The sequence below is a fragment of the Acetobacter sp. UBA5411 genome (assembly GCF_002409645.1).
In the GTDB taxonomy this organism is placed as follows: domain Bacteria; phylum Pseudomonadota; class Alphaproteobacteria; order Acetobacterales; family Acetobacteraceae; genus Acetobacter.
On the sequence record NZ_DHNR01000037.1, the window covers coordinates 45,525 to 103,195 of the forward strand.

Annotated in this window: 43 protein-coding genes, 1 tRNA gene and 6 pseudogenes (1 of these 50 only partly in view); 25 read left to right on the plus strand and 25 right to left on the minus strand. The window is 55.2% G+C overall.

Annotation, left to right across the window (positions count from 1 at the left end):
* The 5 genes and pseudogenes from B3759_RS12910 to B3759_RS12930 form a co-directional block, all read right to left on the minus strand.
* Window positions 1-308 (minus strand): annotated as a pseudogene (locus tag B3759_RS12910) (phosphoglucosamine mutase); the annotation flags it as partial.
* 109 nt (window positions 309-417) lie between these two features.
* A complete protein-coding gene (gene pyk, locus B3759_RS12915; protein ID WP_291366366.1) occupies window positions 418-1,851 on the minus strand; it encodes a pyruvate kinase in 1,434 nt (477 codons plus the stop codon).
* A gap of 113 nt (window positions 1,852-1,964) precedes the next feature.
* On the minus strand, window positions 1,965-3,053 hold the full coding sequence (locus B3759_RS12920; RefSeq protein WP_291366368.1) for an SH3 domain-containing protein: 1,089 nt from the start codon (window positions 3,051-3,053) through the stop codon (window positions 1,965-1,967).
* Between the two features lie 167 nt (window positions 3,054-3,220).
* Window positions 3,221-3,610, minus strand: a complete 390-nt coding sequence (locus B3759_RS12925; RefSeq protein WP_291366370.1) for a DsrE family protein — start codon at window positions 3,608-3,610, stop codon at window positions 3,221-3,223.
* A complete protein-coding gene (locus B3759_RS12930) occupies window positions 3,603-4,376 on the minus strand; it encodes a HesA/MoeB/ThiF family protein (RefSeq protein ID WP_291366372.1) in 774 nt (257 codons plus the stop codon). Before B3759_RS12930 ends, B3759_RS12925 begins: the two co-directional genes overlap by 8 nt.
* Window positions 4,377-4,516: 140 nt before the next feature.
* Here B3759_RS12930 and B3759_RS12935 point away from each other — a divergent pair, with 140 nt between their 5' ends.
* Window positions 4,517-5,134 (plus strand): DUF2939 domain-containing protein, encoded by a 618-nt coding sequence (locus B3759_RS12935; protein ID WP_291366374.1) that lies wholly within the window; start codon window positions 4,517-4,519, stop codon window positions 5,132-5,134.
* Between the two features lie 167 nt (window positions 5,135-5,301).
* Here B3759_RS12935 and B3759_RS12940 read toward each other — a convergent pair whose 3' ends face one another.
* Complete coding sequence (locus B3759_RS12940; RefSeq protein WP_010667237.1) at window positions 5,302-5,529, minus strand: DUF3126 family protein; 228 nt, start codon at window positions 5,527-5,529, stop codon at window positions 5,302-5,304.
* 614 nt (window positions 5,530-6,143) lie between these two features.
* On the opposite strand from B3759_RS12940, the gene B3759_RS12945 reads away from it, so the two are divergent.
* Window positions 6,144-6,437: a hypothetical protein gene (locus tag B3759_RS12945; protein WP_291366376.1), complete on the plus strand. Its 294-nt coding sequence runs from the start codon at window positions 6,144-6,146 to the stop codon at window positions 6,435-6,437.
* Between the two features lie 84 nt (window positions 6,438-6,521).
* On the opposite strand, the pseudogene B3759_RS12950 reads toward B3759_RS12945, so the two are convergent.
* Window positions 6,522-7,003, minus strand: a pseudogene (locus B3759_RS12950) (hypothetical protein).
* Window positions 7,004-7,567: 564 nt separating this feature from the next.
* On the opposite strand from B3759_RS12950, the gene B3759_RS12955 reads away from it, so the two are divergent.
* On the plus strand, window positions 7,568-8,113 hold the full coding sequence (locus B3759_RS12955; protein WP_291366378.1) for a DUF4142 domain-containing protein: 546 nt from the start codon (window positions 7,568-7,570) through the stop codon (window positions 8,111-8,113).
* Window positions 8,114-8,265: 152 nt separating this feature from the next.
* On the opposite strand, the gene hrcA is transcribed toward B3759_RS12955, so the two are convergent.
* On the minus strand, window positions 8,266-9,333 hold the full coding sequence (hrcA, locus tag B3759_RS12960; protein WP_291366490.1) for a heat-inducible transcriptional repressor HrcA: 1,068 nt from the start codon (window positions 9,331-9,333) through the stop codon (window positions 8,266-8,268).
* Between the two features lie 374 nt (window positions 9,334-9,707).
* Here hrcA and B3759_RS12965 point away from each other — a divergent pair, with 374 nt between their 5' ends.
* Entirely contained in the window at window positions 9,708-10,706 is a 999-nt protein-coding gene (locus tag B3759_RS12965; RefSeq protein WP_291366380.1) for an aldo/keto reductase, read from the plus strand.
* A gap of 142 nt (window positions 10,707-10,848) precedes the next feature.
* Window positions 10,849-11,451 (plus strand): RdgB/HAM1 family non-canonical purine NTP pyrophosphatase, encoded by a 603-nt coding sequence (gene rdgB, locus B3759_RS12970; protein WP_291366382.1) that lies wholly within the window; start codon window positions 10,849-10,851, stop codon window positions 11,449-11,451.
* Window positions 11,452-11,626: 175 nt separating this feature from the next.
* On the opposite strand, the gene rpoH is transcribed toward rdgB, so the two are convergent.
* Both rpoH and B3759_RS12980 read right to left on the minus strand, forming a co-directional pair.
* A complete protein-coding gene (gene rpoH / locus B3759_RS12975; protein ID WP_010669247.1) occupies window positions 11,627-12,517 on the minus strand; it encodes an RNA polymerase sigma factor RpoH in 891 nt (296 codons plus the stop codon).
* Between the two features lie 250 nt (window positions 12,518-12,767).
* Window positions 12,768-13,745 (minus strand): RluA family pseudouridine synthase, encoded by a 978-nt coding sequence (locus B3759_RS12980; protein WP_291366385.1) that lies wholly within the window; start codon window positions 13,743-13,745, stop codon window positions 12,768-12,770.
* Between the two features lie 47 nt (window positions 13,746-13,792).
* On the opposite strand from B3759_RS12980, the gene B3759_RS12985 reads away from it, so the two are divergent.
* From B3759_RS12985 to B3759_RS12995, 3 genes are all read left to right on the plus strand, one after another.
* The gene (locus tag B3759_RS12985; RefSeq protein ID WP_291366387.1) at window positions 13,793-14,140 is read left to right on the plus strand and encodes a hypothetical protein; all 348 of its coding nucleotides are present in this window, start codon (window positions 13,793-13,795) and stop codon (window positions 14,138-14,140) included.
* Between the two features lie 80 nt (window positions 14,141-14,220).
* Window positions 14,221-14,296: transfer RNA gene (locus tag B3759_RS12990), tRNA-Glu, on the plus strand.
* 91 nt (window positions 14,297-14,387) lie between these two features.
* Window positions 14,388-14,762, plus strand: a complete 375-nt coding sequence (locus B3759_RS12995; protein ID WP_291366389.1) for a hypothetical protein — start codon at window positions 14,388-14,390, stop codon at window positions 14,760-14,762.
* Between the two features lie 293 nt (window positions 14,763-15,055).
* Here the strand turns inward: B3759_RS12995 and B3759_RS16915 are convergent, their stop codons facing one another.
* A complete protein-coding gene (locus B3759_RS16915) occupies window positions 15,056-15,166 on the minus strand; it encodes a hypothetical protein (protein WP_291366391.1) in 111 nt (36 codons plus the stop codon).
* Window positions 15,163-15,366: a DUF3732 domain-containing protein gene (locus B3759_RS13005; RefSeq protein WP_291366393.1), complete on the minus strand. Its 204-nt coding sequence runs from the start codon at window positions 15,364-15,366 to the stop codon at window positions 15,163-15,165. The genes B3759_RS16915 and B3759_RS13005 overlap by 4 nt, the downstream gene beginning before the upstream one ends.
* Before the next feature lie 18 nt (window positions 15,367-15,384).
* On the opposite strand from B3759_RS13005, the pseudogene B3759_RS13010 reads away from it, so the two are divergent.
* The 7 genes and pseudogenes from B3759_RS13010 to B3759_RS13040 all read left to right on the plus strand — a co-directional run.
* A pseudogene (locus B3759_RS13010) lies at window positions 15,385-15,560 on the plus strand (IS5/IS1182 family transposase); the annotation flags it as partial.
* A gap of 522 nt (window positions 15,561-16,082) precedes the next feature.
* Window positions 16,083-17,006 (plus strand): carbamate kinase, encoded by a 924-nt coding sequence (locus tag B3759_RS13015; protein WP_291366394.1) that lies wholly within the window; start codon window positions 16,083-16,085, stop codon window positions 17,004-17,006.
* Window positions 17,003-17,860, plus strand: a complete 858-nt coding sequence (locus B3759_RS13020) for a DUF2877 domain-containing protein (protein ID WP_291366396.1) — start codon at window positions 17,003-17,005, stop codon at window positions 17,858-17,860. Before B3759_RS13015 ends, B3759_RS13020 begins: the two co-directional genes overlap by 4 nt.
* Window positions 17,861-17,986: 126 nt before the next feature.
* Window positions 17,987-18,391 (plus strand): heme-binding protein, encoded by a 405-nt coding sequence (locus B3759_RS13025; protein ID WP_291366398.1) that lies wholly within the window; start codon window positions 17,987-17,989, stop codon window positions 18,389-18,391.
* A gap of 395 nt (window positions 18,392-18,786) precedes the next feature.
* Window positions 18,787-19,671 carry an IclR family transcriptional regulator domain-containing protein gene (locus tag B3759_RS13030; RefSeq protein ID WP_291366400.1) on the plus strand — a complete coding sequence of 295 codons (885 nt, stop codon included), beginning with the start codon at window positions 18,787-18,789 and terminating at the stop codon, window positions 19,669-19,671.
* A 234-nt stretch (window positions 19,672-19,905) separates the two neighbouring features.
* A complete protein-coding gene (locus B3759_RS13035) occupies window positions 19,906-21,438 on the plus strand; it encodes an ABC transporter substrate-binding protein (RefSeq protein ID WP_291366402.1) in 1,533 nt (510 codons plus the stop codon).
* A gap of 3 nt (window positions 21,439-21,441) precedes the next feature.
* On the plus strand, window positions 21,442-23,115 hold the full coding sequence (locus B3759_RS13040; protein ID WP_349679301.1) for an aldehyde dehydrogenase family protein: 1,674 nt from the start codon (window positions 21,442-21,444) through the stop codon (window positions 23,113-23,115).
* Window positions 23,116-23,223: 108 nt separating this feature from the next.
* Here B3759_RS13040 and B3759_RS13045 read toward each other — a convergent pair.
* The 3 genes and pseudogenes from B3759_RS13045 to B3759_RS13055 all read right to left on the minus strand — a co-directional run bounded on the left by B3759_RS13045 (window position 23,224) and on the right by B3759_RS13055 (window position 26,451).
* Window positions 23,224-23,662 (minus strand): annotated as a pseudogene (locus B3759_RS13045) (transposase).
* Between the two features lie 74 nt (window positions 23,663-23,736).
* Window positions 23,737-25,068: an LLM class flavin-dependent oxidoreductase gene (locus B3759_RS13050; protein ID WP_291366404.1), complete on the minus strand. Its 1,332-nt coding sequence runs from the start codon at window positions 25,066-25,068 to the stop codon at window positions 23,737-23,739.
* A gap of 27 nt (window positions 25,069-25,095) precedes the next feature.
* Complete coding sequence (locus tag B3759_RS13055) at window positions 25,096-26,451, minus strand: LLM class flavin-dependent oxidoreductase (RefSeq protein WP_291366406.1); 1,356 nt, start codon at window positions 26,449-26,451, stop codon at window positions 25,096-25,098.
* Window positions 26,452-26,656: 205 nt separating this feature from the next.
* Here B3759_RS13055 and B3759_RS13060 point away from each other — a divergent pair, with 205 nt between their 5' ends.
* The 5 genes from B3759_RS13060 to B3759_RS13080 all read left to right on the plus strand — a co-directional run bounded on the left by B3759_RS13060 (window position 26,657) and on the right by B3759_RS13080 (window position 33,230).
* Window positions 26,657-27,952: an NtaA/DmoA family FMN-dependent monooxygenase gene (locus B3759_RS13060; protein ID WP_291366408.1), complete on the plus strand. Its 1,296-nt coding sequence runs from the start codon at window positions 26,657-26,659 to the stop codon at window positions 27,950-27,952.
* 78 nt (window positions 27,953-28,030) lie between these two features.
* Entirely contained in the window at window positions 28,031-30,235 is a 2,205-nt protein-coding gene (locus B3759_RS13065) for a TonB-dependent siderophore receptor (protein WP_291366410.1), read from the plus strand.
* 23 nt (window positions 30,236-30,258) lie between these two features.
* Window positions 30,259-31,842, plus strand: coding sequence for an FAD-dependent oxidoreductase (locus B3759_RS13070; protein ID WP_291366412.1), 1,584 nt, complete (start codon window positions 30,259-30,261; stop codon window positions 31,840-31,842).
* Entirely contained in the window at window positions 31,839-32,216 is a 378-nt protein-coding gene (locus tag B3759_RS13075) for a 4Fe-4S dicluster domain-containing protein (protein ID WP_291366414.1), read from the plus strand. The genes B3759_RS13070 and B3759_RS13075 overlap by 4 nt, the downstream gene beginning before the upstream one ends.
* A gap of 36 nt (window positions 32,217-32,252) precedes the next feature.
* Window positions 32,253-33,230 (plus strand): aliphatic sulfonate ABC transporter substrate-binding protein, encoded by a 978-nt coding sequence (locus B3759_RS13080; protein WP_291366416.1) that lies wholly within the window; start codon window positions 32,253-32,255, stop codon window positions 33,228-33,230.
* Window positions 33,231-33,524: 294 nt separating this feature from the next.
* Here B3759_RS13080 and B3759_RS13085 read toward each other — a convergent pair.
* Window positions 33,525-34,603: pseudogene (locus B3759_RS13085) on the minus strand (IS5 family transposase).
* Window positions 34,604-34,746: 143 nt separating this feature from the next.
* Window positions 34,747-37,185 carry a TonB-dependent receptor gene (locus B3759_RS13090; RefSeq protein WP_291366417.1) on the minus strand — a complete coding sequence of 813 codons (2,439 nt, stop codon included), beginning with the start codon at window positions 37,183-37,185 and terminating at the stop codon, window positions 34,747-34,749.
* Between the two features lie 416 nt (window positions 37,186-37,601).
* Between B3759_RS13090 and tauD the strand changes: the two genes are divergently transcribed.
* Window positions 37,602-38,453 (plus strand): taurine dioxygenase, encoded by an 852-nt coding sequence (gene tauD / locus B3759_RS13095; RefSeq protein ID WP_413788518.1) that lies wholly within the window; start codon window positions 37,602-37,604, stop codon window positions 38,451-38,453.
* Window positions 38,450-39,823, plus strand: coding sequence for an amino acid permease (locus B3759_RS13100; protein WP_291366419.1), 1,374 nt, complete (start codon window positions 38,450-38,452; stop codon window positions 39,821-39,823). The genes tauD and B3759_RS13100 overlap by 4 nt, the downstream gene beginning before the upstream one ends.
* On the opposite strand, the gene B3759_RS13105 is transcribed toward B3759_RS13100, so the two are convergent.
* The 3 genes from B3759_RS13105 to B3759_RS13115 are packed head-to-tail and all read right to left on the minus strand — an operon-like array spanning window position 39,721 to window position 42,065.
* Window positions 39,721-41,154 carry a hemagglutinin repeat-containing protein gene (locus B3759_RS13105; protein ID WP_291366421.1) on the minus strand — a complete coding sequence of 478 codons (1,434 nt, stop codon included), beginning with the start codon at window positions 41,152-41,154 and terminating at the stop codon, window positions 39,721-39,723. The genes B3759_RS13100 and B3759_RS13105 overlap by 103 nt on opposite strands.
* Before the next feature lie 50 nt (window positions 41,155-41,204).
* The gene (locus B3759_RS13110; RefSeq protein WP_291366423.1) at window positions 41,205-41,744 is read right to left on the minus strand and encodes a DUF3916 domain-containing protein; all 540 of its coding nucleotides are present in this window, start codon (window positions 41,742-41,744) and stop codon (window positions 41,205-41,207) included.
* On the minus strand, window positions 41,745-42,065 hold the full coding sequence (locus tag B3759_RS13115) for a hypothetical protein (RefSeq protein ID WP_291366425.1): 321 nt from the start codon (window positions 42,063-42,065) through the stop codon (window positions 41,745-41,747).
* Window positions 42,066-42,223: 158 nt separating this feature from the next.
* Here B3759_RS13115 and B3759_RS13120 point away from each other — a divergent pair, with 158 nt between their 5' ends.
* On the plus strand, window positions 42,224-42,442 hold the full coding sequence (locus tag B3759_RS13120; RefSeq protein ID WP_291366427.1) for a hypothetical protein: 219 nt from the start codon (window positions 42,224-42,226) through the stop codon (window positions 42,440-42,442).
* 84 nt (window positions 42,443-42,526) lie between these two features.
* Here B3759_RS13120 and B3759_RS13125 read toward each other — a convergent pair whose 3' ends face one another.
* Genes B3759_RS13125 through B3759_RS13145 form a run of 5 tightly spaced genes read right to left on the minus strand, consistent with a single transcriptional unit; the run spans window position 42,527 to window position 56,594 of the window.
* A complete protein-coding gene (locus B3759_RS13125; protein WP_291366429.1) occupies window positions 42,527-43,093 on the minus strand; it encodes a hypothetical protein in 567 nt (188 codons plus the stop codon).
* A gap of 1 nt (window position 43,094) precedes the next feature.
* Entirely contained in the window at window positions 43,095-49,286 is a 6,192-nt protein-coding gene (locus B3759_RS13130) for a hemagglutinin repeat-containing protein (protein ID WP_291366431.1), read from the minus strand.
* Entirely contained in the window at window positions 49,277-54,148 is a 4,872-nt protein-coding gene (locus B3759_RS13135; protein WP_291366433.1) for a beta strand repeat-containing protein, read from the minus strand. Before B3759_RS13135 ends, B3759_RS13130 begins: the two co-directional genes overlap by 10 nt.
* Window positions 54,148-55,932 (minus strand): ShlB/FhaC/HecB family hemolysin secretion/activation protein, encoded by a 1,785-nt coding sequence (locus B3759_RS13140; RefSeq protein WP_291366435.1) that lies wholly within the window; start codon window positions 55,930-55,932, stop codon window positions 54,148-54,150. Before B3759_RS13140 ends, B3759_RS13135 begins: the two co-directional genes overlap by 1 nt.
* A 50-nt stretch (window positions 55,933-55,982) precedes the next feature.
* Entirely contained in the window at window positions 55,983-56,594 is a 612-nt protein-coding gene (locus tag B3759_RS13145; RefSeq protein WP_291366437.1) for an invasion associated locus B family protein, read from the minus strand.
* Between the two features lie 297 nt (window positions 56,595-56,891).
* Here B3759_RS13145 and B3759_RS13150 point away from each other — a divergent pair.
* Window positions 56,892-57,253 (plus strand): annotated as a pseudogene (locus B3759_RS13150) (transposase).
* A gap of 78 nt (window positions 57,254-57,331) precedes the next feature.
* Window positions 57,332-57,671 carry the 5' portion of an acyltransferase family protein gene (locus B3759_RS13155; protein WP_291366439.1) on the plus strand. It continues 1,616 nt past the right edge of the window, so only the first 340 of its 1,956 coding nucleotides appear in the window; its start codon is at window positions 57,332-57,334; the stop codon falls past the right edge of the window.

Below are 57,671 nucleotides of genomic sequence, written 5' to 3' on the forward strand. Positions count from 1 at the left end.
GCGGAAATCATCACGCCCAGATCAGCGCGGAGAGAGCGCGTCAGCATGGCGATAGCGGGCGTCGGCATCGGACCGACAAGGGTCACATCCATACCCGCTGACAGGAAGCCGGCCACAAGCGCACATTCGATCATGTAGCCAGAAAGGCGCGTGTCCTTGCCGACCACCACGCGATGACGATGACTTCCTCGGCGGAAATGCAACCCGGCAGCCTGACCAAGCTTCTGAGCAATCTCCACAGTCATGGGAGAGGTGTTCGCCTTCCCGCGGATGCCGTCGGTCCCGAAAAACTGTCGTGTCTTGCTCATGCCGTGCCTGAAATCGCCTGCGTAAGTCGCTGTGGGAACGGAATACCCGTTCATTTCTGTCTTCTTTACCCTTCCCCTTCAGCCGGGGCCAGAGGGAGAAGGGATCACTTCAGGCTTCAGGAATTTTCGCAACCCGGATCGTGTTGGTCGATCCACTGATCCCGAACGGCACTCCGGCGGTGATGACAATCGTGTCGCCGGGCGCACCGACATGACTCTTGAGCGCCGCTTCCAGCGCCGTAGACACCATGGCCTCCGTATCCCGGACCTGCTTGTCCGCAGGCGTGACAAAGGACTGGACACCCCAGACCAGAACCAGTCGCCGGGCCGTTGCAATGGTCGGCGTCAATCCGAGAACACGGGCGATCGGGCGCTCACGGGCGATACGCAGGGCGGTCGGCCCCGCATGCGTGTAGGCCACGATGGCCGAAGTCGCCAATGTCGTGGCGACCTGCTGGGCGGCATGAGCAATGGCGTCGGCAATATAATGCTCGGGAGCGAGACGACTGGCCTGCATGATCATGCGCCAGCCCTCATCCGATTCCACCTGCTCCAGAATCCGGTTCATGATTGTGACGGCTTCACACGGATACTGACCGGCTGCGGACTCGGCGGACAGCATCACGGCGTCCGCACCATCAAACACGGCTGTTGCAACATCAGACGCTTCTGCACGCGTGGGTGTTGGGGCCGAAATCATACTCTCCAGCATCTGCGTCGCCACGATCACCGGTTTGCCAAGCAGGCGAGCCTCTCGGATGATCCGTTTCTGCGCCAGCGGCACGACCTCCGGCGGCAGCTCCACGCCAAGATCACCACGCGCCACCATGACCGCATCGGAGGCGTCGAGAATGGCCGCCAGATTGTCCAGCGCCTGTGGCTTTTCCAGCTTCGACACCAGCCAAGCCCGCCCTTGCACCAGACTCCGTGCTTCCAGAACATCTTCCGGGCGCTGCACGAAGGACAGGGCGATGAAATCCGCTCCCATCTCCAGAGCAAAGGCGAGATCGTCCCGATCTTTGGTGGTCAGGGCCGGAATGGGCAGCACAAGGTCCGGAACATTCACCCCCTTGTGGTTGCTGAGAGGACCACCGACCAGCACTTCAGTTTCCAGAAAATCGTCGCCCACCTTCCTGATGACAAGCTTCAGTTTGCCGTCATCCAGAAGAAGAACCGAGCCTTCCTTCGCCACGGAAATGATTTCCCGATGAGGCAGATTGACCCGGGACGCATCGCCCGGTGTTTCACTGAGATCCAGACGGAATGGTCTGCCCGTTTCCAGCAGAACTTTCCCATCAGCAAAACGGCCCACGCGCAGCTTAGGGCCCTGCATGTCGGCAAGGACACCGAGAGGTCGGCCGATTTCCTGCTCGACCTCCCGCACGATCCGGTAACGGGCCGCATGATCGTCATGTGTGCCGTGGGAAAAATTGAACCGGAAAACATCCGCCCCAGCGAGGGCGAGGCTTCTGATCACCTCATGCGTCGATGAGGACGGTCCAAGTGTGGCCACGATCTTTGTGCGACACTGAGCGACGACCATGAGTGCAGTCTCCTGTTGTGAGCCGGATGCCCCGAGACTGACTCAACGAAGCAGACCTGTCATCCGATCACCCTGTCTCCGTCCTATCGGGACAAAAAAAGGTGATCACATGCTCAGGACGGCGGATAGGCCTCATCCGGTCCGATTCCCCACATCTGGGCGCGGTGAACCCAACCCTCGTAACGCTGCACGGAAACCTTGCACCATGATGAGCCGGACGCGCAGGCCTTGATGGTGCCAACAGTGCCCGGCGTCAGCACGGCCACAGCGGCGGACTCATCATCAGCCGATGAATGGAGGATAACCGCACCGGGTAGCTTCGCCACATCCGCGCTGGTGGAAACACGACTGATGATCTTGGATTCAGTGTGACGGTTGGCTGCTGGTGCTTCAGCTTTCGCCGGTTCGGCTTTTGGCGCATCGTGCTTCTGCTCGTCCGTCTTCGCTCCGGCAGAGACATCTGGCGCAGGTTTGGCTGCGGTTTCCGCTGAAGGCGCTGCTGTGCCCGGCGGGTATGGAATGACAAAGTCACGCGAGCCAATGAGCGTGGCCTGATGCACCCAGCCTTTTACCCCGTCAGCGTCTTCGACCAGACGCCATACATCGAACTCACGCTCGATCTGCACGGGCAGACCGCGACGATGATAGACCCACTGGATAGGATAACGCTGGCCCGGACCGGCTCGCATGTTCACATCATCCGCACGCAGGGCCGCGAAGCGAGGCAACGGAAGGCCGGTGTTGCTGCCCTTCGTCGGATCCTGCCCATTGGCGTTGGAACCGCCCGCTGTTCCTTCAGGTGAGGCGGGCTGCGTCTGATCGCCATCGGTGGGTACGGGGACCGACACAGGACGGACCGGTTCAGCTGGCGCGCCGTGAACGGCGTGTTTTGTCGGATGGGCTTTATGCGCCGCCCTGCCTTTGTGAGACGTTTCTTCCTTGGCCGCCGTCTCATGCTTCTTGTGATGAGATGCTGCGGTCGAGCCATGCGCCTTCACCTCGGCATCATGGTGGCTTTTCTGCGTCTTGTCCGCATGCGCCCCCGTATGTGTCGCCTTTTTGCCGGCCTTATGGGCGGCGTCACCTTTGTGGTGATGCGCGGGCTGGTCCGATGTGGCGGCCTGCGCAACGGCAGTCACCGACAGGGTTGCGGTCGCGGTCATAAGGGTCGCGGCAACGCGCAGAGGGATGGATGCTTTCATGCCCGCATCCGTGCCAAGAGCTGAGCCGGTCGGCAAGTGGGTTCATGGATTCCCGTCACAGAAATACCCTGATGCAATGTGGGCCGGTCGCAGTCAGACAGAATCGCCTGATCGCGCAAAGAAAAACAGACACCCGTCATCACCACAGGGGGAGAAGCGACAGGCTTCTAGAAAGTGACCAGTTTATACCCGGCGGAAAGATCGAGAAAAGTAGGCATTCCAATCACTTCGACTTCTTCGACCAGATCAGCCTCTGTCTTTCCGGTGCGTCGGAGTCCGGTTTCACACACAAGCAGTCTGGCGTTCATGGAGAGAAGCGCATCCCGCAGCGTGGCGAGCGTTGCAACGCCCTGCATGGAAAGCTGGCGTTCTTCTTTTTCCCATATAATTTCCGACTCCCGGCACAGCGCGAGAACCCCGGGCCCCGTCGCAAAGATGATCACGGACCGGTTCAGGGCGAGCGCCGAAGCCGCCAGCATGAAAGCCGCGTGCAGCCGATTGAAATCGTTGTCGCAGAGAAGAAAAGCGAAATCCTTCTCAAATGTGTGTTCAGTCATGTCTTTCCTGCTTGCCGCAGACCGGGCAGTCCGGATCCCTTGGAATGGTGATGGTCGTGAACCGCGTCGTCAGCGCATCCCAGAGCAACAGCCTGCCTGCCAGAGATTCGCCGAGGTCCAGTAACTCCTTCAACGCTTCTGTCGCCTGAAGCGTTCCAAGGACGCCCGTTACCGCACCGAAAATACCAGCATCGCCACAGCTCGGAGCCGATCCATCCTCACCGGTGCGCGGAAACAGACACTCGTAACAGGGGCCACCCAGATGGGGCCGGAACGTTGAGAGCTGGCCGTCAAACCGGAGCACTGCGGCGGACACGAGCGTCTTGCGCTGCTGCACGCAGGCGGCGTTAACCAGATAACGCGTCTCAAAATTATCGCACCCGTCGCAGACAAGATCATAACGGGCGACAAGGTCAGCGACATTCTCAGCCGTCAGCCGTGTTTCATGCGTCTCGATACAGATCTCGGGATTGAGCGCTTCGAGGGTCTGACGGGCAGAGGCCGCCTTGCTCATCCCAACGCGATCGGTGGTGTGCAGGATCTGCCTCTGAAGGTTGGACAGCTCAACCCGGTCATGATCAATGATCCCGATCCTACCAACACCGGCTGCTGCCAGATAACACGCGGCAGGCGACCCAAGCCCTCCGGCGCCTACAATCAGAACGGAGGCGTTGCGCAGACGTACCTGTCCCGTGCCTCCGATTTCCGGCAGCAGAATGTGGCGCGAATATCGCTGTATTTCGTTTTCCGTCAGGTTGAGAGGCATGGGTCTTTCCGGTCGCGCTGGATAATCGCCAAACAGAATGAGATCACTTTTTCGTGATATCCATCATTGTAGTCAAACCGTAACTGCATAACTGCATTGCGTATGGTATCGTCCTTATCATGAATAGCAGGAGCGCCGCCATGCACACCGCAGACACAACACCCCACTCTGATGCTTGGGCCTGCCCCGCGCGGAAGCGGGCGCGTGTGATCTGCCTGGCATCCCTTGCCATGTCTCTGGCGCTCTACACCCTGTCGCCTTTCATGACGCTCTGGACGATTGCCGGTGCCGTTTCCAACCACGACATGGTCGCGCTCGGACACACGATCAACTGGTCGTCTCTTGATGCGTCGATCAAGGAACAGGTGCTGAACGGGCTCAATATCGGTCAGGTCAACGAAGTGTCTGACGAATTGCCGGAATTCGGGTCTTCCTTCGCCACGAATATCGTCTCCAATGCCGTTGATACACGGGTAACGCAGGACAATCTGGGCAAGGTGGTCGATCAGGCCATGGCGTCCAGCCCTGCGCCGATCAACAGTGGCACCGTTTTCTCCGCCGTCAGTCATGCTCTGGTACGCTTCACGGCTGCCAACAGCTTTGAAGCGCAGGTAGTGCTTCCGGGTCATGAAAACGAAACCCCGCTGCGGGTCCAGCTCCGCATCGAACGCTGGCAGTGGAAACTGACCCGCGTGGATTTCCCGACTGAAGTCCATCGTCCGGTCATGGAAGCTTCGGTCATACAGCACAAGGCCTGATAGAACCGACACGTTCGGATGAGCAGCCGCTTTTAGAGGCGAAGTATAAAGCGCTGTGCCTGTTTGCAGAGCAGCAGGCACAGCGCCGAAAACAGCCCGCCAGATGCCATCAAAAACCCCCGAACCGTTCAACCGGTCGGGGGTTTTTCTGTTTTAGCCTACCTGTCTCAGACCGGCGGCGGCAGGTCTTCTTCCAGCAGTATGATATTGATGGCGTAGGACACTTCACCCTCATCATCGTCACGATGAATGGTGCCGATCACTTCGCCGTCCACAGCCAGTTCTACCGAGAGGCCTGGACGCGGCGGAGCGTTGACGCTCAGCCCCTTGGCCCCGAGTAGACGGCGCAGGGTGGTTTGAAGACGTGAAATCTCACTTGTCGAAATATTGCTCATTGAAGGCATCTCCCGGAAGATGGTGGGCGGTTTGTATGGCTGAAGGGTCGCCGACTTCACTCAGTCGGTTGCAGGTTCGAACACAACCGCCTCCTGCGGTAAGTGGCACGCTAATAGGCATAGCCGCCCCCTCCTGCAACTCCCACATGAGGATTGTGTGAATGTAATAGGGTCTTCACACTCGGCAGGACGTGTTCGGAAAACGATGATACCGGGTTTCCCGCCATGAAAGCCTTGACGGAATTATGAAGCACGTTGTCTGGCGCCCTAACTTCACGGGCCAGCAGGACCCGACTGCGCGACAGGACAGGAAGAAGACTGTCGACCGGTCAATCATCTCCACCGAAAACCGCCGCCTGTGGCGCTGACAGGCAGCAAGAGCCTGCTGTATGGCGTTTCGGAGCCTCTCTCTTTATTCCTTGAAGCGCTCTATTTCCCTTTTGATACAACAATCCAGACCATGAGAAATTTTCCCAAAACGATCCAATCCCCCCTATTCAGGCAAGATCACGCACGCTGCACAACCGTTCGTTGTCCTGTGGACACAGTGTCTGGCTGCAACCTTGATCTGCGTTCTGTTGTCAGGGTGTGTGGACGATCATGGCAAAGGGGATATGCACGCTGCCGTTTCAGACTGTTTTGCAAAATATCCTTTTGCAAAAGGAACGGCCTATCAGCGTTTCAACTGCATCTATCTGGCGCACTTCCATTATGGACCAGCGGCCATGGGACCGCAGTATAACCTGCTTCTGCAAGTCGATCTGGCGTCCCTGAAGGTCGGGAAGGACGTGGATTCAGGCATTCTGACACCGGAAGAAGGCAAGAGGACCCTGCACTGGGTTACGGACAAGGCCTATTTCCAAGCATCCCAACCGGCATGGGCTGCGGTACAGCCGAAAAGAAACTGATAAAGTTACATAAAGAAAAAGGGAATGCCGCCTGAGCAACATTCCCTCTCTCCAGCACAAGCCAGACTTGATCAAAGCGGCATTTTACTGAGGCCGCGGCACAATAGCCGGTGCCGTGGAATCCTTCTCCGTATTCAGCACAGCATTGCCGGACTGCTTGGAATAGGTCGCAGAAGTGGACTGCTGCGGCGTTCTGGGGGAGTGGAAAGCTGAAACGCCAAAGAGACCGCCAGCAGAACTCCGCATCGTGCCTTCCGGCTGACGGGCACATCCACGGGTGATGATGGAACAGACACCATCCGTGCCGATCATTTCATCATCGTTACCGGTGTAATGCACGTCAGACACACGGTCATTGTCCAGACGGATCACTGCAGTACAGCCAGTGCCGCCACCGCCGCCCAGCGTGTTCACAAGTGTCGAAATATCACCCACCGGAATGAGGGTGGACCCGCCATAGCTCGGTGCAGGCTGCGTGCCTGTGTAGGTCAGGATCTGCGTCGTGTCATTGAGCTGCTTGGTGCTCGCAGGCAGGCCTGCAGATCATAGGATGTCATGCCGATCATCGTGAGCTGCGCTTTATGCGCTGCACGTGAATCAAAATACCCGCAACCACTTAAACTGACAGAGAGTGAGGCGACCGCTAGCAAACCCCAAATACCACTCTTCATTTCTTCGACTATCCTCACACCGTGTCAAAAACGCTTTAAGCAAGACGCATAGAATTATTACGCTACTGTGTTCTTCCCCTGCAATGCAATAGCGGGAGTGGGCGAAAAACCCGCAGATTTTGACAAAAGCGACGAGATCTCTTCCTCCCTATTTGGGAATGAAAGGATATTGTGGAGCGATCATTTCTTTGCTGTTGATTGCATATTGTAAGCTTTCACTACGCATTTACCGCCCAAAGGATACGAGTATCTGCACACCAAGGATAAGATTCAGAGCACCTAGCACCTGACGCTGCTTTCTGTGAACTGACTACAAAACCCGGAAACGCCCCGCTTCTCGTGTCTTGCCTTTTCCTCCCAACCATACGCTATTATCATTGGGGTTCTTTAATAGTGTTATCTGAGACCTTGGGCAGTCACGCTGAACACCCACTGAGGTCAAAGGAGAATTTGCTGATCATGTTGCTTCCGTCCCGTCATCAGGTGCTTGCCTGCTCTTCTCTCGTCGTTTCGCTGTTTACGCTGAGCGCCTGCATGAACCCAGGTCAGCCGCCCGCGCCTCCTTTGCCCGGTCTGGCACAGGTCGCGCCTTTTACTGCTGTGGACACAAGCCTTGCCGCCAAGATCAATGATGTGGATCTGACCCACATTGCGCTGGCCAATCTCGCCAAGACCAACGCCGCCCGTAACGATATCGCATCACTCAGCGCGACGATCGTGAAAGATCTGACGGACAACCATACCAAGCTGACCGAACAAGCCACTGTCGGCAAGGCAACGCTGGCCGCGAAACCCTCTGCACAGAGCCAGAAGGTCATTACCCAGATGCAACACCTGCACGGCGCTGCATTTGACAGAGCGTATGCGCGCTATCTTGCAAGCAGCACAAAAACCACAAACGTTGTGATTGATGCAGACAGCGCCAAATCCACAAATGCGGATCTGGTGAAACTCGCAACCGACCTCAAAACAAAACTTCTCGGCTACGAAGCGCAGGTCAAATAATCACTGCATCTGACATGCCGCCCGCTTCAATACGGGCGGCATCTTTCTGAACTCAGGCCTCCGGGCCAGAATATGATGACTGAAGCGTCAGTGCTCGGCAGCGCGCCATCATTAGCCGCTCTCCACAGCAGTAAAGCGGTCGGTTTCCCGACCTATCCAAGCATCTGCCCGATTACCCGCGCTGTGTAATCAATAACGGGAATGATCCTGCCGTAATTGATCCGTGTCGGTCCGATGACCCCGATAGCGCCCACGATCCGCCGGGCCTCGTTGCGCGCTGGTGCGACAACCATCGACATGCCGGACGCTCCAAACAGGCCACTTTCCGAGCCGATAAAGATACGGACACCGTCGGAATTCTCGGCCAGTTCCAGCAGGCGCAGCATGGCGTCCTGCTTTTCCAGCCGCTCGAACAGACGCTGAATGGTCGAAAGACGTTCAATCTCCGTAATATCGGTCAGCAGATTGCCCTGCCCCCGGATGATCAGCGTGCCCCCTCGCCCCTCGTTGCTCCAGGTCGCCAGACCGCTGGCCACCACTTCCGTGGCGAGTTGATCGAGTTGGGTCTGGTCGGCTTCCATCTCATCATTCACCCGTGACCTGAGTTCGACGAGAGTCCGACCGGTCAGGCGGGCGTTCAGATAGTTCGCGGCCTCGGTCAGTGTGGAAGGCGGCATCCCTGCCGGGGTTTCGATCACCCTGTTCTCAACCTGCCCGTCAGCGCCGACCAGCACCACGAGCGCACGGTTTCCCCCAAGGGCGACGAATTCGATATGCTTGACCGCCCCCTCGCTTTTGGGCGCAATGATGAGACTGGCAGCTTGCGAGAGACCTGACAGCAGCGATGACGCCTCCGTCAACGTGTCTTCCAGCGAACGCCCACGTGTTTCCAGCGTGCTGGAGATGGATTCACGCTCTTCCTCGCTGAGGTTGCCGAACTGAAGTAGTCCATCGACAAACAGACGCAGCCCTTTTTCGGTCGGCAGACGTCCGGCGGAAGTATGCGGCGAAAACAGAAGGCCGGCATCCGTCAGGTCAGCCATCACACTACGGATCGTCGCGGGCGAGAGGCCGAGGGGCAGACGATGTGACAGTGTACGGCTGCCGACCGGATCACCGGTCTCCAGATAATGTTCGACCAGTTCGCGCAGAATGGTGGCGGAACGTGTGTTCAGACCGGAAGCCGCTCCAAGAATTTCGATGGAGCGGCCGAATGTCAGGCCGGATTTTTCATTGGAGCCGGAGATGGCATGCCTCCTTGATGCTGAGGATTTTCAAAGGATTCTGTGTTGTGACGCGACATGAAGCAAGAGGTTTCAACTTCCCTGTTCTGCGGATTTTATCCGTGTAGATTTCAATGATTCCTGAACACCTGTCTCTGGACGTCAAGCAATCATCGCCAGCCACCTTATCGTCCCTCTCTAAATAGAGCAGACCAACCAGATCCCTGCGTGTTTGCACGCAGGAAAGAGCGAAGAGAACGCGGCATGGCAGCGCCTTGTGGGAGCGGGTAACAGATCTCATCCCGCTGTGGCACGTTGGATAGGCGACGGTTACGCCCGTCATCCCGGATTCACGAACACGGAGAGTCTTCATGACACAGGCATCTGTTACGGAAACGACCACCATCCGTGGGCTTAAACACCCTGTCTCACGCATAGCGCTCGGCACATGGGCCATTGGCGGATGGATGTGGGGCGGTCCGGATGACAAGAACGCCATCGCCACCATTCAGGAAGCCGTTGATCTGGGGATCACGCTGATCGACACGGCCCCTGTTTATGGCTTTGGCCACTCGGAAGAGATTGTAGGACAGGCCCTTGCCGGACGGCGCGAGAAGGTGGCGATCGCAACCAAGGTCGGACTGGACTGGAAAGAAGATCACAAGCCGTTCCGCAATACGTCACCGGCGCGCATCCGCAAGGAAATCGAGGACTCGCTGCGTCGTCTGCGCACCGATTACATCGACCTGTATCAGGTCCACTGGCCGGATTCCGCCGTACCGATGGAAGAGACGGCCCGCACGCTCGAAAATCTGGTCAAGGAAGGCAAGGTGCTGGCGCTTGGTGTCAGCAACTTCACCATTGCCGAGATGGATGCATTCCGTTCAGCTGCGCCGCTGTCCGCTGTGCAGCCGCCTTACAATCTGTTCGAACGCGACATGGAGCGCGACATCCTGCCCTATGCGCGCCAGCACGATCTGACCATTCTGGCTTATGGGCCACTCTGTCGTGGCCTGTTGTCGGGCAAGATGACAGCCGAGACCAGGTTTGGCTCTGATGATCTGCGGAGTGCTGATCCCAAGTTCCAGTCGCCCCGCTTTGCCCAGTATCTGGAAGCCGTGCGCCAGTTGCAGGATTTTGCGCGTGAGAAACACGGCAAGTCACTTCTGGCACTGGCCATTCGCTGGGTGCTCGATCAGGGACCGACGATTGCCCTGTGGGGCGCACGTCGTCCGGACCAGATTGCAGCGGTCGCGGATGCAATGGGCTGGCATCTGAGTGCTGATGATCTGCGAGAGATCGATACGATCCTCAAGACCTGCATCACGGATCCGGTCGGCCCGGAATTCATGGCGCCTCCGGGTCGCTGATACAGCGTCCATCAGGCTAGAAGCTGTCCTGCATCAGGTAGAATCCCCTTTTCCCTCTTCATTGCAGGAAGGGTGTGGAGGAGGTTACCTGATGGCTGGCCAAAGCCTATCAGAACCGGGCCATCAACACTGCGGAGATTGCATGAGCGCGCACTTACCACTGAAACAGGGCAGCCGTCTGGTTCTTGCCAGCCACAACAAGGGTAAATTGGCCGAGTTCGCTGCTCTTCTTGCGCCTTACGGGGTGGAAGTCGTGTCTGCTGGCGAACTCAATCTGCCCGAGCCTGACGAGACGGCCCTGACGTTTGAAGGCAACGCCCGTATCAAGGCGGAAGCTGCGGCAAAAGCGACAGGCCTTCCTGCTCTCGCGGATGATTCCGGTCTCTGCGTTTCCGCTCTGGGCGGTGCGCCGGGGATTTATTCCGCGCGCTGGGCTGGGCCGGACAAGGATTTCGCTGGCGCGATGCAGCGCATTCAGCAAGGAATCGGCGGCGACGAACGGGAGGCGTGGTTTATTTCCGTCCTGTGCCTCGCCTTCCCTGACGGTATGACCGAGTGTTTTGAAGGCCGCATCGACGGCACCATCACGCCGGAACCTCGTGGCGCTGCCGGGCACGGTTATGATCCGATCTTTGTGCCGGAAGGCGAAACACGAACCTTCGCCGAGATGAGTGATGCGGAGAAGAACGCCATCAGCCATCGGGCGCGCGCTTTTGAAGCGTTCCGGAAAGAGTGTCTGGGGTAAGGTTGTTGTAGCAGGGCTCTGCCCTGCACCCGGAAGGGATCACAGATCCCTTCACCCGTTTTTATTCTAACAGGTTGGGACCAAAGGGACCGCGTCCCTTTGTGGGATTCGGGGCGAAGCCCTGAAAAGCTTCTGAAGGCATCGTCCCATTCAAATAAGGACGATGCCCTGAAACCTACTGCGCTACAGCTTCTTTCTGCCGGCGCGCTTCAATGTCTTCTTTCATGTGGGCCTGCACCTTCTCGAAAGCTCGCACTTCGATCTGACGCACGCGCTCGCGTGAAATGCCGTAATGCTGAGCCAGTTCTTCCAGCGTGACAGGCTCATCTTTCAGACGACGCTCTTCGAAAATGTGACGCTCACGATCATTGAGCGACGCCATCGCACTGGAGAGCAGAGCCTGACGGTCTGACAGTTCTTCATGCTCGCCGAGCATGTCTTCCTGATTGTCGCCATCATCGACGAGCCAGTCCTGCCACTCACCATCCCCGTCACTGCGGAGGGGCGCGTTCAGACTGTGGTCGCCCGCCGCCAGACGACGGTTCATCGCCACAACATCCTGCTCAGGCACACCGAGCGTCTTGGCGATATGATCGACCTGCTCCGGCGCCAGATCACCATCATCAATGGCTTTCATCTCACCCTTGAGACGACGCAGATTGAAGAACAGCTTTTTCTGGGCGGAGGTGGTGCCCATCTTCACCAGCGACCAACTGTGAAGAATGTACTCTTGAATCGCCGCGCGGATCCACCACATGGCGTAAGTGGCCAAGCGAAAGCCGCGCTCCGGATCAAACCGGCGAACGGCCTGCATCATGCCAACATTGCCTTCGCTGATCAGTTCGTTCAGCGGCAGGCCATAGCCACGGTAGCCAAAGGCGATCTTGGCGACGAGACGGAGGTGAGATGTGACCAGCTTATGGGCAGCCTTTACATCGCCCTTGTCACGCCAGCGGCGGGAAAGAGAGGCTTCTTCTTCTGGTGACAGAAGCGGATATTTGCGGATTTCCTGAAGATAGCGGGAAAGGCTGGCGTCAGGTCCGAGGGTTAGGGAGGGTGATGCCATGGAGAAATCTCCTTCATCCCGGTCACTGGCCTGTCCTATCCGACTTACGGAGAGATTGAACGTCGGATTGAGCGGCCTGTGGTATCGGGCGACGCAGGGAGTGGATTTAATGTGTCCCCGGCGAACTCCCCCCATTCGGGCAGAAGAAACCGGGACATCCATTCCGGCGGCCTCATTGGCGCGTCGAAAAGATAGGAACTGTCTAAAGTAAATACCCGAAAAAGTCAAGATTAACAAAAAATTATGTTAGTTAATCACTCGCCAGTATTCTTTCAAGAGTCATGAAATCTTCAGGTGGTGACGTTTCGAAGAGCAACTTCTCTCCGGTTGCGGGATGTGTGAATCCCAGTCGGGCCGCATGGAGCGCCTGTCTGTGAAAATCCAGCGCAGCGTCGCGTGCATCAACAGGACATGTTTTCGCAATCGCAGGAATACGCCGCAGATAGAGCGGATCACCCATCAGTGGATGACCGTTGGCGGAAAAATGAACCCTGATCTGGTGCGTGCGCCCCGTGGCGAGACGACACTCCACCAGCGCGGCATATGTCCCGAACGCTTTCAGAACGGTGTAGCGGGTCAGGGCCGTTTTGCCGCCGCTCCCCACCAGCGCCATGCGTTTACGGTCCCGTTTGTCGCGCCCGATATTGCCCTCATACTCGCCCTTGGTGGGAGACGGCACACCCCAGCACAAGGCGAGATAGGCGCGGTCGATCCGTCTGGCGGCAAAATCCTCTGACAGCGCACGATGCGCCCGCTCGGTCTTGGCCGCGACCATCAGACCGGACGTATCCTTGTCGAGTCTGTGCACAATTCCCGGACGCCGCTCCCCTCCGATCCCGACGAGACTTTCACCACAATGCGCGACAAGGGCGTTCACGAGGGTGCCGGTTTCATTACCGGGCGCAGGATGGACCACAAGCCCGGCCGGTTTATCGAGAACGATCAGATCATCATCCTCGTAAAGGATGGGAAAGCTTATGGCTTCGCCGACCGGTATGGCGGGCGTCGGCGCTGGAATATCCAGAACGAGTTCCACACCTGTGCGGACAGGCTCGGCCGGTTCACGCAGACAGAGACCGTTACGGGTCAGACGTCCCTCATCAATCAGGTTTTTGATGCGAGAGCGCGACAGGTCCGGAAAGCAGGCCGTCAGCACGCGATCCGTGCGCTGACCGGCGAATTCCTCGGTGATGATCAGGCTGCGTGGCCCGTGGCTTGAAACTGTCATGGGTGTCATTTACAGGCCGATGGCATCAACTGGGAAGGAATGACGGCATGGAGCAGAGCACTTTCGCACGGCGAGGGCTGTTTGCGGCCGTCATCGGCATGGGAATCCTGATTATTCTGGGTGTCGGCGCGCTGGTGGCGATCATCATTCACCGCATGTCGCACCCACGCATGCCGGTTGCCGCACCTGCTGGTATTTCCTTGCCGGTTGCAGCAACAGCCATACAGCCCCAGACTTTTCTTCTGCATGAACCCGCAGGCACCCGGATTGAGCAGATTGCCTGGTCAAATGGCGCCGTTATGGCGGTGCGCCTGAGCGGTGGAGGGCCGGATCGGGTCATTCTATGGGATACGACTTCCGGACGTTCCGTCGGAGAACTCGATCTCGCGCAGTGATTGATCACTCGGACTGATTATTTTTTAGCAGAATACTTGTGTTGGTACGCCTCTTGCCGTAAGAACCCGCCACGGCCAATGTCCCATTCGTCTAGAGGCCTAGGACACCGCCCTCTCACGGCGGCAACAGGGGTTCGAATCCCCTATGGGACGCCAATTTTATTTGGCAATATTATCAGTGGCTTATGGGCAAAGCGCTCTCTCCCACCCAAAAATTAAACAGCGATTTTGGACCAATTCTGGACCAATGACGATTTCCCCCCTTCGGAATTCGCCTCATGCCCGCACAAAATCCGCCGAGAATGCCAACCATCCCGCGACAGGGCGTCCGCTGCCCAATGGTGTGAGTTGCCGGGATCCAAAGCAGTACCGGGCACGCAAACTGGTCAACGGCCAGCGGATCGTCAGAACATTCGATACGGCCCGTCTCGCCCGCGCGTGGCTTGAAGAGGCCTCAGTCAAAGTGCGCGAAGGGCGCAATATCGATGTCCTTACTCTGGACAACATCGTGCTTCGAACGCTGATCGAGCGTTACCATGACGAGTGCACGGCTCATCGCGAGCGCGATCGCACTGGTCATATTCCGGCTCGGCTCTGCTCTGCTCCGCGACACGGTCGTTGATCTGAAGCTCTCTCGCCTGACGAGCCTGGCTGTCAGGGGCTTCCGGGACAGGCAGGAGAAAGATTTGGCCCCCGCGACCGTTGTGAAACGCCTCAACCTTCTCGCATCTATCCTGCAGCATGCGATATCTGAGGGGACGTGCCGCTGCCGCAAAATCCAGCTTCAGGACGCCTGATCAAGCGACCGGCGGGTGCGGATCGGAAGCGCGAGCCCAGCAACGTGGAAGAGGCACATCGCCGGTCACCGACGACCGCCGGTCTTTTCGTAAGGCGCTGTTTCGGCGGCGTTGCGCATCAGGAATCGATCCAGTCGAGCGGCACCAATTTGCGGCCATGCCGCCAGCGTTCAATCACGGCGGCATCGAACCAGTCCTCATTGAGATCGGCATGGTCGAGCAGGATCACCTGAAGCGAGGGCGCGATCTCACGGGCGACTTAGAGGCGATCAGCGAGAAAAGCTTCTTCACCGCCGTCTTGTCTTCGTCCGCAAGCGACAGGTCGAGAATGAGGAAGCCAGACACTGGCCGCGATTTCTGGCGGAACCATTTGTGGAGCGCGAGATGGGTGAGGACGTGATAGCCGACCCAGTTCTCGCCGCTGGTCACATCGCATAATGATCTCGTGCCCTTCTGGACGGTCTCCCACCAGCCGAATGGATGCTGGCAGACCGAGGCTATGATGCTGACTGGTCAGGGATGCCTTGGAGGAAAAAGGGATCAAACCCTGCATTCCGGGACGGAAATCTCGAGGGAAACCCACAAAATACGACAAGCGGAAATACAAAAGACGCAACCGTATACACTCAACCAGCGATACAAGCTTTGTGTTAAATTTTTGCACAGATTTTGATGGTCAATTCATTTCAGGATCGACCATAAACTGTTTTTCAGACCTTTCCGTCGATATCTCTTTACAGCTGGCTTCTCAAAATAATGATTGTCATGGAGAGGGTAGATCAGTCCTCTATTGCAATAATCTTCGATAGTGTGACACGTCTCAACAACACAACCCCAAAAAATACCTTCCAATAACTGAAAACATGAAATTATTACAATAATATTCATAAGAATAATAGATGGACTACGCCTGAACAATCTGAGCATCAGATAGCCATGATGAATACGACGCTCTCACTGCATCCTCCACAAACGCAAAAAAATGAAATCTGAAAGCACCTGATAAAGCGCACATATAGCAACATGAATCCAAAAGGATATGTCTCCATAGACAGAGATGATTACATAAAATTGTTGAATGCGAATTAAAGTGCGTTATATGAACTTATTGCCAGTCATGGCGTCACGCATACAGGAATATAGTCATGAAGCTGGTCGTCGCGCTTGGTGGGAACGCTCTGATGCAACGCAATGAACCGTTGGGTATGCATGTGCAGTGGAAAAATGCGCGAATGGCAGCCGATGCGCTGGCAGCCGTTGCACGGCAGCATCAACTTATCCTGACACATGGCAATGGTCCGCAGGTGGGGTTGCTGGCCATGCAGTCGGAAGCTTTCAAAGGTGCGGAACCCTATTCCTTCGATGTCATGGGAGCCGCTACGGAAGGCATGATCGGCTATATTCTGGAACAGGAGCTCGGTAACATTCTGGGTTACGATGTGCCAATCGCAACCCTGCTGACACGCGTTGAAGTCGATGCCGAAGATCCGGAGTTTTCTGATCCCACAAAGTTTATTGGTCCCACATTTGAGCGTGAGCAGATTGATGCGCTTATCGCTGAGTATGGCTGGGTGTTTCGGCAGGACGGGCGCAAATGGCGACGGGTAATCGCATCCCCCCAGCCCAAACGTATTTTATGGCACAGGCCTATCCGCTGGCTTCTGGACAAGGGCACCGTTGTCATATGTGGTGGTGGTGGTGGAATTCCAGTCGCCACAAAAGATGGGAAGACAATGGTCGGTGTAGAAGCTGTGATCGACAAGGACCGCGCATCCAGCCTTCTCGCCACGCAAATACCTGCAGACCTCTTTATCATTGCCACTGATGTCGCAGGTGTATTTGAACATTATGATACGCCCCGACAGCGTCTTCTCCGCCGTGTAACACCCTCTCGTCTGATGTCCGAACAGTTTGCAAAGGGTTCCATGGGACCAAAAATCGAGGCTGTTAGTCGTTTTGTAATGCAGACGGGAAAGCCAGGAGTGATCGGATCCCTATCTGAAATTGAAGCGATTGTAGCGGGAAAAGCGGGCACCTGGATCGTCCCAGAAGATGATGGAACCGAATGATTGAGCTGAAGACGAGTAAGATTGGTTCTTTCGTTGCTTCGGATTTATCCAATGCGACTGGTCCTGCTCACGTCTTGGCGGTCTTTCCAAGGCATATTTATCTGGTAATGAATAGACAGGATAAGGATATCACCATGATCCTGTCTCCTTTAACCGAGCAAGAAAGTCCGCTTTCCATCATTTTGGAAGAATGGCCTGACTGGTCCAGTCTTCGTGCACAGCAGGGATACTACAGGAACAACACACTGAAGCTCGGAAGATATAATATCAACATTAGTGATGCCGATATCTGCCCCTCATCTATATCAGCGTTTTCAGGAAACATATCCTATATAAAGAAAAATATTAAAGAACTTACAAAACACTTAAAACACAGATCAATATTTCTTAGAGACGTTTTGGACCCATCACCTTCCTCAACCCTCTCAGTTTGTGATGTACACTGGTTAATAGAGGGTATACGACTGCGCGATTCGGGCTTATTACATAGAGGAGCCATGGAACTGGCAGGACTTGGAGTTGGTTTGACACCTGCCGGTGATGATTTTCTCTGTGGTATTATGTTAGCAGCATGGTTCTTTGCTCCGAAACCCAGAGACTTATGTTTACCCTTATTGCGTGGTGCACATGGCGCAACTACCACTCTTTCGTTTGCTTTTCTCAATGCGGCAGCGGCCGGTCATGCTTCTTTCACATGGCGTTATTTTCTTGAAAAATTGAAAAAACCTGTGGAAAATGATGCACTGCAGCAATGTCTGATGTCAATTATTGCTCATGGGGCTACGTCTGGTGCTGATACTCTGGCTGGTTTCATCTGGGCAATTGAACATATGAAACTATCAAACAATTCCTAGAATATATTTTCCTTATTATGCGATATAAAAACAGAATTTTCCTTTCATTCATCTTCATATCATTTAAAAACAAAAGTTCGGTACATGAAGTGCCTGTTATCAAAACAAGCTGAAAAGAGAATGAGAATGGCAATAACTCTTGATGAAGCACAGAAAGCGCTTTCTACGGCTATTGAAAGAGCCATAGAATTAGGCATCGCCGTGTGTGTGAGTATATGTGACGCAGGTGGCCGTCTTGTATTATTTGCCCGTATGGATCAATCAAACTGGGCCAGTATTTATGGTAGCCAAGGAAAAGCTCTAACAGCTGCGGCTACTCGCTGTAAAAGTGGCTCTATTCCACCGGATTCTATTGTTATGCAAAGAATTTCAGAACTAGAGGGGAGAAACATGATCTATGCCAAAGGAGCGGTTCCTCTGATTAAAAATGGAGTGTTGCTTGGCGCTATCGGAGTTGGAGGAGCAAGCGCTGACCTTGACGAAGCTTGCGCTCTTGCAGCAGCGCAAGCCCTTGAGTGTGACATGGAATGAATTTTCCCTATCTGCTGCTGACCCAGACAAGCAATGCATAATAATTGAAGACCCGATTATACGGGTTGATCAAAATAGTATAAAAACCGCGCAACAAGTGAGAAAACGCATCAGGTCATCGAGAGCCTTCCCAAGACGTACTGACGACAAGGCTGCACGTCGCGGTTCAATGCTTTGGGCAAGGCTACCACTTTGTCTCTTATATCTGATAACAAGTTGATATCAGTCAAATATTACAACACATTCAAACAATCGGAAGTCTAAATTCTACAGCAATTAAATTTGTTCCTGCTATCGCCATTTTTAACCCACACCACGTGCTAAGCTCAATTTGCTGGAACCTTTGATTTTCCGCCATATGACCGAGGCTGGTGGCATGAAATATTCTCATTTCCTTGCTGCTGAAACGTGTGACCTGCTCAAGATTATGGAAGCACCGCGCATCTTGTCCTATACGCTACCCATCAATTACGATTGTTAAGAACGTGGATATGCCAGCAAGCACCAGTCTCCCAGAAACTCAGGACAAACCAAAAGCCTTCGTTGGCTCCCTGTCCTATGGTCTGAACATCATCATGGCCTTCGGACGAGCCAATCCTCGCATGACTCTGTCGCAGGTTTCTGAAAAAACCGGAATGGATCGCGCGGGAGCGCGGCGATACCTGCTCACTCTGGTTCATCTGGGTTTTGTGGCACAGGATGGACGGTTGTTCCAGTTGACACCCAAGGTCATGGAGCTTGGTTATGCCTACTTGTCTTCTGTTCCTTTGGCTGACAAAGCACAATATTATCTCGACAAGGTAAGAGATCAATCCGGATTCCCTGTGGCTCTAGGAATCCGTGATGGACTCGATATTGTGCATATTGCGTCGGCCAATACGGACGAATTCAGCTTTCCGGCACTTACGATCGGTCGCCGCTTTCCAATTGCCTATGCTTCGGCAGGACGCTGCATTCTCGCGATGATGGAAAAATCCGAGCGTGACAGCCTGCTCAAGCAGATCACTCTGGAACCTCTTTCCGATCGAAGCATAACCACAATGGAAGCTTTGCGACGCGAACTGCGTGTGGTCGCCAAACAGGGATATGCCATTGTGGATCAGGAAATGCAGATCGGAGTGCGTTCGCTTGCCGTTCCTATTTTTGATGCGCGCGAGAGGATTGTCGCCAGCTTCAACACCTTTACTTTCAGCAGCATCGTGCCGATGGAAAAACTGATCGATGATGTTCTTCCAGACATGCTGGCAGCAGCTCAGGACATCCAACATACCTTGATCTGAAAAGTGCCTTTTACGTTTCTGTAGCGGTTTTCATTGCCGCTGATAGGAGAGAGGATATTCCACCTCCTCTCCTATAACATGCTAAAAATCCCCTTTCTTATTTCATACTTCGTATTTTCCGCCAGCAATCATGGCGCTGGCGGAAAGGAATACGTACATTTTTCTCCCTTGCCTTTACGTGTCCATTTGTTTTTAATGCACACATATGTTCACTATAAAACCAAGAGAGCGCAAATGGGTGTTCCTAAACAGCTACGCATAGGCGTTCATTACGAACCATCAAACGTAGACCCCCATCTGGGAGCCGCCGAACTGGCGCTCCAGATGACAAACGGCCTTTTTGATACATTGGTGAACAAGACTGCCGATGGCACCTATCTTTCGGGACTTGCTGAGACATTCAGTATTTCTGATGATCAGCTACTCTATACGTTCCACCTTCGAAAAGATGTAATATTTCATGATGGAACCCCCTTCACGGCTCACGCCATGAAGGCATCGCTGGATCGTGCACGCAATCCGGACAACAGATCCCAGCTTGCTGGTGGTCTTCTGGGTAGCTACCGCGAAAGCCGGGTTGTGGATGAACACTGCCTGGAAATCGCTCTCGACGCACCTTATGCCCTGCTGCTTGACGCTCTCAGTCAGGGCTGGCTCGCCCCCGTCTCCCTTGCCTGCGCGGCCGATGCAGGAAGTGCATTCATAACTCACCCTGTTGGCACAGGACCTTTCCGTTTTGTACGCTGGGACAAAGGAGACAGCCTCGTCATCCGTCGTAACGAGACATACGCTTGGTCTCCTCCAGTCGTGGAGAATCAGGGACCACCTTTGATTGACGAAATCGTTTTCAAATTTCTGCCTGAGGACGCCAGCCGCACTTCAGCCCTGCTGAATGGCGCGGTAGACATGATCTTTGCCGGGAATCCGGCTGACGCCCAGACCTTGCGTGAAACGGACGGACTGACTGTAACCACTTGGCCCATCCGTGGTGTGCCGGTTTCGATGATGATGAACATCAAGCGCGGCGCCACCAGCAGTTTGGTCGTGCGTCAGGCCATCAGCCACGCCCTGGACGTGGACGCTCTGGTCCATGAGGTTTTTCATGGCGAGATACCCCGTGCCTACGGCCCGGTTTCACAGTTCACGCTGGGGTATGAACCCGGTGTGGAAAACTTTTACCCACATGATCTGACAAAGGCTGCCGCCCTGCTTGAACAGGAAGGGTGGCATCTCAATCCTGACGGCCTGCGGACGAAGGCTGGCGAAGCGCTTCGTGTCACCTTCTATGCACTGCCAGTAAACTTCTATCCTCAGTTTGGCGCCATCGTGGCGCGGCAACTGGCGCGGGTTGGCATTAAAGTCGATGTCGAACTCTGTGCACCGCCCCAGTGGATCCATGCCGGCATGCAGGGCCTGCACAATCTTATTCCACAGGGAAAATACGCGAGTTCATCGCAGCTTCTCGGATTTGTCTATCATTCCAGAAAAAGTGGCCCCGGTTCCTACGGCTGGAGCAAACGTGGTCCCGATGACTATCCCAAGATCGACACTCTGATCGACGCGGCGGAAACCTGCCTCACGCCGGAGCAGTTCGTGCCGTTGTTCGCCGATGTGCAGATGGAAGTCATGAAGGCAGCTCTGGCCGTGCCGTTGCACTGCAACGCAACCATTGTTGCCGCACGCAGCGGCATTGAAGGCCTGCGTTTTGACGCCATCGGGGCTTACCCCCTTTTCCACGACATCACACTCCAGCAGGAAGAGGCCTGAGACATGGCATCCAGACTGATTATCCGGCAACGGGAATACCATGACTCCGTCAGGTTGATGCGTGTTTCCGAAGCCCTCCGCCATGAAAGCGGCGTCACAGAGGCCATCGCCATGATGGCGACGCCCAACAATCGGAAAATCCTTTCTACATCAGGGCTTTTGACGCCAGAGGCCAGTGCGGCAAACCCTGATGATCTCATTATCGCCATCGTGGCTGATACCGAAGCCGATGCGGATCAAGCACTGGAAGCCGCAAACCAGCTTCTGGCGCAAAAACCCCAGAACACCCAAGGGGCGGCGATTCAGCCCCGTTCGCTCGATGCCGCAGTGGTCACGCAGCCGGAAACCAATCTGGCATGTATTTCGGTACCCGGCACCTATGCTTTTCGGGAAGCAAAAAGGGCGCTCGAACTCGGTCTGAATGTTTTCCTGTTCAGTGACAATGTCAGCCTCGAACACGAGCGCAGTCTGAAAGAACTGGCCGCTACGAAAAACCGCCTTCTTATGGGGCCAGATTGCGGAACCGCGCTGATCAATGGCGTGGGCATCGGATTTGCCAATGCCGTAGCCCGTGGACCGTGGATGACACTCTCCCGCTATGAGCCAATCGGTGTCGTCGCAGCCATTACGCCCTGGAACTCACCGATCGCCAGCGACGCCCAGAAAGTCGCTCCCGCACTCGCTGCCGGAAATGCAGTGATCCTGAAACCGGCCACATGGAGTCCCCTCGTAGGACTGGAATTCGCCCGGATTGTTACGGAATCCGGACTGCCGGCCGGACTGCTGTCCATTCTTCCCGGCGGTGGACAGACCATTGGCGATCGTCTTGTCAGCCATCCTACAATAGGACGGATATCCTTTACCGGCGGCACGAAGGTCGGCCACGCAATCGCATCCAAGGCCGCCCAGCGCCTCGTGCCTGTCTCGCTTGAACTCGGGGGAAAATCTCCAACCATCGTTTTTCCTGATGCCGATATTGATCAGGCGCTCGCCGGCATCCTGTATGGTATGTTCTCGTCTTCCGGTCAGTCCTGCATTGCAGGATCTCGTCTGTTTATTCATCGCTCCATCTACAATGAATTTCTCATGCGTCTGGTTGCCGCGACAAAAGCATTGAAGGTCGGCCATCCTTTTGATCCCGATACACAGGTCGCACCACTGATCCATCCTGCGCATGTCGCCAGTGTCGCACGGTGGGTGGATATCGCGCGCGCAGAAGGTGGCCGCGTTCTCGCGGGTGGCGCAACCCCTGATGGAGAAGCGTATAAAGGCGGTTATTACTACCTGCCGACAATAATAGACGGGGTCGATAATACAGCGACAATATGTCGGGAGGAGGTATTTGGTCCTGTCCTCGTCGCCATGCCGTTTGACAACGAGGATGATGTGATCTTCATGTCCAACGACAATCAGTACGGTCTGGCCTGCGGTGTTTGGTCACGGGATCTGGGACGCGCCATGGCCGTGGGAAAGGCGATTACCACCGGCACAGTCTGGATTAATACCTACAAACAATTTTCCATTTCGACTCCTTTCGGAGCCGACAAGGAAAGCGGCTTCGGTCGAGAAAAAGGACTTGAAGGTCTTCGAGCCTATATGCGTCAGAAGTCGTACTATATTAGCGACTCCGGTGTAAAAATACCATGGGCACTGAGTGCTATGGATGCCTCATCATAAAAGTCTTCAGAGAGATCGACGTGCTGTCATTTTTGCTCGACAGCCCTATTACCTTACGCACCAACCGCTGGGAAAAGCGCCCATAAAAACGTGGCTTAGGCTCAGGACTCATTCTTTGAGATAGAAGATGAAGCTTGCTGCAATATGGATTGCGGACATGAATGTATGGGCGCAGCGATCATATCGTGTTGCGACACGCCGCCAGTCCTTGAGCTTTGCGAAAATATTTTCGATGAAGTGGCGCTTTTTATACAGATGCCAGTCGTAAGACGGCTTTGATTTCCGGTTCTTCTTGGGCGGAATACAGGCGGTGATATTCCGGTCTGCGAGAAACTCTCTGATCCAGTTGCTGTCATAGCCACGGTCTCCGACGACTTTTTCTGTCTCATCCGGTGCATAAGGTCTTGTGCGGGCTATAAGCTTTCGGGGTATCTTTCCACTGAAGACCATTGCGGATCACGTAAACAATCCCGCTCATAACACGACGGTCATCCTCACGCGGAACCCCATGAGCCAGGGAGAAAAACGGCTTTGCGGAATTCTTCATCAAGCCCTCTTTCAATCCTAGGACAATTCAGGCTGCCAAGACACCACCAGTCAGCAGCCCTTCGATCCTTTCATTCAACCAGCCTGCTTACGATCTACAGCGTAGCGATTGACAGGGATGGGGAGACCAAGATTTTCCCGGAATATGTCATGTTCATACTCGTGTCTGAACAGGCCGCGTTCCTGCAGAATGGGGACGACATGCTGAACAAAAAGATCAAGCTGCCCAGGAAGAGGTTCAAACAGAACAAAACCATCAGCCCCTCTGGTATCAAACCAGTTCTGTAAAGCATCAGCAACCTGCGTTGGCGTACCGACAAAATCCCCACGTGGCGTGGCAAGCTCCAGCGCAACCTGCCGGATGCTCAGATTGTCTTTTCTGACCCGTTTGAGAATACGTTGCGAGGCACTCTGGTTACTTTCATTGCCAATCTGCTCCACTTCAGGAAAAGGTCCATCCAGATCGTACTGTCGGAAGTCGTGATCATTGAATGAGCGTGAGAGGAAACCAAGACCAGTATCGATTGAGGTTAAAGAAACAAGCTCCTGATACCGCGCTTCCGCCTCTTCTTCGGTCAAACCGACAATCGGTGCGGCTCCAGGCAGAATGAAGGGGAGATCATCTTTACGACCGAGTTTATGGGCACGGGATTTAAGGTCGACGTAGTAAAGACGAGCTTCGTCCAAATCCGCTGGACCGCAGAAAACTGCTTCTGCATGCCGCGCAGCAAAATCACGCCCGGTGTCCGATGCTCCCGCCTGAAAAATAACAGGCTGTCCCTGCGGAGATCGGTCAATATTCAGAGGGCCCCGAACCTGAAAATGAGCCCCGGCATGATCAAGTCTGTGCAGTTTCTCAGGATTTACAAATACACCACAGGCCTTATCACCAACCAGAGCATCATCCTCCCAACTGTCCCACAGTCCTTGCACAGTTTCCAGATGTTCCGCTGCAATGCGATAGCGTTCACTATGGGCAGGATGCTCCTTTCGGCCAAAATTTGCAGCCGTATCACTCAACCATGAAGTGACAACGTTCCAACCAGCTCGACCATGGCTGATATGATCAAGAGAGGCGAACTGTCGCGCCACATTGAATGGTTCCGTGTAACTCACACTCAGCGTGCCGACGAGCCCTATGTGATCGGTGACAGCAGCTAAAGCCGACAGAATAGTAAGCGGTTCGAAACGGTTGAGATAATGTGGACTGGATTTTTCATTGATCGATAGACTGTCGGCAACAAAAAGGAAATCGAACTTCCCCTTTTCTGCAAGCTGAGCCTGCTTGCGATACAGGGAAAAATTTGTGCTGGCTCGCACATTCCGTTCCGGATGGCGCCAGTCATCCCATGTCCGTCCGACGCCATGCAGAATGAATCCAAGTTTGATCTTGCGTTTCTGTGTCATTTTATCGCTTTTCAAAACAGAGAGTGATCAGGCAGCAGCGGCATGTGAGGGATCTTCACGTTTCCGTGCTGTCCACCTGTTTTCGGGAACTGGAAGGCCAAGATGGTCTCTCAGTGTCGTTCCTTCATATTCGGTCCGGAACAGGCCTCGTTTTTGAAGAATCGGAATGACATATTCACGAAAAGCCCGGAAATCCCGAGGATTGGTGACACGAATATTGAAGCCGTCTACAGCGCCACCGACAAACCAGCGTTCGATCTCATTGGCGACAGTTTCCGGTGAGCCAACGAAGCTGAGACGCCAGCCACCATAACGCTCTGCCGCCTGCCGCAATGTCAGATTTCCAGAAGCCACTCCACGCAAAATACGCTCTGCATGACCTTTGTAACTGTTCAAGGTCAGATTACTGATATCGGGAAACGGCTCATCAAGCGGATACTGTCGGAAATCATGATAATTGAAGGCTCGCCCGAGAGCGACAAGCTTTTTCTCTATATCCAGAGATCCTTCCCGCTCAATTGCTATCTCACGGGCTTTTTCATCTGTTTCGGCAATGATCGGAGCAATACCGGGAAGAACATGGATGGCATCAGGATCACGGCCGAGTGCTTTCGCTCTCGCCTTGAGATCCTTGTAATATTCAAGAGCTGATTCAAAATCTTCTACTGCTGCAAATGTACCATCTGCAATCTGTGCACCCAGCTGCCGACCGGCATTACTGTCGCCAGCCTGAAAAATAACGGGATAACCCTGTGGCGAACGACTCAGAGCCAGTGGCCCTGCAACGGACAGGAATTCACCTTTGTGGTTGAGCGCATGCTGCTTTGACTTATCAAGAAAAACATCGTTTTCCTTGTCATAGGGGAAAGCATCATCCTCATAGCTATCCCAGAGACCTTTCACAACATCGACAAATTCTTCTGCCCGCTGGTAGCGCAGGGCATGATCAAGGTGCTTGTCCTTGCCATAGTTACGTGACGCACCTTCAAGTCCGGTAGTCACCACATTCCAGCCAGCGCGCCCCTTGCTGATATGGTCAAGTGAGCCAAACAGCCGCGCGACATTGTAAGGCTCCCAATAAGTCGTGGTCAGTGTGCCCACCAGACCAATACGCGACGTGGAGACTGCCAAAGCAGACAACAAAGTGAGCGGTTCCAGACGATTGAGGAAGTGTGGTGCAGTATCTAGTGTAATAAATGGACTATCGACAATAAAGACCAGATCGAACCTGGCCTCTTCCGCCAGTCGCGCATTCTGGATGTACCAATCAATATCAATGCTGGCATTCGACGGCAATTCCGGATCCCGCCATTGGCTGAAGTCCGTGCCGACACCGGCAAGAATCGCACCCAACTTAAGCTGACGCTGTCTGATAGAGCCCATGACACTCTCTCCTGAACGATAGGGACATGACATTGGCGGCCGATTTTATCTTCCGATAACAAGAAATATTAAATTGAAGAATTCTGCTTTGAAAACAATCATCATAGTTTGCAGGATATTGAGTCACAAAAAAGGAAAACTTGTTATTAATACATGCGTTATCTTTATTAGAAATTGGCGGTCGATTCTCTTTTGAGGCGCTCTAATGCATTTGGCCCTGTTTCTGACTCTTTCTGGTCTGCATCTTGGAGGTTGGCGACATGCCACATCCTCTCATGCTGACCCTATGGACATCAGGGCCTATGCTTCTCTTGCCCGCAAAGCTGAGCGTGCAGCGCTTGATATGGTTTTTGTTGCCGACAAACTGGCGATTGACAGCAATTATGGAGGGTCCATTGACGCAACGGTGACCAGCCGTGCAGTCGGATCACCAGAGCCGGTGACATTGCTCTCTGCACTCTCTGTCCTGACGGATAGAATTGGCCTCGCAGGAACGATTTCCACGACCTACACCGAGCCCTATCACGTTGCTCGCATGCTAGGTGCCATCAACCATTACAGTCATGGTCGAGTGGGCTGGAATGCCGTCACATCAGTCAGCGATAGTGAGGCACGTAATTTCAGTCGCCAAAACCACCTTGAGCACGCAGAACGCTATGCACGGGCAAAAGAATTCATAGAAGTGGTGCAATCGCTCTGGAGAAGCTGGCAACCCGATGCCGTTGTGCTTAACCGGGAACAAGGTGTTTATGCACTCAAGGATCATATCAATCCGATTTATCACGAAGGGCAACATTTTCAGGTAAAGGGACCTCTCACTTTCCCTCCTTATTCAGCAGCTCCTCCCGTTCTTATTCAGGCAGGCGTGTCAGAACGCTTTTCGGATGTAGCATCCCGATATGCAGAGGTCATTTTTCCCGTTCTGACAACACCCGCCAGAGCGCGCAATTTTGTCTCTGATTTCCGTCAGAAAATAGCATCAGCAGACCGTGATCCCAGCAAGGTGCGGATACTTCCCGGATGTGTCCCGATAGTTGCAGAAACTGACTGTCGGGCCAAAGAATTTCAGGCGGAACTGGATGCTCTCATCCATCCTCTTGCGGGTCTGACTTTCATGTCCGGGAGCATGAATCATGATCTCTCACAGTATCCTCAGAATGAACTGATACCAGATCTGGATTCCGAAATCCGGGGAAGTCGTGGCCGGTTCGTACCTCTGGTTGCTGAGGCAAGAGCACGCGGGCTGACACTGGAACAAACAGCACGCTCCTATGCACGAGATCTATCGTTTCCTTCTTTTGTTGGCTCCCCGACGACCGTAGCCGATCAGATGATATCGTGGGTGGATGAAACTGGTGTGGATGGCTTTACGATCATTCCTCCCAACTGCCCCGCTTCAGACAATATGTTTTTCGACTCGTTGATACCAGAACTTCAGCGTCGAGGTGCATTTCGTCGAAATTACGATGGAAGCACTCTCCGCCATCATCTGGGACTCTGATGTAGAAGAATAAACGTTCCTCTCGTCTCTTTCAGACAACATTCACCGGAGCAGCCCGGTTTCTTATAGGAAAGTATCATGCTGCAGAAAGATTTTCTTCTCTCACGCTCTTTTGGGTTCTTCATTTTCGCCGGATTTGCAGTAGCTTTCCCTGAAGAATCCCTTATTGCCGCTTCGATACACACCTATCCGAAAGCTAAAGCGGAAGATCACAAAAATGCTGATAAATCAAAAATTAAACGAAAATTTTCGTCAATTATAAGCTCTTCATCAGAAAATATTACTGTCCATTCCGGTGGTGTAAGCCGACCTTTACGCAGTACCGTCAATAGTGGCGCTCTAGGGAGCCGTTCCGCATTCGATACCCCTTTTGCCGTGTCTTCAGTCAATGCAGCGACAATTCAGGCACGTCAGGCTACTGACATCAATGCTGTTTTTGCTCAGGATTCCTCGGTTACGATTGCCAACAGTGGTAATGGCGCGGCATCAGGAGCAAGTTTCAAGATTCGAGGACTGGCTGTCGATTCACTGAATGGTTACAAAGTGGACGGGCTGGCCATTCCATACTGGTCAATCGATCTGCCAGTCGAAAATTTCGAAAGCATCCAGATGATCAAGGGTGCCTCGGCCTTTATGTATGGTTTTGGTGCACCGGGCGGAGTGGTCAATTTCGAGATCAAGAAGCCCCATGACGCCACAACAGTATCACTGGAAGCAGGCTATCGATCCGATGCTGTCTATCGACAGATGATTGATGCTGGAGGAACACTCGTAGATCAGGGTCGCCTGCGCTATCGTTTTTCTTTTGTCAATGAAATCGGAAATCTTTTCAATGGCGGCACAATGCGACGTGACGGTGTGACGTTGGCATTTGATGGAAAGATAACCAACTCCCTTAAATGGGATGCCAGCATGTTTTTCATGAAAACTCTTCAGGAAGACATGATTAATACGCTTTCCATTGCGTCGAATGTCACCTCATTACCATCCATCAGTGGACGGACACAGTTGGGTGCTCGAGGAAGCTGGAAAACGAATGACATGAAAGTGGTCACAGCCGGACTGACCTGGGATATCAATCCTGACTGGCACTCCCGTCTGTCATATCGCTATTCCGTTCTGGATGAAGATTTTCCAGGCACAATCATGACATTGACGGACAACAAGGGAAGTTACCACGATAATGCCTTCTTCATTCAAAGGCAGTGGTGGTATAATCAGATTCAGGAAGTGACGGAGGGTCATGTCGATACAGGCCCATTCAGACACGACATAGTTGCTGGCATATCGTGGGAACGTCAATTGTATGACACAGACGCCAACGCAACAACAAATACAGTCATTTCCACTGGAAATATCTTCAATGATATTCCCTCATTATCCGGTCATATGCCAGCAGATTTCTATCATCCCCGTTTGTATCACTATATTGACTACCAGCAGATCGCTCCATTCCTGAGTGATACCGTTACCTGGCGAAACTGGTACCTCCTCGCTGGATTCCGTTATACTTGGTATAATGAAAATGATTTTTCTACAGATGGCACAAAGACAGCCAGTCATAGTAATACGCCCGTGACACCGGTCTTTGCCCTGACCTACAAGATAGATCCAGGACTGAATGTCTATTTCAGCTATGTCCGCGCAATGCAGAGCGGTGGACAGGCCGGAAGCAGTAACGTCAACAGGAATGAAGTCTTTGCGCCCATGGAGAGCAGCAATTACGAACTTGGGGTGAAAATTGCGCGTAAACGTTGGTCTCTGACGGGAGCTTTATTTCGTCTCGATAGCGGCACTGGTTATACGAATGCGCAGAATTATTACATGCAGGACGGGCTGGCGCGTTATCAGGGTGTGGAAATAAACGGAGCGTTCGCCATAACGCCGCGTCTGACACTCTCCGGCGGCATTACCTACCTTTCGGCTCTTTATCAGAAAGCCTCTGCATCAATAACAGGAAATCATGTTGAAGGAACAGCTCCTTTACAGGCGTCTGCCCAGCTTCATTACCGTGTCCCCCATGTCGAAGGCCTAAGTCTGGACGCTTATTTTCGTTACGTAGACTCGATGTATGATGGAGCAGCCAACACACTGGCGCTTCCTTCCTACCGGATATGGGACATCGGCGCCAATTACGTCATGCCGGTCGGTAAACATCATATGACCTTCAGGGGAATGGTACGAAATCTGGGTGGCCAGCGATACTGGACAACTTACGGCAACATGGCTGCACTCCCCGGAGATCCAAGAACGGTCTCCCTCAGTGCGCGGATAGATTTCTGAATTTTGCCGAACAGGAAAACATCATGAACGAGATCATTGCAGATGTTCTGGTTATCGGCGGAGGAATGGCTGCGGGCTGGGCTGCCATTTCCGCCGCAAAAACAGGTGCCCGTGTTGTCATCGCGGATAAGGGATTCATGGGAACCAGCGGTGTCACGGCTCCAGCTGGCCCAAACCATTGGTGGGTACCACCGGAACCAGGATTACGAAAGGCGGCAGTAGAACGCCGACTGGAGAGCACTTTTGGACTAGCGGACCCGGTGTGGATGGAACGCATCATTGACATAACATGGCAGTCCATTCCTGAAATAGCCCCATGGTATCCTTTCTCAGGCGACGGCAAAAACGGCACGTTTCGCTCGGGCCTGCGTGGCCCTGAATATCTTCGCGCCTTGCGGCAATACGCAACAAAACTTGGTGTCATCATTCTGGATCAACATCCTGTTCTGGAACTTCTGGCACGGCAGGATGGCTCCATCGGTGGCGCGGCAGGTTACGACCGGTTGAATGACAGACCCTGGAATGCCCGGACGGGTGCCGTCATACTGGCGACAGGTGGCTGCGCCTTTCGGTCTGGCTTGCTGGGGAGTTATAACAACACAGGGGACGGCTACCTCATGGGCGTGGAGGCTGGTGCAGAACTTTCTGGAATGGAATTCTGTGTTTCCTATTCCATTTCTCCTGCCTGGCTGAGCACACGCACGCTGCCTTATACGGGAGCACGATACTTCAACGCAGAAGGACAGCTCCTGTCCATACCCGGGTGGGACAAGCCTCGCGAGTATCTCTGCAAATTGGCCGATGCCTTTCGAACTGGCCCGGTTTATGCCGATCTTCACGAAGCACCGGTAGGACTACCCGCTGTTATCAGGGAGATCCAGCCGGCAACCGTTGCAGCTTTTGAGCGACGTGGTCTCGACATGTTTCAGGATCGGTTTGAAGTCAAACTGTTCGGAGAGGGTACAATCCGGGGAATCGGTGGTCTCAGGATTATCGATGACGTGTGTGCCACGGCCGTACCTGGACTGTTCGCAGCGGGTGATGCCGCAACACGGGAACATATCGCCGGAGCTACGAGCGGCGGTGGAGCTCAGAACGCCGCATGGGCACTCTCTTCGGGCGTGCTTTCAGGGACGGGAGCCGCTCGGGAAGCAAAAAAACGCCGCAAGGCACTCAATCAGAGCGAAAAACTGAACCCTCTTGGAGGTCCGGGATTGCGTCCATCCGATACCATAAAAACTGTTGATAATAAAGCCGCAATACAGACCGCACAAAACGAAATACTCGATCTGGACAAGGCGCTCTGGCGAAATGAAACCAAACTGAGCTCTTCGGCTTCCCTGCTGGATGCAGCGTGGTCTGAAATACGGAATAATCTGCAAGGCAGGAATCTGGATGCTGTTTCAGCAAGAGAGACTGCCGCCATGGTCGCAACGGCAAGATGGTGCAATGCCTCCGCACTGGTTCGAAAAGAGAGCCGTGGCATGCATGTAAGGGAAGACTATTCTCAACAAAGCCCTGAATATCAGAGCCACATCATCACGGGAGGTCTGGACAAGATCACGTCCTATCTGGAAAAACCCCGCGTTGCAGAGGTTGTATCGTGATTACAGAAATTCTTTCTGAGCGTTGCAACAATTGCAACACATGTGTCGCAGTCTGTCCTGATCATGTTCTCGACCTAGCGAAGAACGATCAACCCCCAGCAATCGCACGACCGGATCAGTGTCAGACCTGTTTTCTGTGTGAACTGTATTGTCCGGAAGATGCCATTTACGTTGCCGTAGTAGTTCCTCGTTCAGAGTTGCAAAATGATCCTATGGGAAATATTCGCAGAGATTATGGCTGGGATGGTCATAAAGAAGAACCTCTGAAAAACTTCTGGCAACTGGGAGGTCTTTTGCGAGAGGGGGTGATGATTTCTTCTGCACGCTATGCACTTCAGCAATCCGATGACAAGAAACCTGAAAAGAAAATCTGAAGCAATCTACGCAGCTTTTTGAGAGGGACCGTCAGTATGAAGACTTTTTTCCCCCGCCGTACATTACTCGGAGCATCTTTTCTCTCATTGCTGCCATTGCCCCTACAGGCAGCACACGGATTGTCTGGACCCGTAGATGGGAGCGTCGGGCCCACACTGTTCGTCGGTGATCAGAAGGGAGGTGTACGTTCTCTTCTAAGGGCTGCCGGACAGCTTGAGCAGTTACCGTATCGTATCCAGTGGGCATCCTTCCCCGTGGGTGCCCCCTTGATCTCCGCCATTGCGTCAGGCGCGCTTGATTTTGGTTATGTGGGTGATGCAACAGCGACATTCACTTTTGCGGCAGGCAGCCCGCTCAAGGCAATTTCGGCATGGCATGTGGATGGAAAATCCAACGCCCTGCTGGTGCCCAGAAACAGCAAGGCCCGCACCATGCGGGATCTGATCGGTCGCCGTGTCGCATTTGTCAAAGGCTCACCGGGCCATCTTCTGGTCCTCGCAGCCCTACGACAGGAAGGTCTTGATGTGGGTCAGATTGCGCAAGCGCCCCTAGCTGCTGCGAATGCAAGAATGGCGCTTTCCAGTGGGTCAGTGGATGCATGGGCAATCTGGGATCCCTATGCCGCAACGGCTGAACTTGAAGATCATGCCCGTATTCTGCTGACGGCCCACGGTCTGGTTGATGAAGTCGAGTGTGGTATCGCCAGCGAGGCCGCCATTATCAAAAAACGATCTGAACTGACGGATTTCATGTCACGCGTTGGAAAGGCCCTTGCGTGGGGCGCGACCCATCTGGAAGAACGCGCCGTCGCTTTTTCCCGGGATACCGGCACACCACTGGACATAGCCCGTGTGTCTTCCTCACGCATGGTGATGACAGCCCTGCCCTCCGTCACGGATGAAGTCATTGCCATTCATCAGAAAGTGGCCGATCTCTATCAAACTGCCGGTGTCATTCCATCCCGGCTCAATGTTTCCGATTTTTACAATCGATCTTTTCTGATTCCTGTCTGATTTCCCATCAAACTTTTCAGGATTATTCATTTTTACTCTTGTCAGCCTTACGCCAGCCTGCTGCTCTGCTGATTGCCTCTGCGTAGCCAAAAACAATAAAGGACGACCTTCAAGGGTTTCTTACAATTATGATTCCTTCGAAGTTTTCTTCCCAATGACCCGAAAAGATAGAAGAACCGTTGATTGAAGGGACTATGTCCTTATTTTGGGCTCAATGGACATGTAATGATGGTTCTGAGTAATGACCTTCGCTCTGCGTCTAGGGCGACGCGCGGAGCATTATAGACTCGCGTTCTACGTAGTGGCGCTGATCCGGTCCAGAAACAGAAAGCGGCGCATGTTGTAGACGACATTGGCCAACCCGATCCTGATGGTGGCACGGGTGATGCCCCCTATCCGGACAAAACAGTCCTGTCTGTGATTTCTGATCAACAAAGACATGCTCGACACGGGACCGGACGACGGATTTTCTGGCATTTGATCTCTGGGCGTGTTGGGGCATAGGCTTAAGATGCGGCTTTTTCCTGTGGACCTTTGCGACAAAGCTCTGCTTTTCCATGAAAGCTTCATTGGCTTTTGACCGATAGGCCGTGTCGGCCCAGACATCAGGTACGGTTGCTGCAATTGAGCAACCCTTCTCTCAATCTCGCACCACCGCTGGCGGCGGCATCTGTCGTCTTCCATTTCCGGATCAACCTGAACTTCCGGTCGGTGGAAATATGCCATTTATAGCCAAAGAATGGAATAGCGATATCCGTTGACAGGGTCGTTCCATCACCCTGCCGCTTCACTTTAGTGAACTTTAGTGTCTATCGGGCATCTCTGTCTTTGTGCGACAGTTTTGCCGGTCTATCTTTTCATTCTTCGGGGATCAGCCCCGCCCGGAGATCCGCCTTCTCCTCGCTGGTATTGCGCTGTTTTGGTACCGGCACCAGTGTTGCGTCCAACATCTGCCTGACATTGGCAGGTAGCCAGCATTTCACAGTGTGGCATTAAAGCACTCAAGCAATCTTTCAATCGCACTGCCCTGCGTCAGACGTTCACGAAACAGCCAGATCGTTTTGGCATCGGGCACCCGATCTGACAGGCCCAGACCAGGGAAACTCACAAAAGACAGGAGATTATTGATCCGGTATTCCGTCCGTTCGTCGGAGAGGTTGTTCAGCGTCTGAATCACCAGGATTTTGAACATCAGAACCGCATAAAAGGGCGGACGACCGCCTTTTCTTCCATCCGCATAGGCCAGAGCCTTGTGCAGATCAGGTCGAAATGCCTCAAAATCTACGGTCCAGAAAAAAGGCTTAAAGCTGACCGCCAAGACTACTCAAGCGAGACAAACACCCTTCAACATCAAAGAAACCGGATTGTTTCATATCGCTATTTCTCCGACCAGAGCCGGAATAATGGAATCATAGAGACAGCATCAAAACCAAAAAGTTTTAGAACCCTCCACGCAACATATCCAAAGTCTATTTTTCAATTAGATACGTTATTACTATCCGATATCTAATTATTTTTAAAATTCAGCTCTGATCGATCCGAAGAACTGACGTGGAGCACCCAGCAGGATAGACTGGTTATTGAAGGCGTTTCCGTCGGTATTGTCCATCGTATAACCATTCTGTCCCATGGTGGAGACATAATGCGTATTGGCAAGATTGTAGATGTTGAAAGAAAAGATCAGTCGATGCACGGAAAATCCTCTACCTGCGCTGGCTCCGACATCGTGGAGCGTGTAAGACAGACCCAGGTCACTCATCCAGTAAGGAGCGATCTTGTAGTCACCGACATAATCAAAACTGCGTCGGCTATAATATTGCGCGTCAACATAAGCCAGAACATTGTGCCATTCATAGGAAAGCCGCGTTTTATACATAAACTTCGGGTATGCGACGACCTGATGGCCTTTAGTATTGTAGGTTGTGCCACCGCTGGTGATATTCTGACCGTAAACGGAGTGGTTGTAACTGACGCTGTTGAACAGAGCGAGCCCAGGCAACGGCGTGATCGTCACTCCGCCGTCGATGCCGTTCATCGTCGCACTTCCGACGTTCTGGACTGTAGCTGTTGTGTTGGTAAGCAGAGAACCTGACCCAGTATTTGATAAAATCTGCTGAAGACGATTATTGAAATTTGTCCGATAGAGATAGAGACTTCCCTGAACCAATCGATCGGCATATCGATAGCCCGCAGCAAATGTCCACGCGGTTTCGGGGCGCAATGTGCTCTTCACAGCATCATACGCTGCCTGCGACACGGCCATCGGCGCATTGCTGGAATTATATCCCGACTGGGAATAGGCATGTGCATTTTCAGATATATCGAAGAAAATTTGATGATTTTTCAGGAAAATCCAATCCGCGCTGATATGAGGGAGAAAGGCTTTGGCCGTCGTCAGACTCTCGCTGCTCGCCATGGTGGGAAAACGCAGGGACCAGTTCTGGCCATCCCCCACGCGCGTGGTATTCAGTATTGATTTGAAGCCGAAATGCACAGCCAATGATCTGACCGGGTGCCACGTATCCTGTACGAAAGCCGTGAATGTATTCGTGTTATATTGCTGCGCCCATAAAGTGCGTCGGGGCACTCCGTTGAAGCTACCGAATGGATTGAGTGGTGCTCCTTCACCCGGCAAGGGCTGCTGATAGGCATAGGCATCGGTGGAATAATGATTGTTCTCATACCAGACGCCGGCAGACAGCGCGTGATGGGCGATATTGTAGCTGAGGGAAGATACACCGCCAAAGCGTTCAACAAACGGCTTGCGGACCTGCTCGAAAATCCGTCCGCCATTGAGGCGAATGGTATCGTTTGCTTCAGGGCATGGGCTTTCCGTGGCATCCGTGCAGGCATACGGGTTGGCATACGTGCCATGACCGGTTTCCTCATGGCCATATGCTGTCGTTTTCCAGCGGAGACGGTCCGTGAGTGCCAGATCAGCCGTCACACCACCGAAATAGTCGCCTGATGTCGCCGTGCTGTCGTAATAGGATGCGTCTTTTGGATCTGCGACATTCTTGTAAGAGGACGGATAGTTTCCCTGCGATACGGCATAGGCATTACTCCACGCATTGGGCAGGCCATAGAAATTATCGAGATTATAGCCATTATTTTTTAGCCAGTTCGGGCTGTAATCCTGATAGTTGACCATCTGGAGCTGGTCCCAGTCGAAAAATGCGCTGACCTGACTTTGTGTCCCGATCGGCTGCACCAGCTTGGCATTGACCTGTTGCATGAACTGGTCGCCGCCGCCTTTCCACTTGTCTGTGTCGTTACGCATATAAGAAGCAAAAAACTTTGTTCCACTGTCATTGAGTTTCCCCGAATCAACCCGGAAGAAGGAGTGGTACATCGCATTGCTGCCAAAGGTCTGGGCAACCTGTCCACCAGCCTTGTCCCGTGGATCCGTCGAGATGTAATTGATGGAGCCACCGAGGTTATTGGTGCTTGGCGTAGATTCAGCACCGGCGCTTTGCGTCACATCCAGACGCTCCACATTCTCTGCTGAAATAGCCTGAAGTGGATTGAGACCATTGTAATTTCGGAAGGTCGGCTCACCGAGCGGGATGCCGTCCAGACTCATACCAATCTCATTCTGCACGAAGCCGTGCATATATAACTGGACTGAATAGGTATCGAGACCTTGCGGATCGTCAGACTGAAACTGCACCCCGGGCAGCTGCGCCAGCACCTTCAACGGGTTTGTACCGGGAACTTGCTGCTCCATGACCTTCTTACCAAGCTCAACATGCGTGGCGCGCAGGATATGACGAGCACGCACGGCAACATCCTCTCCTTTTCCAGCCTGAATCGGGTGGATAATCTTGCTGTTTTTCTGCTTCCCCCCCTCAGCATGACTGCCAGCCATGGAAGGTGGCAGTGCGTGTGCCTGTGACGCGGCCAGAAAAGGAACAATCCAGAGTCCCAGTGACGAATAAGGAATTTTTATTGACATGCCGCACCTGACCAGAGTCAAATTAAACTATATAAAATAGTTTAATTTGACATAAACATATTACATTCGTGCAATATAAGGAATGCCCTACATATTCAATCCATATTTTTTCGTGAAATCATATTTTTAGGCAAGCTGCCCTGCCTTTCAGCATGAAAAAATCTGATAATATATTGTTATTGCAACAATAATTAAACTAAATATAATAGTTATATTAATTTGACAGGCAGCCTAATATCCGTGATATCACAGGAGAAAGAGGGCTGATTCAATCTGGAGAATTCCTAGCTATGACCCATTCAAGCTTTCAGGATGTGAACGAAGTTTCACTAAAATCGCTTAATTTCCAGAAGAACGACAATTTAACTAACCTATATAGTTATTCAGATATCCCTCAGCACAGCAACACAACGCGCGTGTCAGCACGCGCACTCTCACCACATATCGGTGCGATCGTGCAGGACGTTGATCTGAACACATCACTTTCCTCCGACACGATCCGCACCATTCGTGATCTGCTTCTCCGTCATCAGGTTATCTTCTTTCGCAACCAGACCCTGACGCCACATCAGCACCGTGACTTCGCAAAGGCATTTGGTTCGCTGCATGTTCACCCGGTCTACCCAACGGTTCCTGACGTGCCGGAAGCCATCGTCCTTGATACTGACAAGAACGATCTCAAAGACAACGCATTGTGGCATACGGATGTAACGTTTTCCGAAACGCCGCCTCTCGGAGCCATTCTGGTAGCCCGCCATTTGCCGGAAACCGGCGGCGATACATTATGGGCAAGCGCCACGGCGGCTTACGACGCCCTTTCCCCCCAGATGAAAGTCCATCTGGAAGGATTGACGGCACTCCACGATTTCACCCGATCCTTCCCCCTGTCCCGCTTCGGACGAACGGCTGACGAACGCAATCATTGGGCAGATGTGCGCAACCGCAATCTGCCCGTGGAACATCCCGTGATCCGGATTCATCCTGAGACAGGACGGCGCGCCATCTTCGTCAATGAAGGTTTCACGACGGAAATCTGCGGTATTGAGCAGGATGAGAGCGCTGCTCTTCTGTCATTTCTGTTCCGTCATCTGGCACGACCTGAGTTTCAGATCCGCTGGACATGGCGGGAAGGCGATGTCGCGTTCTGGGATAACCGGATTACCCAGCATTATGCCGTCGATGATTACCGTCCGCATCGGCGCATCATGCATCGTGTGACAATCATGGGCGACAAACCCATCGGTCCGACACATACAATACGTTCATGATGCCATCTTCGTCAGTTACCCCCTCCGCCGTCACGCCGCCTGTGTCAGCACGAAAGCTGGCACGCTGGCACGTTTCGATGATCTCCGTGGGCGGCGTGATCGGGGCAGGTCTGTTTGTCGGCACCTCCGCGACCATCGCCGCCGCCGGTCCAGCAGTATTGCTGGCCTACCTTGGCGCGGGAGCCATCGTCTGGATGGTCATGCTGCTTCTCGGCGAACTGGCGATCCAGCATAAGGGACGTGGCTCCTTTGTGACGCATGTTGCCTCGGTACTTGGGTGGCGAAGCGGGTTTGTCACCGGCTGGAGCTATGCTTTTCTCTGGATCGTTACCGGCGCAGCGCAGGCGGTCGCAGGCGGCATGATTCTGGACGAGCTGTTTTCCATCCCGCCTTTGACAGGTTCTATCGGACTGGTGGCTTTCGCCCTATTGATGAACGCCCTGCCAGTCCGTGTGTATGGAGAGAGCGAGGCGGTTCTTTCCCTTCTCAAGCTGAGCACGCTGATGCTGTTCATCGGGCTTGGTGCTTTCTGGATGTTTGAAACTCCCGCTGCGCTCGAACGTGTGCACAGCAACCTCTTTGATCATGGCGGGATATTTCCACGTGGCCTGTGGGCCGTTCCCGCTGTCATTCCGATGATCGTCCAGACCTTCACGGGCTGTGAAATCGCCTTCGTGGCGTCAGTGGAGAGTGAAAATCCTGAACGAAACATTCGGGAAATCGTCACACGCCTCCCTTTTCTCGTGCTGTTATTTTATCTGGGTTCAGTGCTGGTCGTGCTCTGTCTGCGTCCGTGGACAGAAGTTGTGCCCGGACATTCACCTTTTCTTCTGGTGATGCGGTATCTGGACATTCCTTTCGCCGAAATAGCGACAATCATCATGACGCTGCTGGCGGTGCTGTCCTGTCTCAACTCATCGAAATATGTCGTCTCCCGCGTCCTGCGCGAGCTATCCGACCTCGGCTGCGCCCCGCCCACTCTGGCGCGCTCCAGCCGTTTCGGTGTTCCGGTAGCCGCCGTGGCCCTGACGGCTGGCCTTGAGATTCTTATCATCCTGATGGCGGCGTGGTCACCGTCTTCTGTCTACACAATCCTGCTGGGTGCTTCCGGCACGCTCATCCTGTTCGCTTACCTGATGGCGTCCATTTCCTGTCTGCGACTGGACACCCCTTCGAAAAAACGCCGGATATCCCAGCTGGCCATGCTGTCTTCCGTCCTGATGCTCGCTCTTTTCCTCGTCATTCCGTGCTTTCCGGACACGCGGATCTACGGTGCCTTCGCCTTTGGTTTCATTGCTCTCGCTCTTTGCGTCAGCACACTGATCAGGACACGGCTTCCGGGCAGTATCATCCGCTCTGATCTCTGCTGAAAGGAGCCATTGCGATGCTGAGGGCGTGCATGAGCCGCCGTTCCCTTGTCAGCAGGCGCGTTGCTGACCAACGTATCATACAGCGTGTAAGCTTCCGCGCTACCAAGCAGGATACTACCAACAACCTCTGCATACGGATTGCCGGTCCGCACAAGCGCTCCTCCCGCCGTCTTCGCTGCAAAAACAACACCCGTCATCGTATGGCTCATGTTGTATTGCGCAATCGACGACGCATAACCCGCGCCGTTCAAAGCATTCACCGAGGTTGAGCCACCGCCCGCAGCAATCCCGCCCAGAGCACCGCCCGCAGAAGCGACAAGATTGGCAAGCGCGTTCGCTTCCACCGTCGCAGCCTTGACGTCGCCACCCGTATTCTCAAGCGACATCTCCACAATCGCAGGAAGCGCTGCCGCAGAGGCGAGACCACCAGCAGCCGTGCCCGCAGCTGCCACACCAATATTGCCGCCCGTCACCGCAGCGACAATCGTGTTCCCCGCCGTCAGGCTCGTATTGCCAGTGACATCAACACCAAGACCGCCCGCGCCCGCATACAGACCCGACAGCACGCTACCCGTCGAGGCGTAGTAGTCCGTGATCGTCTGGTGCGCGTAGCTCGCGCCGCCACCGGCGTCACCACCCGCGCCCCACACGGGAACCGAGACCGACGCTCCGGCCTGCGTCGCCGTGCTCTTGTAGTCCGAGGTGTTCTGTGGGCTCGTGATGCTCAGCGAACCGGCGGAGACATCAACGCGCTGGCCTGAGACTTCCGCCCCGTTCAGCGACAGCGCGCCGGGGGTTGCAACCGTGACGCCGCTCCCAGCCGAGACCGTCGTGTCCACTGCCGTCGCACTGTCAGACGTGATGTGCTGCTTCTGGAGACCGACTGACGCCGTAACACTGACGCCCACGCCTGAGGTGCCAATACTCGCTTCCGCACCGACAAACGCGGATTTCGAGCTGTCCCTGCTCTCGCTGTGCGTCGTGTCCCAGCCCGCAGAAAGGTCAATCCCTTTCGAGGCCGCGAGAACGACATCCTTGCCGGCCAGTTGCGCCGCAACCGCGCTCAGATTGCCGTTCGACGTATCCGTCGCATCATCGCCACGTGCAACAACCGACAACGTACCGCCAGCGTTTGCTGTCGAGCCCTGCACGGTTGTGGTCGTCTGGGTCGCCCACTCTTTGTTCGACGCATAGCCAACGCCTGCCTGAACGCCAGCCAGTTCGAGATTGCCTGAGCTCCGGTCAGCGGCGTTCGTGCTCAGAAGCGTGCCAGCTTTCGAAGCGGCCAGTCCTTCCGCAATGCCGTCACCCGCCAGATAGGTGCTCTGCATCGCATCCAGCGCCGTCAGGGTGCTGGTGCCCTTACTCTACACGAAAATATCTATTTCAATATATATGACAAGAAATGAAAGCCACCATGATATACAATATCATCATCTAAATTTTCCACATCATGAGAAAAATACTCATATGAAAAAAAATCTGGAATTATTACATTATATCTTTCAGACAAATTTCCTTTCGTTTTTCTTGTTTCTTCTTTGTAAAATTTTGTATTTACATTTCTAAATAGAAATTCATTCATTTTCTCTCTAGAAAAAAACACACCCACTTCAGATCCAAAAAAATTTGGCTCTGTGATCAAACAGTATGGAAGAAAAGGAAAATCAATGTTTAATTTTTTCTTTTTTTTTGATAAAATATATAATTTCCATATCATTCTTTCAACACAAATTCCCCTAATTGATTTATTCTCAGCAGTATCTTCCAATAGATCAAACGGCAATGGTATTTTCCATGATACATACCCGTTCCGATTGTTTTTTGTAATATTATCTAAAAATTTTCTATCCGCATCAGATGACCACTCATACATCTTATCGATAAAATTCTTCACAGATTCATTTTCGAAACCACTCATCTACGGTAATCTCCTGCCACTTGGTAAAAGTCCTAAATTATTACCCGCCAAGTCAACTTTAATTCTGGCCTGCCCTTTGTTATCAAAGACCTCTAAGTGATCTTTATGCAAACCATCAAAGTAAAATTGGTCATTTTTTCGAATTTTAGATCCATCCTGCAAGATAATATCTTTATCAGCTTTGTACACGCGCTGACCTTGATAAACTTTTGATGTCCTGCTTGATGCATTTTTAAACGTATCACCCGTCAAGGTATTAAAAAACTCTTGTATATTATGCACTGGAGCGCTTGAAATATCGGCCCCCACAGAACGGGGCACTTTAACTTCATCAGCAACTTCGTTTTCAGCACTCGTATTTCCATTTTTGATATTTCGTCGGGCATATTACGACTGGCAGAGCTACTCTCTGGCACGCTCGCTTTAAAGTCAGCCGCTTTACTCTCGGCATTAACAACAGTGTCAGTGCTCTTCGTCATATGCACGGCAGCCGACGCTTCCTGCTCGCCATGCTGCGCCGCCGCCACGATCTTTCCGCCCGCTGTCGCAACGGCTTCCACTTCAACGCCCATGCCCGCAAGCGTGCTCTCGCCCGGCATAACCCCGCCAACAGCAGCACTTCCGCCCCCGTCTCCACACCGATTTCCGTCTACAACGTGTTGCTGACCTTCGCAGCAATGAAGTCATTCACAAGATGACCGTTCGCAGAAGCAATACCAGGTCATGTAAGTGCCGGAAACGCTCCCGTTACATTACAATTCTTCAAAGTCTTATAAAATAACTTAACTTGATATCTTATTACAATAAATTTCTATCCACAAAAACCATTCACCGGGCACGCCCCACACTCTAATAGGAAAGACCCCTAAACGACAAAGTTTGTAAATAATTTTATTTGTATCAATGCTTATTGGAGAATTTTTTATACTTTTATTGATAAAATTTTTGATTTCCTCTTTGTACAATATTTTTTTTGAAAAAAACAAAAAACTACTTCTTTCTGTTCTTGTATAAGAAATAATATCACTCAAACTCTCCCTGTTAACTAGAAGTATTCCCCAAAAATACAAAGAAGATCCTTTGTCAGCAATCCCTTCGCAAATTATTTTGCAATTATTTTTAAGTAATTTTTTAATAAACTCGCGACGTTGAATGCCATAGTATCTTGTTATCCGATTATTGGGTTGCGGCGCAGAGTCCGAAACAAAAAAATACATCTCTTCCAATTTTTTTCTTTTTTCATATTGCAAGTATAACCATTCACTTGCTTCTTCCGAAGCATCTTTCCAGCTTTCAGAAACAGGGAAGCATTTCTGAAAGGTAGCTTTCGACCCATCTGTCCAATCCATATTAGTAATCATAATGTCCCTTGTCTGGAGTATTAAAATGCGGCCCACGATTTTGAGATGGGTTATCTAGGTAAATATGTCCAGCAGCATCATCACGGATAATAACCTGCTGTGTACCGCCTCCCGAAGATGGAGTCTCAAAAACATATTGTGAGCCTGGTTGCGGTTTTCCTCGTCGATCAACATTTTGAATGATTTTTACGGGTTGCTGACTGGTAGGGATACCCGCATCTCGCTTTGCCTGATTAAAAGCACCGGACCTTCCTGCACCTTCAGGAGTAAGATTGGGGGCTCTTTCCGGATTCTGAGCACAGCTATTATGCACCCAGGCCCTGAGGTTTCCAACGAAATAGGTGTGGGTCTGCGTGACTTCAAAATTATATGTATCAGCGCGAGCCGGGCGGACCGTTATCGCGCTGACATGTAATTCATCGGCTTTCTTTTCCCCGGTAGCATCGGTCAGAAGCGGGTCGCCCGGATGAAGAGAACCCGCCTGAATCCATCCCCGCCCTTTGACGTAAAACGGATGGGCCGGTGTTACGCCCAGAACCTCACTCTGTCCCGCACTTTCCACAGTAACGGAAAGAACCTGCCGGTTATGATTGTGAAACAGCCTTGCAATAGGCTCCACGACACTCATCTGCCGGGTTTCATCGCGACTGATGACCAGATCGCCAACCATGAGAGTTTCAATGGGACGATAACCGGACGGCGTCAGAACAGGTGTCCCCTGCACAAAACACAGTCCACCGCTCGATCCGGCCTCCTCACTCGTGGCAGAAGTTACTGCTTTGCTCTCGGCATTGACAACAGTGTCAGCACCTTCCGTCATATGCATGGCAGCCGACGCTTCCTGCTCGCCACGCAACGCCGTCAGCACAGCCTTGCCGCCCGTCACCGCTGCAGCAACGTCAACACCCACAACATTCGGCAATCCAGCAGCCAGCGTGAAAACAGCCTGACCGGTCTGGCCATGCTGCCATTGAAGAGCAGCAAGACCAGCAGAAGCCCCCGCACCAACAACGCCCGGCGCCATCGTCAGCACCGTAAGGCCCGCCTCACCCAGACTCGCCCCCGCAACCGCGTCCGCGTCCGTCGCCGTTCCCGGAACGTGAACACGATGCGCCGTTACGCTCGCCGTCGAGACAATCTGTCCGTTCTCGATCGTGCCGCCATATCCGTAGCTATACGTGTAGGCGGTGTCTTTATCCCCCGGAGATGACCCGGCATTCAGCGGAACTGTTCCTGCCGGATGGTCGGAATCGCCACCACCACTGACAGACTGATCGCCGCTAACAGCGCCTGTGCCGCCAGCATCCAGACTGCTATCTGATGGAGTAATGCTTGCAGCATCCGAACGGACGGCCTCATTGGCCTCGTGCGCTACACTCCCGTCCGACGAGGCGCTCGTGTCGCGCTTCCCCTCGCCCTGCGACCCGAACCGATCCGCCGCCTGCACGCCCAATTCGGCAGCACTTTCCGCCGCCGTCTCCGCACCGATTTCCGTCTGCAGCGTGTTGCTGACCTTCGCAGCGCTGAAGTCGTTCGCAAGATGACCGTTCGCAGAAGCAACATCCGTCGTGTAAGCGCCGGAAACGCTCCCGGCGTTCACAGCGATGTTGCCGCCGATTGCGGACTGACTTTCGCTCGTCCGGTCCGAAGAGGTGGAACCCACGCCGATCGTGCCCAGACCGCCGACCTCTCCGCCCGATGCGGCGACGCCGCCGCCAATGGACGTGCCGGTCCCGGACCAGTTCGAGATATTCTGCTCGGACGCTGTCGTCAGACTGCCGGTGTTGAAATGGTTCAGCCCCGCGTCCGCCGTGCTCGACAGAACGCCCGCCGTCAGGCTCGTATTGCCTGATACATCAACCCCGAGACCGCCAGCCCCCGCATACAGCCCCGACAGCACGCTGCCCGTCGAGGCGTAATGGTCCGTGATCGTGGAGGCGCTGACATTCGCTGAACCCCCGAGAGAACCACCAGCCCCATACACAGGGATTGCAACACTCAGGCCGCCGCTTTCTGAAACGCTTTTGTAAGATGATGTGTTCTGCGGGCTCGTGATGCTCAGCGAACCGGCGGAAACATCAACGCGTTGGCCGGAGACTTCCGCTCCGTTCAGTGAAAGCGCACCGGGGGTTGTAACCGTGACGCCGTTCGTAGCCGAGACCGTCGTGTCCACCGCCGTCGCGCTGTCAGAAGTCGTGTGCTGCTTCTGGGCACCAACAGACGCCGTGACGCTGACGCCCGCGCCGGTCATTCCCACACTGGCTTCGACACCGACTGACGCTGAAAGGCTCTGACTTCTGCTCTCGCTCTGTGTGGTGTTCCATCCAGCGGAAAGGTCAATCCCCTTCGAGGCCGCGAGAACGACATCCTTGCCAGCCAGTTGCGCCGCAACCGCGCTCAGATTGCCGTTGGACGCATCCATCGCATCATCGCCACGAGCAACAACCGACAACGTACCGCCAGCATCTGCTGTCGAGCCCTGCACGGTAGTCTGCGCATCGGTTGAATGACTTTTACTTGTGGAGAACCCGACAGAAACCCCAACGCCGACGAGATTGTTGGCAATCGCCCCACCAAGCGCGGACATGCCTTCCGTCATACCAGTCTGGATGCCGCCCAGAGCCGCCAGCGTGCCGCTCCCCGATTTGCTCGCCGAAAGCGAGCCGTCAATGGCCTCACCAACCATCGAATCCGGTGAGACCCCGGCCGTGACTCCGATACTGGTCGACTTGTGAGACTGGTTTTGTGTCGTGCTGTTCTGTTCCGCCTTGAAGGCCACGGACGATCCCGACAGGGCGAGGTCTTTCGCAGCCGAAACAGCGGATCCGTCAACTGTCAGCGCGCCTTTGGAGGCAATCGTGGTGTTGCCGCCGGTGGATGCGATGACGGACGGCGTCCACTGTGTTTCAGACGCCGATGACGTGTCCGTCCGCGAGCCGTAGCCGACAGTGCCGCTCGCGCCCTGCGTGCTCATGTGGAAGCCCGCCACATGATGGGAGGCGCTCGCGTCCAGCGTGCTCTGCGTCGCCCGCTCGGTGAAGGCGCCGCCGGACAGGAGCGTCACATCGCCAGCAGCGCCCGCCATGCCTGCGACAGACATGTCGCTGCCGCTTGTCGCCGTCAGATTGCCGCCTGCGGCAACGGAAGAACCGTTCTCCGTTGTGGTGCTCAGACTGTTTGAAAAGTGGCTGTGCGTCATGAAGCCACTTTTGCTGCCGGAAACGCTGTTCGAGACGCTGTCGGTCGCCGAACCGAGATCCAGTTTTTTCGCAGCCGACAGTGAGACGTCGCCATTGGCCGTGAGTGTCAGCGCCGCCGTTTTCAGGTCGCCACCCAATGCTGCGAGCGTGGCGTTTCCACCGACCGATACTGTGGTGCCGTAATTGATGTCGGCGCTGCCGCTGGTGCTCAGATGTTTCGAGGAGACTGCTGCGGCCTGCGTCAGTTCTGTCGTGCCCAGAGTCAGCCCGCTACCCGCCAGCAGGTTCAGATCTCCGCCTGAAGTCAGCGTGCCGCCGTTGAAGGTGATGTCCTTCGCCGCCACGATCGTCGCCGAACCGGTTGCGGTGATTGCGCCAGTGGAAGCCAGTATCTGCTGGGTTCCACCCTGCACCAGATAGGTATCCAGCGTGTCACTGTTCACGACCGAACCGTTCTGCGCCACCAGCGACACCGTGCCGCCCGAGAGCGTGCCGGTATTGGTCAGATCGCCGTTTGTCGTAGTCAGGCTCAGCGCGTTTTTGGCGTTGATGGTGCCGCTGTTGGTCAGGCTGCCTGCCTGGACCGACACGTTCGTCGCCGAAATCGTGGTGCCCGTCAGCGCCTCATGTCCGGGTGCGAGGTAGAGTTCCGGCACCAGCACGGTCTTGCCGTCCACGACCTTGTCCACATACCAGACGATATCCGAGGTCAGCTCGGCTTTCTGGGCGTCCGTCAGGGCCGAGCCCAGCGTCAGGCCCAGCGCCGCGCTCTGGTTTGCGGCGTCATCGAGCAGGGCCTGCATCTGTGTTGCAGCGGTATTGTAAGTGCCGCCGAGGAAGGTCTGGCCAGTCGCCCCGATGATCTGCTGCTGGACATACTGCTGATCGAACGTCGCATCGCCGAGGAATGTATAGGTTCTGTAGTCGTCACCCAGACGGTCCAGCAGATATTCCGAGCCGTTAAAGGCGGTCAGGCTGGCATAGGCGGGGTTGGTCTCGATCAGATAGTTTGCGGAGGGAGCGGTGTCCGGCACATACAGCGCCTTGCCACCCGGAACGGAGGCGATCAGCTGGCTGATGGTCGGCGTGCTGGTCGAGGCGAAGCCCGGAAGAACCAGCGACTGCGCTGCATCCTCGCCATTCTCATGACCGGCAGGCGCGAGCACGCCCCCATAGCTGGGAAGAGTGGATGCTCCAGACGCGGCATTGTTCGCACCCTGCGTTGCCGTGCCTGTTCCACCGTTGTTGACGGCGTCTCCGTTGACGGCAGCGGAACCCGTCATGCCGCCTGCGACTGCCGTTGAAGCGTCTGCGAAGCTGGTCTGCGAGCCTGAGGGGGAGACGCTTCCGCCTGTGCCGGGGGTAACATTTCCGGTCGAACCGCTGATGCCGCCCGGCGTGGTGCCCGTATACTGATCATTGGCAGCCAACTGCGTGCTGCTGGCATGCTCTATGACGGTCGTATTGTTGACCTGTCCCGTGAACGAGCCGTTCAGGTTGCCGCCTGCAACGATGGTTGCATTAAGCTGCGGCACGACGGATGTGCCCCACAGCCGCACAACGTGTCCGTTGGGCATGAAGGACGGCATGGTTGCTTCAGAGACTGCTGCTGGGTCCGGATCCAGAACAGCGTTCTTGTCGCCGGGGGGCACCCAGCGTTTTGCCAGCTTTGTATCGGCGATGATTGTCCAGGTGATGCTACTGTCATATCCGGTATTGGACAGGCTGGCCCCGGTCAGATTGATATCGCCACCGGCAGCGAGATGACTTGCATCGTTTTTGATTGCGCCAGTCGTATCGACGGAAAGCGTGCCACCAGCATCAATCAGTGCTGCCGCGTTGCTGGCTGTTGCCGTTCCTGTCTCAACACCCTGCACCTCTACATAAGAGCTGCTTTTGGCGTGGTTCATAACGACGAGATAATAACCCTGACCCGGCTTGCCGTCGGCTGAATAGAACAGCTCCGGCACATAGATGCGCATGACATCTTTGTAGTATTGTTTTACTTCGTCATAGATGTTGTTACCGTAAGCATCTTTCCAATTCGGATTCAGCGCTGGCGGATTGGCGAGCTGATCCTTGGCGAGCGTATAGGTGTGATCATATACCATCTGGCTCGTATTGCTCTGGGAGACCCCTCCGTCGATATCGTTGGTGAGTGAGGCGGCATGGATCGTGACATTGCCCCCAGCGCTCCCGGCGAGGATTTCAGCGGAGCGGTTGATCACGTCACCGGCGTAGACACCGCTTTTTCCACCGATGCTGATGCTGCCGTTGTCCGACAGAATGGCGGCCTCGAGATTGGTCAGCGCGCCGTCCAGCGCCAGACTGACGCCGCCCGTGCCGTCAATCAGGCCGGTGTTATAGATGGCTCCCGGTGTCGAGACGGACAGCGTGCCGCCCGCCATCATGGCTCCGGCATTGGTGACGGAGGCGGCGGACACGGTCGCATCCCCGCCTGCGATCACGCCACTGCCCGCAGCAATGTTGTAGTCACCACCGATCGCAAGCGTCGCGTTGCGTCCGGCCGAGAACATCATCGCGCCCGAGACGGACTGCGCCGTGCTGAAACTGAGATCGCGGGTGGCGGAGAGGCCGGAAGCCCCTGTCAGGCTGTTGGTGGCGAGCGTCAGATCCTGCCCGGACTGCAGCACACCGTTCGTGTCATCGACGGACTGGAGCGCCGTCATGCCGGGGCCGCCCGTCAGGGTCAGGTCTCCGCTGACGGTGATGATCTGACCGTTGCCGTTGGTGAGCGTCGCGGTCCGCAGCGTCTGGTCGCGCCCGGCCTGCAGCAGGCCAGCGCTGTTGTTGATCGAGGCGAGCGCCGCATCATCAGCCGAGGCAGCGATCAGCAGACTGCCATTGTCTGACAGGATTTTTCCTGAGCTGTTGTCGAGCGATCCTGTCAGGATGTTCAGATCGCCCGCGCTGTCGATCAGGCCACCAGCGTTGTCGAGCGTGCCCGCATTCAGGCCCATCGTGCCGGAGGTTGCGACAATCCGGCCGTTATTCGTATTGTCGAGCGGCCGGTGCCGATGGTCAGAGAACCGCTACCTGCGCCGATCTGGCCGCCCGCATTCCGCACATTCGCGCCGCTGAGAGCCGTGCCGCCAGCGGCATAGATCAGACCCGTATTGGCGAGATCACCTGTGGTGCTCAGGAACGTGTTCGTTCCGGCTTCCAGCGTGCCGCTGTTGTTCAGCGCGGTGGCTGTCGCGGTCAGGCTGTTGCCGTAGGCGATAACCTGACCCTCGTTGGAGAAAGTCCCCGCGGTGAGGGAGCGGGTGCGGCTGCCTGCCACGAGGCTCTGCGCGCCGTTGGAGAGAATGGCGCCCGTCGCCTGATTGTCGATCGACGAGGCATTCAAGGTGAGCGTGTTGCCCACGCCGCTGGTCTGGATCGTGCCTGCGTTGACCAGCCCGGCGTCACCGCCAATCGCCAGCGCCAGATTGCCGGACGTGCTGGCCAGAACCGCATTGGCGTCATTCGTAAGGGACGCGGCTGTGACGGACACATTATGGACCGCCGCAATGTTGCCGCCGTTCTCCATGCTGCCGGACAGGCTCAGTGTCATGGCCTGCCCGGCGGTCAGACGGGACGCGCCAGCCCCGCTATAGGAACCTGCGGTCAGTGTCAGATTGTTCGCCGTCTCAAGCGTTCCGCCAGCATTGGTCACGCTGCTGCCGGATGCGCCGTTCAGGGACAGGTCGCCCCCCAGCGCGGAGACGGCGCCGCCGGAATTATCCAGCGCGCTGAAAGTCGCAGAAATTGCCCCGGACGCCTGAATGACGCCGCCGTTGACGTTGCTCAGGGCGGTGGCGCTGTTGCCAGCGCCCGCCAGAGTGATGTCACCGCTCCGGGCCAGAATGGTGCTGTTGTCGTTGCTGATCTGCCCGGCTGTCAGCGTGATGGCGTCGGAGGACTGGAGCAGGCTGCCCGCGCTCCCGGCGATACGCCCGGCCGTGAGGACCAGCGGTCCGCCAGCGGCGATGATCTGGCCGTTCTCGTTGCTGAAGGCCCCGTTGCTGGCAAGGGTGAGCGCCCCCCGTCCGGTGCCGATCTGGCCGCCCGCATTGTCAAAACTGCCCGTTCCGGTCGCGGTCAGGGTCGTGCCGGCGTAGAGTGTGCCACTGTTGGTCAAGGCCTGTGACGCCGTGACGTCCAGCGCCTGAGCAGCGCCCGCAAATCCGCTGTTGGTCAGGCTGCCCGCGGTGAGAGTGGCCTGCCCCTTGCTGGAAATCAGGTTGCCGGACGAGACCAGCTGCCCCGTCTCCGCCACACTCAGGGTGGAGGCGGTGGTCAGCGTGCCGCTGTTGGTCAGATCAGCGCCCTGAACCGTCAGCGTGCCGTTGGCGTCCGTTGTTTCCAGAACACCGGCATTGTTGATCGTGCCGGCTTTGACCGTCAGGTTACCGCCCGTGCTGGCCACGACCGCCACAGTGGCGGGTGTTGTGCCCGCATGGGTGGTCAGTGCGCCCGTCTGCACGGACAGGTCTTGCGTCGCGACGATATGGCCCGCCGTGTCCAGCGATGATCCGAAGTTCATCCCGAGGGTGGTTCCAGCGTTGACGATGGAGCCCATGTTGCCGGTAAAGCTGTCACCCGAGAGCGTCATGCCCGTCGCCGACTGCATAATGCCATCGTCATTGCGGAACAGGCCGGTGCCGGACGAGGCGGTCAGCGCACCAGTCTGGGCGTTGAATGTGCCGCCGGAATTATCGATAGCGTTCGCCGTGACGGAAAGATCCGTCGCGGCCTGCAACGTGCCGGTAAGATTGGAAACAGACTGCGCCGCTGTCGCACTCTGTCCACCGACCGTCAGCGCGCCGGACTTCGAGAGGATCGCACCGCCAGCCGTATTGGCGAGCGTGTCAGCCCTGATGCTGGTGGTGGTGTCACCCTGCAGCAGCCCACCGCTGTTGGTGAGACTGTTGGCGGCGACGGTCAGGCCATCCTGACTGGCCAGGATCTGGCCATTGCTGTTGGTGAGCGTACCCGCCTTGAGCGACAGCGCCCCGTCAGCGGCGATCTGCGCGGTGGCCCCATTGTTGGCGAGAGTGCCGGTGGCGCTGATGTCGCCACCCGTCGCCCCATAGAGCGTGCCGCTGTTGGTCAGGTCACCACTGACCAGCGCGGTCAGCAGCCCCTTGGCCGCCAGCGTGTCCGTGTTGGTGAGACCGGTCGCCTGCAGGGTCAATGCCCCGCCCAGCGCGCTGATCTTGCCGCTGTTGGTCACCGAGCCGGTGGAGACGATGGTGGCCGTCCCGCTGCCGAGGATCGCGCCCGTATTGGAGAGACCGCCTGATGCTGTGCGGACCTCAAGGGTTGAGCCAGCCTGCAGGGTTTCGATGGTGCCCGCGTTGACGAGCTGACCCGTGCCGGTCGTGGTCAGACTGCCATTGCCGGTGACGGCGGCGAGAATGCCGCTGGCCTCATTGGTAAAGCTGCCGACCGTGAGGTTGAAGCCTTTCTGCCCGACAAGCTGCCCGCTGTTGCTCAGCGCCCCGGCCATGCTCAGGGTCAGAACGCCAGTGCTGACAAGGGCGCTTTTGCTGTCGGTTTCATAAGTGCTGGCGTTCACCGACAGCGTGCCCGACGCGCCCAGCGAGCCGCCCTGATTGTAGAGGGTGGTCATCGGCTGGTCGCCATTGGCCAGATAGAGGCCCGCACCCGTGGACTGGATCAGCCCGCCATTACGGTTATCGAGCGTCGGGGTGGCGATCGCGACGTCGCCCTGCCCCTGAATCGCGCCATTCCGGTTGCCGATGGTCCCGGCCTGGATCGTGACGGGTCCTGAGGTCGAGATAATCTTTCCGGAATCGTTCGCAAGCGTCGCAGCCTGCACCGTCAGACTGGACGTGCCCGCGCCGATCTGGCCGTTCTGATTGTCCAGCGCGCCGGATGTCGTCACACTGTCAGCCGCAGCACCATAGAGCGTGCCGCTATTGGTCAGGCCATCCGTAGCCGTGACGGCCAGCGTTCCGGCAGTCGCACCGATGCTGCCGGTGTTGGAGAGGTCACTGACCGAGAGCACCAGTCCGGACGTGCCTGCCGCCGTCAGACTGCCGCTGTTGGTGAGCGCGCCTGTCGTCAGAATGGCGTCACCCGCAGCCGCCAGCGTGCCGCTATTGACCAGCGCGCCACCGGCAATCGCCACATCGCCGGACGTGGCGGTGCCGATCTGCCCGGCGTTGCCCAGACCCGCCGTGCCAGTGGTGATGGCCACCATGCCGTTATCGGCGGCGATGACGCCATTGCCGCCGTTGGTGACGCCCTGATCGGCGCTGAGGGACAGGGCGCTGCCTGCGGCCAGACGACCGTCATTGCTGATGGCTCCGCCCGTGACCGCCATGGCCAGAGAGTCTCCGGCCTGCAGGGTTGAACCTGCGTCCGCCGTGTAGGACGTGACCTGCGCCGTCAGGCTGGCGCCCGCCTGGATCTGCCCCGCGCCCGTATTGGACAGGCTGCCGGTCTCCAGCGCGATGTCGCGGTTCTGTGAGAGGATCTGTCCGGCAGTGTTGGCGATCGACTGCGCCCGGATGGTCAGCGGACCGGCCACCGTGCCGATTTCACCCGCATTGATCAGGTTCCCGGCCGTCGTCAGCGCCATGCCCGCCTGTCCGACAAGGATAGCGCCTCGGGCATTGGAAACAGTTCCGGCCGAGGCGAGGGTCGTGCCGGATGTCGCGCTGATCTGGCCCGCATTGGACAGCCCATGCGTCACGGCAAGGGCGACGCCGCTGCTGCCCGCGGCCGTCATGGCCCCGGTGTTGCTGAGCGTATCGGCGGAAACACCCAGATGATTACCCGCGCCGATCGTGCCCTGGTTGGTCACATCCGATGCGGATGCAATGGAGGCCACGCCGCCCGCCTGTAGCGTGCCGGTATTGGTCACGCCGTTGGTCTGCACGGTCACGTTGCCCGTGGCTGTCATCGACCCGTTGAGCACCAGACGACCGTCCGCGGTCAGCGCCATGTCGCCCGCATTGGCGGCCATCGCGCCGTTGACGCGCACGCCAGCGCCGGTCTCGTTGACCAGCATGGAGATGCGGTTGGCGTACATGCCGCCCATGGCCGAACTGTCGATGGCGAACTCGGGTGTCTTCGAGCCGTCGGACGCCAGTTTCGTGACATTGCCGGTGCTGTAATCCACCCGGTTGCGCCCCACGACGAGGCTCGCTGTCTGGGCGTTGACCTGTGCGTTCAGGGCGACGCGACGGCTGATGATGTCGAGAACCGGCACGGCGGTGAAGTTGCCGCCCTTGCCCTCAAAGGCGATCAGCCCGTCGCTTACGGTCAGGGCCGCCAGACCACCGGCGGCGTTGAATTCCGGGTGACCCGTGGAAAGCGTCGCCCGGTCGGTATTGATGAATCCGCAACCATTGCAGGTGATACCGTTCGGGTTGGCGATGACCACATTGGCTTTCGCGCCCGCGACTTCGGTGAAACCGTTCATCTGACTGGCCTGCGTGCCTGTCACCTCGTTGAGGATGACATGCGCGGAGTGGCCGTTCAGATTGGCGTTTCCGTAGATATAGCCGCCAAGTTGCGTCTGCGTCGCCTGCGTGGCGTTGTTGAGGATCAGCCCCTTCTGTTCCACGTTGTATTGCGTGAACATGTTGTGGGACAGACCCGCGCCGTTCGGCGTGGCGATGTTGAGCTGTTCGACACCGTTTTGCGTGCGGTCGAGCGTCGGCGCGGGAGCCGCGGGCTCCGTGCGGTTGTCGATGACGATGGCAGGCTCTTCAGCACTGGCGACGGCAGGTGCTATGGCCAGTGCCAGACTTGAAACCCAGCTGACGCCAGCCAGCAGACGACGATGTGTCCTGAACCAGTTCATCAGAAACGTACTCCCGCCTGAAAGCCCGCAATCCAGCCCTCTTGCGGAAGAGGCCCACGCGCGATCGAGTGGGTTATGTTCGCCATCCAGAAAATCGGTCCGCGTGTCTTGCGAAATCCGATGCCGGCGCCTGCGATGTTGCCGCCCTTCAGTGCGGGCGGCAGGGTGTTGGAGCGGTAGCCCGCACGGGTCATGCCGACATCCAGAATGCCGTAAACTTCAGTGCCTTCAACAAACAGTCGGCAGAAGCCGCGATAGGCCCCGCAATGATCGCTCATGCCTGCGCCGGTCAGCGGATAGGAGAGGTCATTGCGCATGTAGAGACCGTCATTGCCCACCAGCATCTGACTGAGAAAGCCACGCACGGTATAGGGACCGCCAAGCTGGAGCTGCTGGCTCGTGAACTGATTTTCCGTGCTGTATTCACCATGAATCGAGGTGTGCCACAGCAGGCTGAACGGCAGCGGCTTGTAGCCGTCGATATCGAGGGTCGGCTTGACGTACTGCGTATGCGGATCAGCCGCGCCGGGATCCGTAAAATAGGAGTGTGTGCCAACACCTCTCACGCCAAAGCGCATGCCGAGGGTGATATACCAGATACCGCCCCAGGCCTTGAGGGACTCACTGGCCTGCGCAACGACCGAGCCCTGACGGGCGCTCTGGGTTTCAAGACGCGTGCGATCGAGCGTCGAGGAAAAGGATTTCAGTTCGTAAAAAGCCTGAAGGGTTGTGACACCGATCTGATTGCGCAGCACCTCGCGCGAGACGCCGAAACGGAAATCCTTGCGCTTGCCGGCAAAGCGGTAATCCTCGCCCATACTCTGGAGATGATAGACGTCGTTCGACATCCACCACCCGCCGAACACGGTCCACTTGCCAAACGGAATGGAACCATTGGCTGAAATATACTGCGTGTTTCGTCGACCGGCGTCCCCCACCAGCGAATGGTCATATTCAACCGACCACATGTCCAGCAGGCCCAGCGCATCGTCGGCGCGCAGCATGGCGTGACCGGTTTCACGGCCCGTTTCCGGCTGCCCGTTGTTATCGGCCCAGATCTGTCCGTGAAAGATCCCCGGCGCAGGCTGGAGAATACGCACCTGCGTCTCGCCGGGATTTTTGCCGGGCGCGATCTTCATGCGCGCCGACCAGCTGGGCAGGCGGTTCATCTGGTCGAGCCCCTGCTCCAGATCCCGCAGGTTCAGGATATGGTCCCGCATGCCGGGAAAGGCGGCGACCTCATGCAGGCGCGGCTCAATGCCCTCGAAGAGAAAACCCGCGATCTTGCCTTCAATGACGACAATCCGCAGATGGCCGCTGGAGAGGGACTGTTCGGGAAGATAGGCCCGCGACGTTACATTGCCCTGCGCCAGATAACTGCCGTTCACATCGTCCAGCGCATGATTGAGATCGCCAGTCGTCAGGCAACGCCCGGCATAGCGCTGGATGATCGTGTGCCGGTCGCCGGGAGAAAGATGGTCCGCGCCCTCGATGGAGATCGACTTGACCTCCACACAGTGGGTCGAGGGCGTGCTCTCCTTCGGCTCGTTCAGGATCTGTGTGCTGTTATCCGGTGGCGGCAGCATGTTCAGATCCTGCTGCCGCTGCTGATACCGCTGGAACTGATCCTGCGCCGAGCCCGGTCCTGCCGGAAGCGGCATGTTGCCGAAGCCGCCCGCCGGGGGCTCCGCTCCGGCCGGAGCGGCCAGCGCGGAGTGGAGCGAGAACAGGCCGGACAACAGCAGGCCGCCCAGAACAGGGCGGCCGAACGGGACAGGACGCATACAGGACACCGGTAATCAGACAGAAAAACGACAGAACAGGACTGAAAGGATCAGTGAGACGCGCCCGGAGAAATCCAGCCGTCCAGCGCCTTTAGTCCGTCATCGGCGCCCAGCAGGTCAAAGTTGATGGTCAGCACGCCGCCAGCCAGCTTGTCCGCCATGATATGACCCTGTTTCGCGTGGCGCAGGTATTTAACCTGATCATCCGTCAGATCCGCTGACGCCAGACAGCCGGTCGACACGCAGCTCTGCCAAGCAAGCGTCAGCGGCGCGCCCTTGTCGGCCGCCACACGCGGCTGGGTTTTCAGCGACAGACCCAGCGGGGTCTCAACCGTCAGACGCCATGGACGGCTGGAAAGTGGAGTCTTGTTGTCCACCTGTGCACGCGCAAAGATCACGGCCCCCAGAGGAACGGTCTTCTTCTGGGCGTCCTGCATCGCGAGCGCCTGCTCCATCACGCACAGCACCGGCGAAGTCGTCACGCTCGCGCCCGGAAACACGCAGCGATAGTTCCACGGACCCGACGTGCCCGTCAGCGTCGTCGGAGAAGCCTGCGGCTGTGAGGTCACAGGTGCCCCAGCCTTGCCCGCCGCCGCCAGCGCAGGACCAACACCAACCGCCATAGATAAAACCGACAGTGTCAAAAGGGTTCTGATGCTCAATAACAAAAGATACACTCCGTTAACTTTTGTTAAGGAAATTAAGGCAAACAATCTGGAGATTCCATGCCGGCAGATAAATTATGAAATATTGTGTCATATTAAACACATAATATGTATTTTAAATGTATTATTTAAATAAATAAGATTGATACTTTTTGTTGTTTGGTTGGTTTTATTGAATAGTTTTTTATTAAATTCTTATTATTTAAAGGCAACGTTAGAGCAGTGTGTTGTGATTCACAGGCTAACCGATGGAGGTGTAGCTGTGAGTGACGTGTTTTGCTGTCTGAGATCCAGATGGAGCGGATTGAGCCGTTTTTCCCTTTGTCACACGGAGTGCTGCGCGTGGATGCACCGTGTTCTGAGCGGGATCGTTTACACGATCCGTAATGGGCTTCAGTGGAAAGACACCCCGAAAGCGTATGGTCCGCATAAAACTTTATACAACCGTTTCATCCGGGGGACGCTTGGGTGCCTTGCGCCGGATCTCTGTCGCGCTGACAGAACAGGTTGGCCGGTCAAAGCGCCATCTGATCGAAAACATGTTCGCAAAACTCAAAGACTGGCGGCGTGTTGCGACCAGATACGATCGCTGCGCTCATACATTCATGCCTGCAATCCACATCGCAGCAACCCTTATCTTCTATCTCAAAGAATGAGTCCTGATCCTAACGAACACTCATACCCAGATGTCCACCGGCTTAACTGGCCACGCGTCATAGGCTAGTAACCTCTGAATGAGTGTCGGTTCGCCATCAGAGAACAAAATCAATCCACTCCCCTATCGCGGGGATATCGATGGCCTGCGTGCTTTCGCGGTCATCGCGGTGGTGGTGTACCATGTCTTTCCCCGCTGGCTGCCCGGTGGCTTCTGCGGTGTGGACGTATTTTTCGTTATCTCCGGATTTCTGATCACACGTCAGATCAGTCGTCGTGAAATCAGTTTTGTTTCATTCTATACCCGACGTGTACGTCGTCTCGCTCCCGCACTTCTCTGCGTGCTGCTGGCTACAGTCGGTGCCGGACTGTTGTTTTTGCTACCCAATGAAATCAGTGCGCTCGGCATGGCCTGTTTTG

Excerpts from the sequence above, each read along its gene's own strand:
- pyk (WP_291366366.1), bottom strand. The coding sequence starts at position 1,851 with ATGGTCGTCGCTCAGTGTCGCACAAAGATCGTGGCCACACTTGGACCG.
- B3759_RS12920 (WP_291366368.1), bottom strand. The coding sequence starts at position 3,053 with ATGAAAGCATCCATCCCTCTGCGCGTTGCCGCGACCCTTATGACCGCG.
- B3759_RS12925 (WP_291366370.1), bottom strand. The coding sequence starts at position 3,610 with ATGACTGAACACACATTTGAGAAGGATTTCGCTTTTCTTCTCTGCGAC.
- B3759_RS12930 (WP_291366372.1), bottom strand. The coding sequence starts at position 4,376 with ATGCCTCTCAACCTGACGGAAAACGAAATACAGCGATATTCGCGCCAC.
- B3759_RS12935 (WP_291366374.1), top strand. The coding sequence starts at position 4,517 with ATGCACACCGCAGACACAACACCCCACTCTGATGCTTGGGCCTGCCCC.
- B3759_RS12940 (WP_010667237.1), bottom strand. The coding sequence starts at position 5,529 with ATGAGCAATATTTCGACAAGTGAGATTTCACGTCTTCAAACCACCCTG.
- B3759_RS12945 (WP_291366376.1), top strand. The coding sequence starts at position 6,144 with ATGCACGCTGCCGTTTCAGACTGTTTTGCAAAATATCCTTTTGCAAAA.
- B3759_RS12955 (WP_291366378.1), top strand. The coding sequence starts at position 7,568 with ATGTTGCTTCCGTCCCGTCATCAGGTGCTTGCCTGCTCTTCTCTCGTC.
- B3759_RS12965 (WP_291366380.1), top strand. The coding sequence starts at position 9,708 with ATGACACAGGCATCTGTTACGGAAACGACCACCATCCGTGGGCTTAAA.
- rdgB (WP_291366382.1), top strand. The coding sequence starts at position 10,849 with ATGAGCGCGCACTTACCACTGAAACAGGGCAGCCGTCTGGTTCTTGCC.
- rpoH (WP_010669247.1), bottom strand. The coding sequence starts at position 12,517 with ATGGCATCACCCTCCCTAACCCTCGGACCTGACGCCAGCCTTTCCCGC.
- B3759_RS12980 (WP_291366385.1), bottom strand. The coding sequence starts at position 13,745 with ATGACAGTTTCAAGCCACGGGCCACGCAGCCTGATCATCACCGAGGAA.
- B3759_RS12985 (WP_291366387.1), top strand. The coding sequence starts at position 13,793 with ATGGAGCAGAGCACTTTCGCACGGCGAGGGCTGTTTGCGGCCGTCATC.
- B3759_RS12995 (WP_291366389.1), top strand. The coding sequence starts at position 14,388 with ATGACGATTTCCCCCCTTCGGAATTCGCCTCATGCCCGCACAAAATCC.
- B3759_RS13015 (WP_291366394.1), top strand. The coding sequence starts at position 16,083 with ATGAAGCTGGTCGTCGCGCTTGGTGGGAACGCTCTGATGCAACGCAAT.
- B3759_RS13020 (WP_291366396.1), top strand. The coding sequence starts at position 17,003 with ATGATTGAGCTGAAGACGAGTAAGATTGGTTCTTTCGTTGCTTCGGAT.
- B3759_RS13025 (WP_291366398.1), top strand. The coding sequence starts at position 17,987 with ATGGCAATAACTCTTGATGAAGCACAGAAAGCGCTTTCTACGGCTATT.
- B3759_RS13035 (WP_291366402.1), top strand. The coding sequence starts at position 19,906 with ATGGGTGTTCCTAAACAGCTACGCATAGGCGTTCATTACGAACCATCA.
- B3759_RS13040 (WP_349679301.1), top strand. The coding sequence starts at position 21,442 with ATGGCATCCAGACTGATTATCCGGCAACGGGAATACCATGACTCCGTC.
- B3759_RS13050 (WP_291366404.1), bottom strand. The coding sequence starts at position 25,068 with ATGACACAGAAACGCAAGATCAAACTTGGATTCATTCTGCATGGCGTC.
- B3759_RS13055 (WP_291366406.1), bottom strand. The coding sequence starts at position 26,451 with ATGGGCTCTATCAGACAGCGTCAGCTTAAGTTGGGTGCGATTCTTGCC.
- B3759_RS13060 (WP_291366408.1), top strand. The coding sequence starts at position 26,657 with ATGCATTTGGCCCTGTTTCTGACTCTTTCTGGTCTGCATCTTGGAGGT.
- B3759_RS13065 (WP_291366410.1), top strand. The coding sequence starts at position 28,031 with ATGCTGCAGAAAGATTTTCTTCTCTCACGCTCTTTTGGGTTCTTCATT.
- B3759_RS13070 (WP_291366412.1), top strand. The coding sequence starts at position 30,259 with ATGAACGAGATCATTGCAGATGTTCTGGTTATCGGCGGAGGAATGGCT.
- B3759_RS13080 (WP_291366416.1), top strand. The coding sequence starts at position 32,253 with ATGAAGACTTTTTTCCCCCGCCGTACATTACTCGGAGCATCTTTTCTC.
- B3759_RS13090 (WP_291366417.1), bottom strand. The coding sequence starts at position 37,185 with ATGTCAATAAAAATTCCTTATTCGTCACTGGGACTCTGGATTGTTCCT.
- B3759_RS13100 (WP_291366419.1), top strand. The coding sequence starts at position 38,450 with ATGATGCCATCTTCGTCAGTTACCCCCTCCGCCGTCACGCCGCCTGTG.
- B3759_RS13105 (WP_291366421.1), bottom strand. The coding sequence starts at position 41,154 with ATGCAGAGCACCTATCTGGCGGGTGACGGCATTGCGGAAGGACTGGCC.
- B3759_RS13110 (WP_291366423.1), bottom strand. The coding sequence starts at position 41,744 with ATGAGTGGTTTCGAAAATGAATCTGTGAAGAATTTTATCGATAAGATG.
- B3759_RS13120 (WP_291366427.1), top strand. The coding sequence starts at position 42,224 with ATGCACGGCAGCCGACGCTTCCTGCTCGCCATGCTGCGCCGCCGCCAC.
- B3759_RS13125 (WP_291366429.1), bottom strand. The coding sequence starts at position 43,093 with ATGGATTGGACAGATGGGTCGAAAGCTACCTTTCAGAAATGCTTCCCT.
- B3759_RS13130 (WP_291366431.1), bottom strand. The coding sequence starts at position 49,286 with ATGGGCCTGAATGCGGGCACGCTCGACAACGCTGGTGGCCTGATCGAC.
- B3759_RS13135 (WP_291366433.1), bottom strand. The coding sequence starts at position 54,148 with ATGAACTGGTTCAGGACACATCGTCGTCTGCTGGCTGGCGTCAGCTGG.
- B3759_RS13140 (WP_291366435.1), bottom strand. The coding sequence starts at position 55,932 with ATGCGTCCTGTCCCGTTCGGCCGCCCTGTTCTGGGCGGCCTGCTGTTG.